Source organism: Motiliproteus sediminis, assembly GCF_017912535.1.
Classification (GTDB): domain Bacteria; phylum Pseudomonadota; class Gammaproteobacteria; order Pseudomonadales; family Balneatricaceae; genus Motiliproteus; species Motiliproteus sediminis.
The window spans coordinates 54,574-109,302 of record NZ_JAERQK010000005.1 but is presented as its reverse complement, the minus strand read 5'-3'; the positions used below and the strand labels follow the sequence as shown (position 1 = coordinate 109,302).

The 54,729-nt window shown below is 60.1% G+C and carries 58 protein-coding genes and 6 tRNA genes (2 of these 64 cut by a window edge); 28 read left to right on the top strand and 36 right to left on the bottom strand.

The genetic code is table 11. The features are described 5' to 3' along the window. The 5 genes from JJQ76_RS11005 to JJQ76_RS10985 all read right to left on the bottom strand — a co-directional run. Positions 1-262: the 5' end (the start) of a replication protein P gene (locus JJQ76_RS11005; protein WP_343232528.1), read on the bottom strand. It extends 431 nt beyond the left edge of the window; only the first 262 of its 693 coding nucleotides appear in the window; it begins with the start codon at positions 260-262; the stop codon falls past the left edge of the window. Positions 263-299: 37 nt separating this feature from the next. After that, positions 300-1,217, bottom strand: coding sequence for a DnaT-like ssDNA-binding domain-containing protein (locus JJQ76_RS11000; RefSeq protein WP_210396872.1), 918 nt, complete (start codon positions 1,215-1,217; stop codon positions 300-302). Between the two features lie 152 nt (positions 1,218-1,369). After that, positions 1,370-1,783 (bottom strand): CBS domain-containing protein, encoded by a 414-nt coding sequence (locus JJQ76_RS10995; protein WP_210396871.1) that lies wholly within the window; start codon positions 1,781-1,783, stop codon positions 1,370-1,372. Between the two features lie 47 nt (positions 1,784-1,830). Beyond that, positions 1,831-2,685 carry a formyltetrahydrofolate deformylase gene (purU, locus tag JJQ76_RS10990; protein WP_210396870.1) on the bottom strand — a complete coding sequence of 285 codons (855 nt, stop codon included), beginning with the start codon at positions 2,683-2,685 and terminating at the stop codon, positions 1,831-1,833. Between the two features lie 92 nt (positions 2,686-2,777). Continuing rightward, positions 2,778-3,122, bottom strand: coding sequence for a 4a-hydroxytetrahydrobiopterin dehydratase (locus tag JJQ76_RS10985; protein WP_210396869.1), 345 nt, complete (start codon positions 3,120-3,122; stop codon positions 2,778-2,780). A gap of 69 nt (positions 3,123-3,191) precedes the next feature. Between JJQ76_RS10985 and JJQ76_RS10980 the strand changes: the two genes are divergently transcribed. The 3 genes from JJQ76_RS10980 to JJQ76_RS10970 are packed head-to-tail and all read left to right on the top strand — an operon-like array spanning position 3,192 to position 6,192. Further along, complete coding sequence (locus tag JJQ76_RS10980) at positions 3,192-4,700, top strand: thymidine phosphorylase family protein (protein ID WP_210396868.1); 1,509 nt, start codon at positions 3,192-3,194, stop codon at positions 4,698-4,700. 14 nt (positions 4,701-4,714) lie between these two features. Further along, positions 4,715-5,608, top strand: a complete 894-nt coding sequence (locus JJQ76_RS10975) for a ribose-phosphate pyrophosphokinase (RefSeq protein WP_210396867.1) — start codon at positions 4,715-4,717, stop codon at positions 5,606-5,608. Further along, entirely contained in the window at positions 5,590-6,192 is a 603-nt protein-coding gene (locus JJQ76_RS10970; protein ID WP_210396866.1) for an alpha-ketoglutarate-dependent dioxygenase AlkB family protein, read from the top strand. The genes JJQ76_RS10975 and JJQ76_RS10970 overlap by 19 nt, the downstream gene beginning before the upstream one ends. A 24-nt stretch (positions 6,193-6,216) precedes the next feature. On the opposite strand, the gene JJQ76_RS10965 is transcribed toward JJQ76_RS10970, so the two are convergent. Beyond that, on the bottom strand, positions 6,217-6,666 hold the full coding sequence (locus tag JJQ76_RS10965; RefSeq protein WP_210396865.1) for a flavodoxin domain-containing protein: 450 nt from the start codon (positions 6,664-6,666) through the stop codon (positions 6,217-6,219). Between the two features lie 105 nt (positions 6,667-6,771). On the opposite strand from JJQ76_RS10965, the gene xseA reads away from it, so the two are divergent. Both xseA and JJQ76_RS10955 read left to right on the top strand, forming a co-directional pair. Further along, entirely contained in the window at positions 6,772-8,130 is a 1,359-nt protein-coding gene (gene xseA, locus JJQ76_RS10960; protein WP_210396864.1) for an exodeoxyribonuclease VII large subunit, read from the top strand. 39 nt (positions 8,131-8,169) lie between these two features. After that, the gene (locus JJQ76_RS10955) at positions 8,170-9,006 is read left to right on the top strand and encodes a peptidoglycan DD-metalloendopeptidase family protein (RefSeq protein ID WP_343232526.1); all 837 of its coding nucleotides are present in this window, start codon (positions 8,170-8,172) and stop codon (positions 9,004-9,006) included. A gap of 9 nt (positions 9,007-9,015) precedes the next feature. Here the strand turns inward: JJQ76_RS10955 and JJQ76_RS10950 are convergent, their stop codons facing one another. Then, positions 9,016-9,624, bottom strand: coding sequence for a YitT family protein (locus tag JJQ76_RS10950; protein ID WP_210396863.1), 609 nt, complete (start codon positions 9,622-9,624; stop codon positions 9,016-9,018). 134 nt (positions 9,625-9,758) lie between these two features. Continuing rightward, complete coding sequence (locus JJQ76_RS10945; protein WP_210396862.1) at positions 9,759-9,983, bottom strand: hypothetical protein; 225 nt, start codon at positions 9,981-9,983, stop codon at positions 9,759-9,761. 188 nt (positions 9,984-10,171) lie between these two features. On the opposite strand from JJQ76_RS10945, the gene bamJ reads away from it, so the two are divergent. Both bamJ and JJQ76_RS10935 read left to right on the top strand, forming a co-directional pair. Then, complete coding sequence (gene bamJ / locus JJQ76_RS10940; RefSeq protein WP_210396861.1) at positions 10,172-10,795, top strand: BamJ family beta-barrel-assembly machinery protein; 624 nt, start codon at positions 10,172-10,174, stop codon at positions 10,793-10,795. 26 nt (positions 10,796-10,821) lie between these two features. Beyond that, positions 10,822-11,589: an alpha/beta fold hydrolase gene (locus tag JJQ76_RS10935; RefSeq protein WP_343232525.1), complete on the top strand. Its 768-nt coding sequence runs from the start codon at positions 10,822-10,824 to the stop codon at positions 11,587-11,589. A 44-nt stretch (positions 11,590-11,633) separates the two neighbouring features. Here JJQ76_RS10935 and JJQ76_RS10930 read toward each other — a convergent pair whose 3' ends face one another. The 7 genes from JJQ76_RS10930 to bioB all read right to left on the bottom strand — a co-directional run bounded on the left by JJQ76_RS10930 (position 11,634) and on the right by bioB (position 17,578). Continuing rightward, the gene (locus JJQ76_RS10930; protein ID WP_210396860.1) at positions 11,634-12,272 is read right to left on the bottom strand and encodes a putative metalloprotease CJM1_0395 family protein; all 639 of its coding nucleotides are present in this window, start codon (positions 12,270-12,272) and stop codon (positions 11,634-11,636) included. Positions 12,273-12,627: 355 nt separating this feature from the next. After that, complete coding sequence (locus JJQ76_RS10925; protein WP_210396859.1) at positions 12,628-12,915, bottom strand: hypothetical protein; 288 nt, start codon at positions 12,913-12,915, stop codon at positions 12,628-12,630. A 62-nt stretch (positions 12,916-12,977) separates the two neighbouring features. Then, a complete protein-coding gene (gene bioD / locus JJQ76_RS10920; protein WP_210396858.1) occupies positions 12,978-13,670 on the bottom strand; it encodes a dethiobiotin synthase in 693 nt (230 codons plus the stop codon). Positions 13,671-13,704: 34 nt separating this feature from the next. Then, on the bottom strand, positions 13,705-14,535 hold the full coding sequence (gene bioC / locus JJQ76_RS10915; RefSeq protein ID WP_210396857.1) for a malonyl-ACP O-methyltransferase BioC: 831 nt from the start codon (positions 14,533-14,535) through the stop codon (positions 13,705-13,707). Next, a complete protein-coding gene (locus JJQ76_RS10910; protein ID WP_210396856.1) occupies positions 14,532-15,329 on the bottom strand; it encodes an alpha/beta fold hydrolase in 798 nt (265 codons plus the stop codon). The genes bioC and JJQ76_RS10910 overlap by 4 nt, the downstream gene beginning before the upstream one ends. Beyond that, positions 15,326-16,492, bottom strand: a complete 1,167-nt coding sequence (gene bioF, locus JJQ76_RS10905; protein WP_210396855.1) for an 8-amino-7-oxononanoate synthase — start codon at positions 16,490-16,492, stop codon at positions 15,326-15,328. Before bioF ends, JJQ76_RS10910 begins: the two co-directional genes overlap by 4 nt. A 30-nt stretch (positions 16,493-16,522) precedes the next feature. Continuing rightward, complete coding sequence (bioB, locus tag JJQ76_RS10900) at positions 16,523-17,578, bottom strand: biotin synthase BioB (RefSeq protein WP_246480599.1); 1,056 nt, start codon at positions 17,576-17,578, stop codon at positions 16,523-16,525. 176 nt (positions 17,579-17,754) lie between these two features. On the opposite strand from bioB, the gene JJQ76_RS10895 reads away from it, so the two are divergent. Further along, complete coding sequence (locus tag JJQ76_RS10895; protein WP_210396854.1) at positions 17,755-18,492, top strand: ComF family protein; 738 nt, start codon at positions 17,755-17,757, stop codon at positions 18,490-18,492. Positions 18,493-18,535: 43 nt separating this feature from the next. Here JJQ76_RS10895 and JJQ76_RS10890 read toward each other — a convergent pair whose 3' ends face one another. Then, entirely contained in the window at positions 18,536-19,936 is a 1,401-nt protein-coding gene (locus JJQ76_RS10890) for an HD-GYP domain-containing protein (protein WP_210396853.1), read from the bottom strand. A gap of 215 nt (positions 19,937-20,151) precedes the next feature. On the opposite strand from JJQ76_RS10890, the gene JJQ76_RS10885 reads away from it, so the two are divergent. The 8 genes from JJQ76_RS10885 (at position 20,152) to JJQ76_RS10850 (ending at position 27,951) form a co-directional block, all read left to right on the top strand. Further along, positions 20,152-21,150 carry a serine/threonine protein kinase gene (locus JJQ76_RS10885; protein WP_210396852.1) on the top strand — a complete coding sequence of 333 codons (999 nt, stop codon included), beginning with the start codon at positions 20,152-20,154 and terminating at the stop codon, positions 21,148-21,150. A 1-nt stretch (position 21,151) separates the two neighbouring features. Continuing rightward, the gene (locus tag JJQ76_RS10880; protein WP_210396851.1) at positions 21,152-21,796 is read left to right on the top strand and encodes an arylesterase; all 645 of its coding nucleotides are present in this window, start codon (positions 21,152-21,154) and stop codon (positions 21,794-21,796) included. Positions 21,797-21,853: 57 nt separating this feature from the next. After that, positions 21,854-22,603, top strand: coding sequence for a tRNA (N6-threonylcarbamoyladenosine(37)-N6)-methyltransferase TrmO (gene tsaA, locus JJQ76_RS10875; RefSeq protein WP_343232524.1), 750 nt, complete (start codon positions 21,854-21,856; stop codon positions 22,601-22,603). A 25-nt stretch (positions 22,604-22,628) separates the two neighbouring features. Further along, positions 22,629-23,054, top strand: coding sequence for a hypothetical protein (locus JJQ76_RS10870; protein WP_210396849.1), 426 nt, complete (start codon positions 22,629-22,631; stop codon positions 23,052-23,054). Next, on the top strand, positions 23,054-24,421 hold the full coding sequence (gene rlmD / locus JJQ76_RS10865) for a 23S rRNA (uracil(1939)-C(5))-methyltransferase RlmD (protein ID WP_210396848.1): 1,368 nt from the start codon (positions 23,054-23,056) through the stop codon (positions 24,419-24,421). The genes JJQ76_RS10870 and rlmD overlap by 1 nt, the downstream gene beginning before the upstream one ends. A gap of 283 nt (positions 24,422-24,704) precedes the next feature. After that, on the top strand, positions 24,705-26,270 hold the full coding sequence (locus tag JJQ76_RS10860) for a phospholipase effector Tle1 domain-containing protein (RefSeq protein ID WP_210396847.1): 1,566 nt from the start codon (positions 24,705-24,707) through the stop codon (positions 26,268-26,270). A 40-nt stretch (positions 26,271-26,310) separates the two neighbouring features. Further along, positions 26,311-27,159 carry a hypothetical protein gene (locus JJQ76_RS10855; protein WP_210396846.1) on the top strand — a complete coding sequence of 283 codons (849 nt, stop codon included), beginning with the start codon at positions 26,311-26,313 and terminating at the stop codon, positions 27,157-27,159. Positions 27,160-27,243: 84 nt separating this feature from the next. Then, a complete protein-coding gene (locus JJQ76_RS10850; protein WP_210396845.1) occupies positions 27,244-27,951 on the top strand; it encodes a DUF445 family protein in 708 nt (235 codons plus the stop codon). An 811-nt stretch (positions 27,952-28,762) separates the two neighbouring features. Here the strand turns inward: JJQ76_RS10850 and JJQ76_RS10845 are convergent. After that, a complete protein-coding gene (locus JJQ76_RS10845; RefSeq protein ID WP_210396844.1) occupies positions 28,763-29,224 on the bottom strand; it encodes an Lrp/AsnC family transcriptional regulator in 462 nt (153 codons plus the stop codon). Positions 29,225-29,387: 163 nt separating this feature from the next. Here JJQ76_RS10845 and JJQ76_RS10840 point away from each other — a divergent pair, with 163 nt between their 5' ends. Then, the gene (locus tag JJQ76_RS10840; RefSeq protein ID WP_210396843.1) at positions 29,388-30,398 is read left to right on the top strand and encodes a nucleoside recognition domain-containing protein; all 1,011 of its coding nucleotides are present in this window, start codon (positions 29,388-29,390) and stop codon (positions 30,396-30,398) included. Further along, on the top strand, positions 30,391-31,314 hold the full coding sequence (rarD, locus tag JJQ76_RS10835; RefSeq protein ID WP_210396842.1) for an EamA family transporter RarD: 924 nt from the start codon (positions 30,391-30,393) through the stop codon (positions 31,312-31,314). Before JJQ76_RS10840 ends, rarD begins: the two co-directional genes overlap by 8 nt. Here rarD and JJQ76_RS10830 read toward each other — a convergent pair. The 13 genes from JJQ76_RS10830 to JJQ76_RS10770 form a co-directional block, all read right to left on the bottom strand. Beyond that, positions 31,311-32,012: an AlbA family DNA-binding domain-containing protein gene (locus JJQ76_RS10830; protein WP_210396841.1), complete on the bottom strand. Its 702-nt coding sequence runs from the start codon at positions 32,010-32,012 to the stop codon at positions 31,311-31,313. The genes rarD and JJQ76_RS10830 overlap by 4 nt on opposite strands. A 12-nt stretch (positions 32,013-32,024) precedes the next feature. Next, the gene (locus JJQ76_RS10825; RefSeq protein ID WP_210396840.1) at positions 32,025-32,411 is read right to left on the bottom strand and encodes a hypothetical protein; all 387 of its coding nucleotides are present in this window, start codon (positions 32,409-32,411) and stop codon (positions 32,025-32,027) included. Positions 32,412-32,487: 76 nt separating this feature from the next. Further along, positions 32,488-35,124 (bottom strand): aminopeptidase N, encoded by a 2,637-nt coding sequence (pepN, locus tag JJQ76_RS10820; RefSeq protein WP_210396839.1) that lies wholly within the window; start codon positions 35,122-35,124, stop codon positions 32,488-32,490. Beyond that, entirely contained in the window at positions 35,121-35,987 is an 867-nt protein-coding gene (locus tag JJQ76_RS10815) for a DUF2797 domain-containing protein (protein ID WP_210396838.1), read from the bottom strand. Before JJQ76_RS10815 ends, pepN begins: the two co-directional genes overlap by 4 nt. Then, complete coding sequence (locus JJQ76_RS10810) at positions 35,987-36,253, bottom strand: YeaC family protein (RefSeq protein ID WP_246480597.1); 267 nt, start codon at positions 36,251-36,253, stop codon at positions 35,987-35,989. The genes JJQ76_RS10815 and JJQ76_RS10810 overlap by 1 nt, the downstream gene beginning before the upstream one ends. Positions 36,254-36,325: 72 nt before the next feature. Further along, on the bottom strand, positions 36,326-37,189 hold the full coding sequence (locus JJQ76_RS10805; RefSeq protein ID WP_210396837.1) for a rhomboid family intramembrane serine protease: 864 nt from the start codon (positions 37,187-37,189) through the stop codon (positions 36,326-36,328). Continuing rightward, on the bottom strand, positions 37,189-38,160 hold the full coding sequence (locus JJQ76_RS10800; protein WP_210396836.1) for a metallophosphoesterase: 972 nt from the start codon (positions 38,158-38,160) through the stop codon (positions 37,189-37,191). Before JJQ76_RS10800 ends, JJQ76_RS10805 begins: the two co-directional genes overlap by 1 nt. Before the next feature lie 222 nt (positions 38,161-38,382). Further along, a tRNA-Asp gene (locus tag JJQ76_RS10795) sits at positions 38,383-38,459 on the bottom strand. Between the two features lie 26 nt (positions 38,460-38,485). Beyond that, positions 38,486-38,561, bottom strand: a tRNA-Val gene (locus JJQ76_RS10790). 14 nt (positions 38,562-38,575) lie between these two features. After that, positions 38,576-38,652 (bottom strand) — tRNA-Asp (locus tag JJQ76_RS10785). Between the two features lie 31 nt (positions 38,653-38,683). Next, positions 38,684-38,759 (bottom strand) — tRNA-Val (locus JJQ76_RS10780). 34 nt (positions 38,760-38,793) lie between these two features. Further along, a tRNA-Asp gene (locus tag JJQ76_RS10775) sits at positions 38,794-38,870 on the bottom strand. A 13-nt stretch (positions 38,871-38,883) separates the two neighbouring features. Continuing rightward, a tRNA-Val gene (locus JJQ76_RS10770) sits at positions 38,884-38,959 on the bottom strand. A 227-nt stretch (positions 38,960-39,186) separates the two neighbouring features. Here JJQ76_RS10770 and syd point away from each other — a divergent pair. Next, positions 39,187-39,744, top strand: coding sequence for a SecY-interacting protein (gene syd, locus JJQ76_RS10765; RefSeq protein ID WP_210396835.1), 558 nt, complete (start codon positions 39,187-39,189; stop codon positions 39,742-39,744). 39 nt (positions 39,745-39,783) lie between these two features. After that, positions 39,784-40,353 (top strand): YajG family lipoprotein, encoded by a 570-nt coding sequence (locus JJQ76_RS10760; protein ID WP_210396834.1) that lies wholly within the window; start codon positions 39,784-39,786, stop codon positions 40,351-40,353. Positions 40,354-40,436: 83 nt separating this feature from the next. Here JJQ76_RS10760 and JJQ76_RS10755 read toward each other — a convergent pair whose 3' ends face one another. After that, on the bottom strand, positions 40,437-41,114 hold the full coding sequence (locus JJQ76_RS10755; RefSeq protein WP_210396833.1) for a DNA-3-methyladenine glycosylase I: 678 nt from the start codon (positions 41,112-41,114) through the stop codon (positions 40,437-40,439). 149 nt (positions 41,115-41,263) lie between these two features. Here JJQ76_RS10755 and JJQ76_RS10750 point away from each other — a divergent pair, with 149 nt between their 5' ends. Continuing rightward, positions 41,264-42,478 (top strand): pyridoxal phosphate-dependent aminotransferase, encoded by a 1,215-nt coding sequence (locus JJQ76_RS10750; protein ID WP_210396832.1) that lies wholly within the window; start codon positions 41,264-41,266, stop codon positions 42,476-42,478. 26 nt (positions 42,479-42,504) lie between these two features. Then, complete coding sequence (locus JJQ76_RS10745) at positions 42,505-42,810, top strand: hypothetical protein (protein WP_210396831.1); 306 nt, start codon at positions 42,505-42,507, stop codon at positions 42,808-42,810. Between the two features lie 13 nt (positions 42,811-42,823). On the opposite strand, the gene JJQ76_RS10740 is transcribed toward JJQ76_RS10745, so the two are convergent. After that, on the bottom strand, positions 42,824-43,723 hold the full coding sequence (locus JJQ76_RS10740; RefSeq protein ID WP_210396830.1) for a class I SAM-dependent methyltransferase: 900 nt from the start codon (positions 43,721-43,723) through the stop codon (positions 42,824-42,826). A gap of 107 nt (positions 43,724-43,830) precedes the next feature. On the opposite strand from JJQ76_RS10740, the gene htpX reads away from it, so the two are divergent. Further along, positions 43,831-44,712: a protease HtpX gene (gene htpX / locus JJQ76_RS10735; protein WP_210396829.1), complete on the top strand. Its 882-nt coding sequence runs from the start codon at positions 43,831-43,833 to the stop codon at positions 44,710-44,712. 845 nt (positions 44,713-45,557) lie between these two features. Here htpX and JJQ76_RS10730 read toward each other — a convergent pair. From JJQ76_RS10730 to pdxB, 3 genes are all read right to left on the bottom strand, one after another. Continuing rightward, positions 45,558-46,670 carry an ATP-NAD kinase family protein gene (locus tag JJQ76_RS10730; RefSeq protein WP_210396828.1) on the bottom strand — a complete coding sequence of 371 codons (1,113 nt, stop codon included), beginning with the start codon at positions 46,668-46,670 and terminating at the stop codon, positions 45,558-45,560. Between the two features lie 16 nt (positions 46,671-46,686). Beyond that, positions 46,687-47,388, bottom strand: coding sequence for a flagellar brake protein (locus JJQ76_RS10725; RefSeq protein WP_210396827.1), 702 nt, complete (start codon positions 47,386-47,388; stop codon positions 46,687-46,689). A 62-nt stretch (positions 47,389-47,450) separates the two neighbouring features. Beyond that, positions 47,451-48,578: a 4-phosphoerythronate dehydrogenase PdxB gene (gene pdxB, locus JJQ76_RS10720; RefSeq protein ID WP_210396826.1), complete on the bottom strand. Its 1,128-nt coding sequence runs from the start codon at positions 48,576-48,578 to the stop codon at positions 47,451-47,453. A gap of 79 nt (positions 48,579-48,657) precedes the next feature. Here pdxB and JJQ76_RS10715 point away from each other — a divergent pair, with 79 nt between their 5' ends. The 3 genes from JJQ76_RS10715 (at position 48,658) to JJQ76_RS10705 (ending at position 51,020) form a co-directional block, all read left to right on the top strand. Continuing rightward, positions 48,658-48,885 carry a WGR domain-containing protein gene (locus tag JJQ76_RS10715; RefSeq protein ID WP_210396825.1) on the top strand — a complete coding sequence of 76 codons (228 nt, stop codon included), beginning with the start codon at positions 48,658-48,660 and terminating at the stop codon, positions 48,883-48,885. Positions 48,886-49,006: 121 nt separating this feature from the next. Continuing rightward, on the top strand, positions 49,007-50,578 hold the full coding sequence (locus JJQ76_RS10710; protein WP_210396824.1) for a methyl-accepting chemotaxis protein: 1,572 nt from the start codon (positions 49,007-49,009) through the stop codon (positions 50,576-50,578). A gap of 109 nt (positions 50,579-50,687) precedes the next feature. After that, positions 50,688-51,020 (top strand): hypothetical protein, encoded by a 333-nt coding sequence (locus JJQ76_RS10705; protein WP_210396823.1) that lies wholly within the window; start codon positions 50,688-50,690, stop codon positions 51,018-51,020. Positions 51,021-51,023: 3 nt separating this feature from the next. On the opposite strand, the gene JJQ76_RS10700 is transcribed toward JJQ76_RS10705, so the two are convergent. Further along, complete coding sequence (locus JJQ76_RS10700; protein ID WP_246480595.1) at positions 51,024-52,139, bottom strand: tRNA-queuosine alpha-mannosyltransferase domain-containing protein; 1,116 nt, start codon at positions 52,137-52,139, stop codon at positions 51,024-51,026. Positions 52,140-52,335: 196 nt separating this feature from the next. Here JJQ76_RS10700 and JJQ76_RS10695 point away from each other — a divergent pair, with 196 nt between their 5' ends. Both JJQ76_RS10695 and JJQ76_RS10690 read left to right on the top strand, forming a co-directional pair. Continuing rightward, positions 52,336-52,692 (top strand): DUF3135 domain-containing protein, encoded by a 357-nt coding sequence (locus tag JJQ76_RS10695; protein ID WP_210396822.1) that lies wholly within the window; start codon positions 52,336-52,338, stop codon positions 52,690-52,692. 75 nt (positions 52,693-52,767) lie between these two features. Then, on the top strand, positions 52,768-54,729 hold the 5' portion of the coding sequence (locus JJQ76_RS10690; protein WP_210396821.1) for an efflux RND transporter permease subunit. Its footprint extends 351 nt past the window's final position; only the first 1,962 of its 2,313 coding nucleotides appear in the window; its start codon is at positions 52,768-52,770; the stop codon falls past the right edge of the window.

Below are 54,729 nucleotides of genomic sequence, written 5' to 3'. Positions count from 1 at the left end.
GGGTCGAAGGCAGACCAAAGGATTCGTAGTCGCGGCGCAGCAGACTGAGAAACTCGGCAACGGTGGGCATCCAGATGAAGGATTCCTTGCTGCGATTGACCGCCAACACCAGCTCCGCCTCGGAGTAGCCCTGCAGGCTGAGCGCCCATTCGCGCTTGGCGATCCGGATTTCATCCTCGCTCTGGAACGCACTCTTGAACTTGTGCCCGTAGATGGTCATGAAGCGCGCGAAGATCATATTGACCAGGCGCTTGGTTTCCACCCCGATCGGGTCGCCGGAAGAGCCGCTGACCGCCTCGTTACCAGTCGGTGTTGTGGATGTCCATGACCGCGTCGGTAATGCGCTCGCGTCGTTGTGCTCGAGAATCTGCTTGATATCTTTCACCGCTCGCCTCGGTCGAATCGTCACTTGATCGTGCTTCACGGGCTTTACGCCCCTGCGCCTTAACCCACTCTTTTTTCACCAGCCGGATAAATACATGATCCCAGGATGACTCTTTACGATCACGCTCCAGCCAGTAGGCCACAAACTCGTCCACACAGTCCTCGGCGAACGCCAACGGGATGTTCTGCTTCTGCAGCATCTGCCGGGTAGTGTCATTGGGCTGCCAGTCAGCCGGCATGGTGTGTAGTTGCCGGTTGCGCAGCTCCTGCTGCTCAAACAACCGCTCAAGGTCATCTTTGGGGCGCTGCCAGCCGGTACTGCCGCCAAATGATGGTGCCGGACCGCGATTGTGGAGATTACCGCTGGAATCGGATTCAACGCTGGAGCGCGTGAGCGCATGGGTTGCCTCGACCAGCGGACGGCTGGCGAAGGCAGGTTTGGCCGGCTCCTGTAATGCAACAGTTTGCCTCTGCGGCCGCTCAACCGCCGCCATGGGGTAGGTAGCTTGCGGATCAGGTGCAGGCGGGGTCGGCTGGGCCGGATCCAGCAACTGAATCCTGAATGCACCATTGGCCTGCATTTCAGCCTCAATAACCCCCTGCTCCACCAAGCTGTTGGTGACCGCAGCCAGACGCTCTTCGTTCCAAAAGTCAGCCAGCTCCAGCCACTCCCGACGACGAACAACGAACTGCAACAGACCACCATCATCGACGCCTCCGTGATGACGGGCATACTGCGCATAAACACCTAGCAGCAACGCCTCATCGGTGCCGAAACGGCGCGCTAACGACGGGTAAAACAGTAGAGGTTGCTCGGGGAACAGGCCACTCATTGGGTCGCAGATCACTCACAGCAAAGGGTTTCGGGATTGACCCGCAGCTTACCATAAAACCGTTGCTGCCGACTGCTATCGACGCTCTGTTTTGTAACCGGAGACGGGGAAAATAGCGTGCCGGGAACGCTACCGCGCCCCCGGCTATAGACTCAGTCTTTGCTGTTGATCACGAAGTCACGCACAGCGCGCAACACGTCCTTGCGACTGATCTGGCCGACCAGTTTGCCGCCCTTGAGCACCGGCAAACGGCGACGCTTACCAGCAATAAACTGTTCGGACAGTGCGATGATGTCGGAATCGTTGTTGATGGTATCCACATCACTGGTCATGATGTCAGCAACCACGCCCCCCTTTTCGTCTTCATGGTAGGTATGGCTGAGAATCTCTTTCAGGCAGTCAACTTCAGAGAGCATGCCGACCAGCTCGCCGCGCTCGTTTACCACCGGAGCACCGGAGATATTGTGGTCGGTGAACACCTCAATGGCCGCGAACAACTCGGTGTCCGGCTTGAAGGTGATCAGCTTGGTGGTCATGTAGTCCTGTACTTTTACCGATCTCAACATTTGCTGCTCCTCACTCGCAACAATAACGTAAACGCCACGACTTAAAGTTAGTTGAACACCACCGTTTTGTTGCCGTGGACCAAAATTCTGTCTTCCAGGTGCCAGCGCAAACCGCGCGCCAGTACCGTTTTCTCCACATCGCGCCCCAGCCGGACCATATCTTCAATCTCATCGGTGTGACTGATACGAATCACGTCCTGATCGATAATCGGTCCCGCATCCAGATCTTCGGTGACATAGTGGCAGGTCGCCCCGATCAGCTTGACTCCGCGCTCATGGGCCTGATGGTAAGGCTTGGCGCCGGCAAACGACGGTAGAAAACTGTGGTGGATGTTGATCGTCCGGCCGGCATAGCGTTCGCACAGTGACGGCGGCAGAATCTGCATGTAACGCGCCAGCACAATCGTATCGGCCTGGTAACGCTCCACCAGTTCGTTGACCTGCGAGAATGCCTTGTCTTTGTTATCCCGCGCAACGGGTACGTGATGATAGGGAATCCCATGCCACTCCACCATGCTACGTAAGTCGTCATGGTTGGCAATAACGCAGGGAATCTCACATTTCAGCTCGCCACTGTGGTAACGATAGAGCAGATCCGCAAGGCAGTGAGACTCGCGGCTGGCCATCAGCACCACCTTCTTGGGACGGGTAGAATCAACGATGCGCCAGTGCATATTGAAGGACTGGGCGATCGGGGCAAATTTCTCGCACAGCTCGTCAAGGGTAAAGGGCAACGAGTGAGCACTGATCTCATAGCGCATGAAAAACCAGCCGCTGCTGAGATCAGAATGCTGGTTCGCTTCGGTTATGGAGCCCCCGTGGCTGGAGATAAAATTACTGACCATCGCCACCACACCGATGCGATCGGGGCAGGATATAACCAATCGATAACTGGGTTCCATAAGCGTCTATTTTCCACAGGCGCCGGACAAGATGCCGGACGATACAGATAAAGTGCCGGCATTCTAACAACATATCCCGCCCAAAACAGCTATCACTCGGGGCGATACAATGCGTCCGAGCGTGCTGCGCAGATAAAATCGTTGCGGTGCAGGCCACCGATCTTGTGAGTCCACCAGCTCAACTCCACCTCTCCCCAGCGGGTGAGTATATCCGGATGGTGCTGCTGCTCCTCGGCCAACGCCGCCACTCGATTGGTAAATGCCAGGGCGGCGACAAAGTCTGCGAAACGGTAACGGCGAATCAGCTTCGCCACACCATCGCGCTCCACCAGCCGCCACTCCGGCAGCTCCGCCATCCAGGCGGCAGCCTGCTCCCTACTCACCTCGGGCGCATCTGCGCGACACGCCTCACACGACTGATTTTGCAGTAGATTCATTGTGTTGCCCTCGCCGTAACTTCAACCTAAAGCGCTATACTTCCCTCACCCTAGTTCAAGAACAGGCCTATGTCCGAATCCAACTCGCTGTTTTCGCTGCAGGCTCGCCGCCTGGGTATCGACACCCATCAGGAGCACACCGTCTATCTGCGGGCCGACAGTCACGTTTGCCACAGTGAAGGCTTTACCGCCCTCAGTCGGGTGCGGGTGCGCACCGGTCGGGCCGAAGTGGTTGCGACCTTGCACATCGTGCGTAACGGCTTACTCAGAGAAAATGAGATCGGGCTGTCGGATTCCGCCTGGCAGCAGCTCGCCCTCGAGCATCAGGAGCCGGTGTGGGTGACGCACCCCAAGCCACTGGAATCCCTCTCCCACCTGCGGGCCAAAGTGTTTGGCAAGACTCTCGACCGAGAGCAGATCCACGCCATCATTACCGATATCGCTGCCGGCCTCTACGCCGACGTCCACCTGGCGGCCTTCATCACCGCGTGCAGCGACGGGCGGCTTAACCTGGAGGAGATCACCTATCTGACCGAGGCCATGGTTAACGCAGGCAGTCGTTTGCATTGGCCCCAATCGGTGGTCGCCGACAAGCATTGCGTGGGCGGTCTGCCCGGCAATCGCACCACCCCGCTGGTGGTCTCCATCGTTACCTGTTTTGGCCTCACCATGCCCAAGACCTCATCACGCGCCATCACCTCACCCGCCGGGACCGCCGACACCATGGAAACCCTCACCGAGGTCGCGCTGACACTGGAGCAGATGCAGACCGTGGTGCGCGAAACCGGCGGCTGCCTCGCCTGGGGCGGCTCCGTCCGGCTCAGTCCGGCAGATGACCTGTTGATTCGGGTGGAACGGGCGCTGGATATCGACAGCGAAGGCCAACTGATCGCCTCGGTGCTGTCGAAAAAGATCGCCGCTGGCGCCACCCATGTGCTGATCGACATTCCCATCGGCAGCAGCGCCAAGGTGCGCGACCGAGAAGCGGCAGAGCGCTTATCAGGTCTGTTACAAGGTGTCGCCGATGCACTGGGTCTGACCCTGAAGATCGTTGTCAGCGACGGCAGCCAGCCCATCGGGCGCGGCATAGGACCGGCACTGGAGGCCCGCGACGTACTCGCGGTGCTCCGCAACGAAGCCGGTGCCCCCGGCGATCTGCGTCAACGCGCCGCGGAGCTGGCCGGCGCTCTACTGGAGATGTGCGACAAAGCACTGCCGGGCAATGGCAAGAGCGACGCGCTGGCGGCGCTGGAAGATGGCCGCGCCTGGACCCAGTTCCAACGGATCTGCGAAGCCCAGGGTGGGCTGCGTGAACCGCCAATGGCACCATATCTATACAAGGTACAGGCCCCCCATAGCGGGCGCATCACCCACATCGACAACCGGTTACTGGCACAGGTTGCCAAGCTGGCGGGGGCTCCGGCGGACCCCGCCGCCGGCATCACACTGTACAAGCGTCTGGGCGAGCGGGTATCACCCGGTGAAACCCTGCTCAGCATTCACGCCGAAAGTCCCGGCGAGCTCGATTATGCGGTAGAGTTCCTTAACAACCATCGACAGCTGTTCACCCTAGTCTGATCAGAGCCATCGTCATGCCATCGACTCCCCTGTTTTTTAACTTCAATAGCGACCCGGCCCTCGGCAAAGCCCTACTCTTATCCCTTGGTGCCGAGGCGGGCGAACTGAACCAACGAAAATTCCCCGACCGGGAAACCTATCTGCGTATCGACACCCCCTGTGATGGTCGCGACGTAGTAGTGTTCTGCAACCTGTTCGATCCGGACGAAAGAATCCTGCCGCTGATCTTTCTGTGCGAGACCCTGCGCGACCTCGGTGCCCGGCGCATCGCCCTGATCACGCCCTATCTGTGTTACATGCGCCAGGACAAACGCTTTCAGCCAGGCGAATGCGTCAACGCCATTCCCTTCGCCAAACTACTGTCCGCCTACGTTGATTTTCTGGTGACCATGGATCCTCACCTGCATCGAATCCACAGCCTCGACGAGGTCTACCGAATACCGACCCAGGTGGTGGAGGCGGCGCCGCTGATCGCCGAGTGGCTTAAACAACACCGGCCGGAGGCGCTGCTGATCGGCCCGGACAGCGAATCCGAACAGTGGGTATCGCGAGTAGCCGAACTGGCCGGCTGCCCCTACGTGGTACTGGAAAAAACCCGTTTCGGTGATCGCAACGTGGAGGTCACCGTACCCGAGATCGAACGCTGGCAAGGCATGACACCGGTGCTGCTGGACGACATTATCTCCAGCGGCCACACCATGCTGGCAGCCCTGAGCCATCTGCGCCACCAGGGGCTTAAGCGTCCGCTCTGTATCGGCGTGCACGGCATCTTTGCCGACAACGCCTACGCCGAACTGAGCGCAGCGGCGGATGTCATCACCACCGAAACCCTGCCTCATCCCTCCAACTCGATCGCCATCGCCGATGCCTTGGCCGCACCAGTCAACGCATGGATACACGCCAACTAACTCGGCTGCCGCTGGAAGATGGCGAACTGTGGTGGGATCCGCAGTTTATTCCAGCGGATGAGACAAGCGGGCTGCAAAAGGCGCTGGAACAGCAGATTCACTGGCGTCAGGACAACATCCAGATGTTCGGTCGTAGCGTTGCCATCCCTCGCCTGCAGGCCTGGATCGGCGATCCCGGTTGTCGCTATCGCTATTCCGGGGTGACGCTGGAACCCCAGCCTTGGGACTCTGCCAGCACCGCCTTGCGCCAACGAATCGAGCGAGCTATCGACGTGCATTTTAACGGCGTGCTAGCCAACCTCTACCGCGACGGCAGCGACAGCGTTGGCTGGCACGCCGACAACGAACCCGAACTGGGGCCAGAGCCGCTGATCGCCTCCCTGACGCTGGGAGCGGAGCGGCGCTTCTGCCTGCGCCACCGCACGGATAATAACCGCAGCATGGAATTACGTCTGCCGGACGGTGCGCTGCTCATCATGGCTGGCCCACTGCAGCATCACTGGCTTCACGCTGTGCCCAAAAGTCGCCACGCTCTAGCGCCCAGGATCAATCTCAGTTTTCGCCGGATCTGCCTTCGCCGGTAGGTGAGACCATTGTCGATCAGCCGCCTACAGCGCCTGAAGCAACTGCTCACTCCAGCGCCGGGTCTGTTCGAATGGATCTTCAGCCGATGCCGCGTCCAGGGTCAACGATGCCACCGCCGGCTGCGCCTGCAACTCCAGCAGCAACTCTTCAAACTGCTTCCCTCCCATCCCGAAGGTATCGTCGTAGGAGGCATCCCCAAGGCCGATCACCGCAAAACGCTGCTGCGGCATCAATGGGAACCGCTCTTTGAGCTGATAGAAAAAAGGCACAATATTATCCGGCAGATCTCCCTGTCCGGTGGTAGAGGTGCACACCAGCAACAGGTCCGGGGGGGCCGTCAGCAGCGGCTCCAGCTGAGGATCGGTATCCAGATTCACCTGATGCCCTGCGGCTTGCAAAAGCTCCTGCAGATACTCGGCGGTATCCTGGGCATTGCCGTAGACCGTACCTACCAACAGTTCAATGCGCGCCATCACATACCCTCAAAATCACCATGGAATTTAAACAGTTAGATCAAGTGTGCATTATAGACACGGGGCGTTGTACCATAACAACCTCAGTTTTATCATCAGCGCCAAATGGGCTCGTTACTCGTGTCGTCCCCTCCTGCCAAGATACTCAAGGTCAGCCAGCTCAATCTGCTGGCGCGTCAACTACTCGAAGACAGTTTTCCGCTGGTTACGGTCGAGGGCGAGATCTCCAACTTCGTCCGCCCCAGCTCCGGGCACTGGTACTTCACTCTCAAGGACGACAGCGCACAGGTGCGCTGTGCGCTGTTTCGTAATCGTAACCAGTTCCTCAAATACCGTCCTGCGAATGGCGATCTGGTACGACTACGGGCACGGGTCAGCCTGTATGAAGGCCGCGGTGAATTTCAACTGATCGGTGACTATCTCGAAGAGGCCGGCAGCGGGGCGCTGCAAGCCGCCTTCGAGGCGTTGAAAGCGAAGCTCAACGCCGAAGGCCTGTTCGACCCGACACACAAACGCGTACTCCCCTCCCTGCCTCGGGCCATTGGCGTCATCACCTCACCCACTGGCGCAGCCGTGCGCGATATTATTACGGTGCTGAAGCGTCGTTTCCCCGCCATCGAGGTCTACCTCTATCCAGCAGCGGTTCAGGGAGCCGAGGCGGCCACGCAGCTACGCGCTGCACTGGAGCTGGCGGTGCGCGATAATCGCTGTGATGCACTGATCATCGGCCGTGGCGGCGGCTCGGTCGAAGACCTCTGGCCATTCAACGATGAAGCGCTGGCGCGCGCCATACACGCCTGCCCGCTCCCCATCGTCAGCGCGGTGGGCCACGAAACCGATTTCAGCATCTGCGATTTCGTCGCTGATCAGCGCGCGGCCACACCGTCTGCGGCGGCGGAGCTGCTCAGCCCGGACCGCCAGCAGTGGTTACGCCGCTTGGACGATCTGCAGTATCGCCTGCAGCGTCAGCAACAGCGCCAAATACACGAGATACACCTGCGATTGCGTGCGCTAGCCAGCCGCCTGCGCCACCCCGGTCAGCGCTTGCAGCAGCAGGCCCAGCAACTGGACCGGCTGGAGCTACGCTTGCAGGCGGCTCTGCGCCAGAGCCTGAACCGATCGGCGCTGCGCCTGTCGCATACTCAGGAGCGCTTGGCGTTGCAGAATCCGGCCCAGCGTCTCCGGCAACTGTCCATAGGTCTGCAGCAGCTGCAGCAACGCCTGAATCACAGTTGTCAGCGTCGGTTGGAACGCCTGGGGGCCCGCCTGGGCGAGAACGCCCGTGCACTGCATGCGGTCAGCCCGCTGGCAACGCTGGAACGTGGTTATGCCATCGTCAGCAATGACCAACAACAGCTGATCACCCACGTTGATCAGGCCAACATCGGTCAGCGAGTTAACGCCCGGCTGGCCAGCGGCAGCTTGCAGTGTGAAGTTATTGCCATTGAGACTGCTGACCAATAAAGGACCGCAGCAACCCAACCACCGAGGAGCCCACCTATCGTGATCCGAACAGTTCGCCCCCTGCTTAGCGCCCTGGCGTTGGTTTTGACGCTGCCCGCCAGTGCCGACATTGCCCGCCTGCCGACAGCCTCGCCGGTTCCCGGCGGCGTGGCGCTGGTACCGGTGCCTACGAGCCAGGCCAGTCTCAAGGGCCGTCCGGTAATGGTGGTATCCGCCAAAGGCACCCGTTACGCCGAACATGCACCCTGGTTGGCGGTGGTCGGGATCGATCTCTCCACCGAGCCCGGTACGCTGGCACTGAACGCCGGCACGCAGACGATCAGTTTCGAGGTCAAGGATAAGCAGTATCGGGAACAGCGGCTGACGATCAAAAACAAGCGCCACGTCAATCCGGAAAAACGCGATATGGAACGCATCGGACGGGAACGCAAAGAGATGCTGACGGCGCTGGGCAACTGGCGCGATGACAACGCCCCGGTAACCCGCTTCGAACTGCCGGCCAGGGGGCCCTTCAGTAGTCCGTTCGGGCTCAAGCGTTTTTTCAATGACCAGCCACGTGCACCCCACAGCGGGCTTGATATTGCCGCCCCCAAGGGAGCGCCTATCACCGCACCTGCTCCCGGCGTGGTCACCGCCGCAGGGGACTATTTCTTCAACGGCCGCAACGTCGTACTGGACCACGGCCATGGCCTGGTTACCATGTATTCCCATCTGGACCGGATCGATGTCAGCGTCGGCGATCGGGTCAAGACCGGCGACTCCCTTGGCACCATCGGTAACAGCGGCCGCGTCACCGGTCCGCACCTGCACTGGACCGTCAGCCTCAACAACGTCCGCGTCGACCCAATGCTGTTTATAGATCCGCCGGCAAAATAGCTGTCGCGATCAGGCAACCTGCTCCGAGGCCGCAGAAGAGCGATGCTGCGGGCGATAGTGTCGCCCCAGGATCACACCCAGCAAGGTGACGCACACCGCCGACCACAGTACCGTCTGCCAACCGTAGAGTAGCAGCGCGGCGCTCATAATCAGCAGGTCGGTGGCCAGAATCACCCGAGCGGCAGGAACCCCCCAGCGCTGCTGCAGACACAGGCCAAGAATGTTGAGCCCGCCCAACGAACCGCCGGCACGCAGGATCAGCACCATGCCAAAGGCGATCAGGACACCGCTGATCACGGCACTTAACAGCGCATAAGGAACCTGCAGAGTCACCTGCGCCAGCAATAGCTCGACCATAACCGACACCAGACCGACACAGAAAGTGGTGCGCAACAGAAAGCCCAGCCCCAGCATGCGCCAGCCGAGCCAGTAAAACGGCAGGTTGATCAGAAAGAACAGCGGACCGAAGCTCCAACTGTCAAATAGGCCATCGGCAATCAACGCGATTCCGGTGGTACCGCCAGCGACCAGCTGCGAACTTTTCAGAAAAACGATTCCCAGCGCGGCCAGAAAACAGCCTTCCAACAGGGCAACGCCCCCCAATAGACGGGATTTCATCAGAGACTCTCTCTTGTATTCGCGCCCCAAAACCGGGACACCACAACACCATCAACGAACGGCGCAAATCACAAATCCGTCCGCCCAAACCATCGGCGCACCGCCTGAATCACCGGTCGATCCGGTGCCGCCTCTTAACGGTCAGGGCAAAGTGCACGCCAGATGGCGGGCCAATAGGCGCTGGGGCTACTGAACTCAAGGCGCTCGGGAAACGAGGGGTTGATCCGCGCGGCCAGCGACCGTGCCTTGAGGCTGGAGAGAAAGCGGGAACTGAGGCCGTGCAGCAACGACACGTAACGGCACCCGGCTGAGAAACACCAGCCGACCGATACATAGCGTTGGTATTGCAGCTGCGACACGCGTAGCTCCCGATCGATGAAATGAACAGCCCTTGATGCTATGTAAATAATATTAGCCGGTCAATGCATATTTTCAGCACACCGCCAATTCCGCCTAGCGCAGCGGCAAGGCGCAGGCGAAGCTGGTATAATCGGCGGCTTTCTGCGCTCCGGCGCTACCCATCTCACCAGCACTTAAAGAGAGCAACATGTCCGACACCCCGAGCATCACCTCCATCGAAGAACGCGTCAGCTACGGCATCGGCCGCCAAATGGGTGGTCAGTTGCGTTCTAATAACATTGAAGGCCTGAGCCTGGAACTGGTCAAACTGGGCTTGGCCCACGGCTTCAATAACGAAGCCTCGGCCGTTTCCGACCAGGACCTCCAGGAAGCCTTCGACGCGCTGCAGAAACAGCGTCAGGCGCAGGCCGAGGCAGAAGCGCGCAAGGCTGGAGAAGCGGGGATTAAATATCTGCAAGATAACGCCAATAAAGAGGGTGTTCAGGTCACCGAGTCCGGCCTGCAGTACGAAGTACTGGTCGAAGGCGATGGAGCCAAACCCGGCGCCACCTCAACCGTCCGCACCCACTACCATGGCACCTTTATCGACGGCAAAGTGTTCGACAGCTCCGTCAATCGCGGTCAACCGGCGGAGTTCCCGGTCAACGGCGTTATTGCCGGCTGGACCGAAGCGCTTCAGCTGATGAGCGTGGGCTCCAAGTGGCGCCTGCACGTGCCAGCCAACCTGGCCTACGGCGAGCGTGGCGCACCGGGCGCAATCCCGCCCCACAGCACACTGGTATTTGAAGTCGAGCTGCTCGACATTCTGTAATACCCCACCGGAGCACTGCGCAGACGATGCTGACACTGCATTATAAGGAGCTGGGGCAGGGGGATCCGTTGCTGATCCTCCACGGCCTGTTCGGCACGCTGGAAAACTGGGGCGGGCAGATCAAGGCTTTGTCCGGACAGTTCCGCGTGTTCGCCATCGACCTGCGCAACCACGGCCGTTCGCCCTGGAGCGAACAGATGGACTACCCCAGCCTCAGCGCCGACCTGATCGCCTTCATGGACCAGCACGGCATTGAACGTGCTGCGGTGCTGGGTCACTCCATGGGTGGAAAAGCCGCGATGCAGTTGGCGCTGGATCACCCTGAGCGGGTCAGCCGGCTACTGGTGGTGGATATTGCGCCGGTGCGTTACCCCCCCGGCCACAACGAAGTGTTCGACGGCCTGTTCGGTGTCGATCTGGCCCACCTCGCGAGCCGAGGCGACGCCGACCAGCAGTTGGCTGCGCACATCGATGATGCCGGCGTACGCCAGTTCCTGCTCAAGAATCTTTACCGAGACGGCGATCATTTTGCCTGGCGCATGAACCTCAAGGCGCTACACCGGGAATATGAACAGATCGCCGCTGCGCCTGAAAGCAAAGGGCACTATCCGGGGCCGACCCAGTTCATCAAAGGTGGACGCTCCAGCTACATCCAGGAAGCCCATCGTGGAGCCATCGGCAAGCTGTTCCCCAATGCCAGCGCGCGGGTAATGGAAGGTGTCGGCCACTGGCCCCACGCGGAAAAACCGGAGCTATTTACCCGGCTGGCACTGCGATTCTTGCAGGCGCCCTGAGCCATGGAGCCCTGACAACTCAACACGGTGCTGCCAAAGACAGCCTAAACCGAGATATCCAGCAACGCGCCGATAGCTCGCTCCGGGGAAATGGCGCCGGTACTGCTGATCTGCCGTTGCAGATCGGCCAGCCGGTCGTTGAGGTCCTCCAGCTGCTCGGCGAAATCCTGCAACGATTCTTGCGTCCGCTCCAGCCGCTCGGCCGCCGCATCGTTCAGCTCTTCGCGCCGCTCGGCGCGCTGTTGCGCTTCAATCTGCTGCCGTTCGAAATCGGATGGGCCATCACGCACCGCGGCGCTCTCTTCTGCCCCCTCCCCGGCAGTCGCTTCGCGTCGTTCCTCTGCGCGCATCTGTGCCAACTCAGCCTGGGCATCCGCCAGCAGCGCCCGCGCTTGCGCAGCTGCACGCAAGTCTTGAGGAGAGGGGTTGGCCGGTGCGGTCGCCGCCTGTATGACGGTGCGCGCCTTGTCGATCGTCGCTTGCGGATCGCCCGCAACCGCCGACGTATCGATGCTGACCTCACCCCCGGTGGCGTAAAGACGCCCGTCCGGACCACGGGTAAAGCTGTACGTAGGCGAGCCAGCCAGACCGCCGCCTGCTGCGGCATGAGCCGCCTCATGGTTGCGCACTTCGCGATCCCGCGCCGCCAGTTCCCGCACCTGTGCCAGTTCGCTCTCACTCAACTCGGCCGAATTGAAACGGGACCTTTCCGAACGCTCACTGTCACCGGCCGCGACTTGGGCTTGCGGTGCACGCTCCGAGGAGTCGCCGGAGTCAGCCTGAGCAGCCGATGAACTCGCAACCGTTCGACTAGTGGCACTGACAGGATTAACGCGGTTTACGGGAGGATTGAGCGCAGGGCCACTGTCGGACGTGCCCGAAGCGGCGCTAGATGAAGTGGCAGAAGCAACAGCAGGAGTGGAGGTGGACAGACCGCTGACAGTGGCCGACCCTCGGGGCGCGAGGGCCGGCAGTGCGGGCCGGGTCAGTGTCAGTGCGCTGGCATCCAACTCTGAGTCCTCCGCGTCGGATCAGGCCTCAGGCACGGGTATCGACAATCTGCCCCAGCCCGGTACCCAGCACTTCGTCGGCACTGGTCACCACCTGAGTGGTCGAGGCCGGCTGGGTGGAGGAAGCGTTTGCCGATTCCTGTTGACTCTGGTTTACCGCCTGAGCGGATTCGGAACCACCGTTATTACCGGTGGAGATCCGGCTTTGCTCCTGACTGTCGCCCACCGCACCCGCGGGTCGGCTGTTGCCATCAACACTCTGGGTGTTGGTCGGCTGAATCGGCAGAGCGCCGGAACTGATTGGTGAAATAGCCATGGAGGTCTCCCTCACGGATTGTGAATCTGGTGGCAGTATAACTCAGCCCGAACGACTGTTCATTAATTAGCCAACAATAATTCGAGATTTTCACTCAGGTATTGCCCTGCATCAACCGGATCCGGTGTCGACTGATGCGGAACAACCCCCAGCAGAGGAGCACGAATCAAGCTCTCCAAAGTGGCTAGATTCTCGTCAAAGCAGCTCATATTTGGGTCGATCCGGTTAGCCACCCATCCGGCCAGCGGCAAGCCGTCCGCACGAATGGCCTCGGCCGTCAGCAGCGCATGGTTGAGACAACCCAGTCGCATCCCCACCACCAGTATCACCGGCAGTTCCAGCCGACGCGGTAGCTCGGACAACATTTCGCGACTATTGATCGGTACCCGCCAGCCACCGGCACCTTCCACCAACATCAGGTCACAGGGGGTCATCATGGCACCACGGCAAAAACCCACCAGACGCTCTGCGGACAGCTGCCGCCCTTCGTGAGCGGCGGCCAGGTGCGGTGCTACCGGTTCTGTCAACAACACCGGATTGATCTGGGCGTACGGGAGTTTGACCGAGGCATGCTGCTGCAGCAGCAGCGCGTCTTCGTTGCATACCCCCTGCTCGGTCTCTTCGGCACCGGCCGCCAGCGGTTTCAGGCCGCAGCTGCGCAAACCCCGCTGGTTGGCGGCTTCCAGCAGTGATGCCGCGACCAAGCTCTTGCCGACCCCGGTATCGGTGCCAGCGATAAAGAAACGTTTTGCCATCAGGTCACTCTCAGTAGGTGGTCAAGCGTGGCGCTTACAGGGCGCGCGCCAGACCGTAATAAACTTCGTAGGTGGCGGGTAGCAGACCATCGTCGCCGCGAAACCCCTCATAAGCATCACGAAACGCTTTGATGCGCTGACGACCGGACAACCCCCGATTGCGCCCCGGGTTGACGTTGTGGGCACCGATTCCCTTGAGTTCGTCGGTCAGTCCGCGCAGGTCCTCATAGCGCAGACAGATCTCTTCGGTGTCAAAGCGCTCGAGCTCGAACCGCCCGGCCAGCGCCGCTTTCAAGCGGTGGCGCGACTCAAAACCGTTGACGTGAACAAAGTCATCCACCCGCGACCAGGCATCACGCAGCTCCCACAAGGTACGCGGCCCCAGCGTGGCGAACGCCAGCAGCGCACCTGGCTTCAGCGACTGTTGCAGACCATCAAGCAGAGGTTCGCTATCATCACACCACTGAATCGCCAGACTGGTGAAGACACCGTCGAGACTGTTGTCCGCCAACGGCAATGCTTCGGCGTCGGCACAGAGCCAATGGATCTTGTCATGGCCACGCTGGGTGCGAGCAAAATCCAGCATTCCCTCGGCCAGATCCAGCGCGATCAGCTCATTCACCTGCGGCTGCTCAGCCAGAATGCGGGTGAAATAGCCGGTACCGGAGCCCAGGTCCAGCACCCGCCCGTGCCAGCCGCCAGCGGCGTAGGCCAGCAGCTGGTGGCCGATCCGCCGCTGCAACGCGGCAACGCTGTCATAGCTGGCGGCGGCGCGGCTGAAGGAGTGCGCCACCTGCTCTTTATCTCGCTGGAGGCGCGACTCGGGAGCACGCAAAGAGCGTTGTTCGGCCAGGTGGACGATCATAAGTCGCCTCCCGCCGTTACCTTTATCGGTAAGCGATCTTGTAACTCGCGTTGCAAACCATCCAACGCATCAAGCACCTGGTCCCTCGCCGATACTGGCAGTGCATGACCGGCAGCGGCGATCAATTGCGCACGCTCCGCCAGCAAAGGCGACGCGGCAACCTCGGCCGGCACCAATGCATCGCCCTCGCCAAACAGGTACCGGCGCGGCATGGCGAGTTCAGCAAAATAGCCACGATGATCTTCTGCCAGCCGGTCCAGCCCCGCCAGCAGCGCCGCAGGGGTAGCATCAGTCGCCAGCACCGGTTTCAGCTCGCGCACAACCGCCTTGGCCGCATCATCACCCTGCCCTTGCAGCAGCAGAAAGCGGCCGAGGGTTTTGGCCGCATCGCTACCAACGCCGCTATAGAACGCATCAAAGATCGCGGGCGCCATCCCCGGCCAGTCGCCCTTGTGCACAAAGCAAGGGTTGGTCGACAGGGTCAACAAGCCTCGCACTTTCCCCGGATGGCGCGCCGCTACCGCCGCGGCTACCGTGCCACCCAATGACCAGCCCAGCCAGATCGCCGGCGACTCAACAGCATCGGCCAACCGGTCAGCGAGACTAGCCATGGTATCTATGCGAGTTTCGTCGTTGCTGCCGCCAAAGCCGGGCAGGGCCACGTGATAGAGGCAGTAATCGGCTTCCAGCTGCGGTGTCAGGCCATCCCAGACACCCGCGTTAAAGCCCCAACCGTGAAGCAATACCAGCGGCAGACGTGACCGATCACCCCGACACACCACTTTCAAGCTCATGCCAGCACCTCGCGGACGCGATCAAGGCCGTCCAGCAACCGGTCCACCTGTTCGTCGCTGTGCGCCGCACTCAAAGTCACCCGCAGGCGAGCACTCCCTTCCGGCACCGTGGGTGGGCGAATCGCGCTAACAAAGATCCCCTGCCGCTCCAGCGCCTCGCTGAGCGCCAACGCGCAGTCGGAAGGCCCCACCAGAATCGGCTGGATCGGGGTATCGGAGTCCATCAATTCAAAACCCAGCTCCCTCGCGCCCTGGCGAAAACGGGCAATCAGCCGCGCCAGCTGAGCGCGCCGTTCCTGCCCACTGGTAATCAATTGCAGACTGGCCAGGGTCGCCGCAGCCACCGCCGGCGGCATGGCAGTAGTGTAAATGTAAGGGCGGGCAAACTGGATCAGGGTTTCAATCAGGGTTTCACTGCCGGCGACAAAAGCCCCACCGGTGCCGAACGCCTTGCCCAGCGTGCCCACCAGTACCGGGACCTGTTCCATGGTCAGCCCCATCGCCTCGACGCAACCGCCACCGGTGTCACCCAGGCAACCAAAACCGTGGGCGTCGTCCACCATGACCCAGGCGCCATGCTTTTCGGCGGCTGTGCAAAGCGCTGGCAGGTCGGCGCAGTCGCCATCCATGCTGAATACGCCGTCGGTGACCACCAGCTTGCGAACGGCGTCGGTTTTACTCAGACGAGCAACCAGGCTATCGGCATCATTGTGCAGATAGCGCTGAAAGCGGGCGCCGGAAAGCAAGCCGGCATCCAGCAATGAGGCATGGTTGAGGCGATCTTCGAACACCGCGTCACCCTTGCCGATCAGCGCGTTGACCGCACCGATATTGGCCATGTAGCCGGTGGAGAACAGCAGCGCGCGCGGACGGCCGGTAAATTCGGCCAGCGCCTCTTCCAGCTGCTGATGCACACGACTATGACCATTGACCAGGTGAGATGCGCCGCCGCCAACGCCGTACTCGTTGGCAGCCTGCTGGAACGCGTTGACCACCTCGGGGTGGTTGGCCAGCCCGAGGTAATCGTTGCTGCAGAACGCCAGATAGTCGCGCCCGTCCACCCGCACTTGTGGGCCTTGGGCCGAATCCAGGGTACGTCGGCGGCGATAGAGGCGGGCCGCGCGGCGCTCGGCCAGCGCGCTGTCGAGCTGGTCAAAAGACATGGAGATTCCTTATTGATTGGCCGCGGCGCTTTAGCTGGCGGCCGCGTCGTAAAACAGCTCGCTGTCCTGCTTGGCCTGCAGCTCAGCCACCAGCTGCTGCTCCTGAGCTTCATCGGTGTTGCCTATCCGCTGCTCTACGTTGATCCCCAGTCGCTTGAACAGTTTGAGATCGCGGTGGGTTTCCGGGTTGGGCGTGGTCAGCAGGCACTCGCCGTAAAAGATGGAGTTGGCACCGGCGAAGAACGCCATCGCCTGCAGCTCATCCGACATCGACTCACGACCCGCCGAGAGGCGCACATGGGATTGCGGCATCATGATCCGCGCTACTGCGATGTTGCGGATGAATTCCAGCGGATCCAGGTCTTCCACCTGCTCCAGCGGGGTGCCCTCCACCTTCACCAGCATGTTGATCGGCACCGACTCCGGCTGCGGCGACAGGTTGGCCAGCTGGCAGAGCAGGCCGATGCGGTCGTTGGCGGTTTCACCCATTCCGAGAATGCCGCCGCTACAGATCTTCATGCCGGCATCGCGCACGTGCCCCAGAGTATCCAGCCGGTCCTGATAGGTACGGGTGGTGATGATCTTGTCGTAGAACTCGGGTGAGGTGTCGAGGTTGTGGTTGTAGTAATCAAGCCCCGCCTCGGCCAGCTCCTGGGCCTGATGCTCTTTCAGCATCCCCAGGGTCATGCAGGTTTCCAGTCCCATCGCCTTGACCCCTTTGACCATCTCCAGCACGTAGGGCAGATCACGGTCGGTGGGGTGTTTCCAGGCCGCGCCCATGCAGAAACGGGTGGAACCGGCCTCTTTGGCCTGTTTGGCCTTGGCCAGCACCGCTTCCACCTCCATCAGCCGCTGCTTCTCCAGCCCCGTGTCGTAGTGGGCGCTTTGGGGGCAGTATTTGCAGTCTTCGGGGCAAGCGCCGGTCTTGATCGACAGCAGCGTGCTCACCTGCACCTCGTTGGGGTTAAAGTGCTGACGGTGAACACTCTGGGCCTGAAACAGCAGATCGTTAAACGGCAGATCAAACAGCGCCTTTACCTCGGTGGCGCTCCAGTCATGACGTACGGTTCCCAAAGAGCTGTGCATGCAGATACCTGTAACTAACAATGTGATCGATTCGCGCTTCGCCGTGGCTCTCTTACCGCCGCACCTGATCAGGGTTGGCTACACTGCTTCGGTCAGCGGTGCTTAATCCGCTACAAAAAGGCACACGGGCGCAGGAAGGCCCAGTTTATCCGCCAAGGAGTCGCTGTCAACCTTCGATGAAAACACAGGTTTACTACCGATCACTATTTGATCGCCTTATTTTCAAGCCCCGTTGCCTGCTATGCCAACAACCGGGGGATCACGACCTACCTCTGTGCGAGGGCTGCCACGCCGACTTGCCCTGGCTGACCCATGCCTGCCCGCGCTGCGCCGAACAACTCCCGGCCGACACGGCACCATCAACACCCTGTGGACGCTGCCTGGCCAAACCGCCACCGGTCAGCCGAACGCTGTCGACCCTGCGCTACGACTTCCCATTCAACCATCTGACCCACCGCTACAAGGACCGCGCCGACCTGCCCCTGCTGAAACTGGCCGCGCGCCTGTTCAGTGAGCGCTTTGCCGAACTCATTCATGACCACCCACCCGATCTCATTCTGCCGGTGCCGCTGCACCGGGACCGCCTGCACGAGCGAGGTTATAACCAGGCCGCCGAACTGGCCTACTGGATCGCCCGCGACCTCAAGCTGCCGATGCGCGATGATCTATTGCAGCGCGTTCTAGCGACGCCACACCAACAGGGCCTGAGTGCCAAGGAGCGGCGCAGGAATCTACGCAAGGCATTTAGCGCCGAGTTGCCAGCAGGCGTTCAACGGGTAGCGATCGTGGATGACGTGATTACCACCGGCTCCACCACCAACGTGGTAGCGGAGACATTGATAAAAGCGGCAGGAAAACGCAGCGAGATAGAGGTTGAGGCCTGGAGTGTAGCGCGGGCGACCCGGCTAAAATAGCGCACACCGAACGGGTCTCCGACCTCCGCGGCGTCGATAACGATTACAGTACCGGGGAGTTGGGTAACGGCTGCTGACTCAGCTCCTGGGTATATCTCTCCGGCAACTTGGTTAGAGCTACTTTCAGCGCGGCAAAACAATCAGGATCAAGCGCGGTTCCAACATTCTCGGCCATGATAGCCAGTGCCTTGTGCACTTCTATCGCCGGACGATACGGGCGTTCGGCCGTGATGGCATCGAAGATATCAGCCGTGGTCACAATCCGCGTCATCAGGCTGATATCAGCAGCCTCAAGTCCGCGCGGATAGCCGGTGCCGTCCAATTTTTCATGGTGAGCACCCGCCATACGGGCAAGATCGATAAACGGCGACATCTTTTCCAGAATCTGTTCGGTAAAGGCCGCGTGAGCCTGCACCGCACGCCACTCGTCTGCATCCAGCTTGCCCGGCTTATCCAGAATGCTATTGCTGACCCCCAGTTTACCGATATCGTGCAACAGCGCCGCGCGCCGCAACCAGGTTCGCTCCTCATTAGCGATACCCAGCTCTCGCGCAATCAGGTCGGTGTATACCGCAACGCGCTCGCTGTGCCCGGCGGTGTAGGGGCTTTTAGCATCAACAATCTTGCCGAAGGCAGTGACGATACAGTCGAAGTAATCATCATCCAGCGGCAAACGCGCCTGGGCAGGCGCCAAACTCATCACCCGCTGACTAACGTCAGGTGACCGCAGTCCCTGGATAAACGCCTGACGTTTAACGATGACGTTAAGCTGATCCACCAACTGCGGGTCAAACCAGACACCGCTACGCTCGTTGACCTCGGCCAGCGCCCGGTCCAGATCGTGCTCCACCTGAAACACGTCAAACACCTGAGCCAATAGTGATATCCGTGAGTACAGCGGGATCTGTTGCCCCTTGAGTTGCTGCGGCCGACCTTTGCCATTCCAGTGTTCATCCAACGAGTGAATGCCCTGCGCTACCGACTCACCCAAGCGTAACTGACGTGCGACGTCTGCCCCACGGGAGCAGCGGGTTTGAATCAACTCCTGCGCATAGCCGTCGCCATTTTTGAGAATGTCTATGGTGGTCAGAATACGATCCGCCCACCCTTGCTGGCCGCCGGTATTCTTCACCACAAAGTTGATCACACTGGACAAGCTGGTACCGACCGTTTTGTAACGCCGTTTGAAAGCGAGGTCATCCGTGGCATACAACTCGCAGATACGGGCAGCATTGCTGCTGCATCCCGCATCTTTCAACAGCAGGGTAAAGAACAGGTCATTCAGTTCCTCTGCATCCAGCTGCAGCGCCTCTCCCAAATGCATGCCGATCCAGCAACAACGGATACAATGCTCTGGCGGCTGACCTTCGGTCATGTCCAGCGCGGTGGTCAACGAGATCATCAGCTCGGAGAGGGGAAAGTCGGTCAGTGAGGGCAAGAGCATTGTTGGCGTCAATGAGCAGTCGCTTAAATTGACGACAGTGTATGTGCCCTGCACCAGATTGGCCAGCCATCCGGCACGCTCCGGCGACTGCTGATCTATCGGCTTGCTGCCTCAGGATTTTGACCCAACCGGCAGTAACATCCTATTGAAGAACCACGGTCGCACTCTCCTCCGTCAGCCGTTATCATCAGCGCTCCGTTCAAGCGAGTGCGACCATGCCTCATAACGCCCAACACCCCTACAACAACCTCACCCCCGACCGCGTGCTTGATGCGGTGGAGTCGATCGGCTATCTCTCCGACGCACGGGTGTTCGGGTTGAACAGCTACGAGAACCGGGTCTATCAGGTGGGGATCGAGGAATCGGCACCGCTGATCGCCAAGTTCTACCGCCCCGAACGCTGGAGCGATGCGGCGATCATCGAGGAGCACCAGTTTACTCAGGCACTGGCGGAAGCGGAAAACCCGGTGGTGGCACCGCTGTCTGATCGGGAGGGTCGCACCCTGTTTGAGTTCGAGGGCTATCGCTTCGCCCTCTTTCCCCGCTACGGCGGTCATGCACCGGAACTGGATAATCTGGATAATCTTTTCACCCTCGGCAGCACCCTGGGGCGGATCCATGCCCTTGGAGCGGCCAAGCCGTTTGCACATCGTCCGGCGCTGGATGCGGCCAGCTTCGGCCACTGGAGCCGTAACTTTCTGCTCGATAACGACTGGCTTCCGCAGCAGTATCGCTACGAATACTCACAGCTCACCGCCGAGCTGCTGGAGATTATCGAAGCCCGTTTTGCCGCCGCCGACCGCCTGCAGTTGATCCGCCTTCACGGTGATTGCCATCCGGGTAACATTCTCTGGCGCGACGACGCGCCGAACTTCGTCGATTTCGACGACTGTCGCATGGGACCGGCAATCCAGGACCTGTGGATGCTGATCTCCGGCGATCGCAACCAGCAGCAGATCCAGATGGCAGAGATTCTGGAAGGCTACGAAACCTACCACGCCTTCAATCGCGCCGAGCTGCAACTGATCGAACCGCTGCGCGCGCTCAGAATCATGCACTACTGCGCCTGGCTGGCACGACGCTGGGAGGACCCGGCCTTTCCCATGCACTTCCCCTGGTTCGACACGGAAAGCTACTGGATGGAGCATTTGATGGAACTGCGTGAGCTGCGGGCGGCGGTGGATCGCCCGGTGCTGGAGCTGGGAAACTACTAGCATGCCCATACCGCTGCACCGCACCAAGACAAGTCGCCACCCGTTTGCGGTGTGGATTCTGCTGCTCGCGCTGCTGACGTTGACCGCTTGCAGCGACGATGCTCCACGCCTGGCTCCGCTGAGCCCCGGCGCCAGGGTGCTCGCCTTTGGCGACAGCCTCACCTTTGGAACCGGTGCCAGCGCCGAGCACAGCTACCCCGCGCAACTGGCGCAGCTGACCGGCCTGAACCTGATCCGCAGCGGCGTACCCGGGGAGGTAAGCGCCGACGGCCTAGCGCGACTACCGGGGGAACTCGACACCCACCAGCCCCAGCTGTTACTGCTCTGTCACGGCGGCAACGACCTGCTACGCAAACGCGACAAGGGCCAGCTCAAAGCCAACCTGCGCGCCATGGTCCAATTGGCGCGGGATCGTGGCATCCAGGTGGTACTGATCGGGGTGCCCAAGCTGGGGTTACTACTGAGCCCCGAGCCGCTCTACGCCGAACTGGCAGAGGAGATGGCGCTGCCCTTTGAAGCAGAGGCGCTGTCCGATATTCTGGCGGACAACAGCCTCAAGAGCGATGCGATCCACCCCAACGCCGCCGGTTACCGTGCGCTGGCTGAACGGCTTCAGCAACTGCTGAAAAACAGCGGCGCCCTCTGACAGGCAAGCATGGCCTCCGTTATACTGCGTCCTTCAGCTGCTCATCCGGTAGAACCTGTGCCTTGCGATCCACTCGACCCCGTCAGTTTTCAACCCATTGGCCGGGTGTACTCCTGCTTCAAGGAGAAGTTCGGCATTCCGCGCCAACCAGGACTGGCCAGTGCGGCCACCGCCGAGCTGGTCTTGCACGGCGCCTTCGCCCACCCCGATTGCGTCCGCGGGCTGGAGGAGTGCAGCCATATCTGGGTGCTGTTTATATTTAGCGAGCACCTTGAGCGCGGCTGGACTCCACTGGTACGCCCCCCCCGCTCCGGCGGCAAGAAGCGCGGCGTATTCGCCACCCGTTCCACCTTCCGCCCCAACCCCCTCGGTCAGTCGGTGGTGAAGCTGGAGCGGATTGAAATCCGCGACGGCGCGGCAGTCCTGCACCTTTCCGGCGTCGATCTGCTGGACGGGACCCCGGTGGTGGATATCAAGCCCTACCTGCCCTATGCCGACAGGGTCACGGCAGCCAGTTACCCCTACGCCAGTGACAGTCAACAGCTGGAACAGGCGGTGAACTTCGGAGCGGATGCAGAAGCACAGTTGTTGGCCCACCCTCAAGGCGAGCAGTTGCGTCAGCTGATCATTGAGGTGTTGCGCTGCGACCCGCGCCCGACCTTCCGCCGCAAGGCCGATGACGACCGTCTCTATGGGGTGGCACTGATGGATCGCAACGTGCGCTGGCGGATCCAGAATGACGCCATTGTGGTCGATCAGATCATCCCCCAGACTGAACCCCCGGCCGACGACGCGGTCTGCGGTTGAGGACTATCGCTTGAAGGAGCCCCCTATGGCCAAGTTGTTACACGTTGTCGCCGCCCCGCTGCTGGCCTCTAGCCTTCTGCTAACCCCGGTCACGCAGGCAGGAACCGCCTCACCAGCCACCGGGCCGCAGGTAGAGGCGCTGATCGGCGAACTGCTCAATAACGTCGACTGGCAGCTGCTGATGAAGCTACAGCAGAACATTCTCGCTAACCTGGATCTGCTGGTGCCCTACACCGAGGAGTACATCGCCTGCTTAGAGGCGGAGGGCACGCTGGACAACAGTCAGCCGCTGGATCTCAAGCGGTTGATCGGCGCGGCCAAAAACGCCTCCGCGACCTGCAACGTGATTCTGGAGTCGCTGGCCGGCAAACTGGATTTCAACCTCACCGAAGAGGAGCTGAACAACGGCCTCAGCCCCGAATACCGTGACCTGTTGAAGAAGAGCCTCTGATGCGACGCGGGCCGCGCTTTTACCGCGCCGAATCGACACCGCGCCGATCAATGCCGCGCGAACCGGTCACCCTGACTATCACCGATCTCAGCCACGACGGCCGTGGCGTGGCGCGCTACGAGGGCAAGACCCTGTTTGTCCACGGCGCCCTGCCCGGCGAACGGATAACCGCCAGGATCACCCAGCAGCGCAGCCGCTTCGATGAAGGCAAACTACTGCAGCTGCTGGAACCCTCCCCGGCCCGCAACGAACCCCGCTGCGCCCACTACGGCCGCTGCGGCGGCTGCCAGCTGCAACACCTGGCCGACGCCGAGCAGATCCATCACAAACAGCAGTCGGTTTTGCAGCAGCTACAGCGGATCGGTGGCGTCGAACCCGAGACAGTGCTGAAGCCGCTGGATGGCCCCCACTGGCATTATCGGCGCCGCTCGCGACTATCGATCAGTTGCCACAAGACCGGCGGCAAGCCGATGCTGGGGTTCCGCCAACAGGGTAGCAAGCAGCTGGTTTCGCTACGCGAGTGCCCGATTCTGGAACCGCGCGGACAAGCCCTACTGGAACAGCTGCAGAGGCTCTTACCCGGCTTGCGCCAGCCACAATCGCTATCCCACCTGGAGATAGCCCTGGGAGATAACGACAGCGCGCTGCTGATCCGCCACCCCAAGCCGTTGCATGCCACGGATCAGGCCGCGCTGATCGACCTTTGCCAGCAGCAGGGCTGCCAGCTCTACCTGCAGCCCACCGATTCCGACAGCATCCACCGCGTGCAAGGCAGCGGCCCGGAACGGCTGCATTACGGATACCAGTCCGGCGATGACGACGCGCCGCTGACGCTGGCGTTTCACCCTGGCGACTTCACTCAGGTCAACGCCACCATCAATCAAGCCATGATAACCCGTGCGCTAACTCTGCTGGAGCCAAACGCAGACGACCGCCTGCTCGATCTGTTCTGCGGCCTGGGTAACTTCACCCTGCCGCTGGCGCAACGCGCCGGGGCTGTCGTCGGCGTCGAAGGCAGCGCAGCGATGGTGACCCGTGGCGCCGAGAACGCTGCTGCCAACAACCTCGACAACTGCCGCTTCTACGCCGCCGATCTGACCCAGCCACTGGCCGCTGAACCTTGGTTCGGTGAAGGTTTCAGCAAGATCCTGCTCGACCCGCCGCGCGCCGGTGCGCTGGAGGTAATCCAGCAGCTACCGCTGAAGGGGGTCGACAAGCTACTCTATATCTCCTGCGATCCCGCCACCTTCGCCCGCGATGCCGGCGAACTCGCCCAGCGCGGCCTGCAGCTCAAGCAGTGGGGAGTAATGAACATGTTCCCCCACACCACCCACGTAGAATCGATTGGTCTGTTTGAACCCCGCTGACACGGGCCGCACGCGCGCTGTAGTCCGCCATCCCAGAAAACTCCGCCAGGATTAAAACAACCGTTTTAGATCTATCCATAGACTCTGCTAGGGTTGCTGATGTATCGCAGCGAAGGGGGCTGCATCACCGGTGTTGCAGTGGCAGACCGCTCACGCACGCTCCCTCAGCCGGATCGGTGTCATTCGGTGATCACGCGCCACCGAACCCACGTTGTCGTTCGGCATCCTGATACGCCCCGCGCGAACTGCTTGTTCACGCCCACGGCACAGGGAGAAACGGACGATGGCCAAGATACTCTTCTTTAATTTCGACGGTACCGACAACGAACCCGCCGATGCCATGCAGGACAAGAACCTGCTTGGCATCGCCGAAGACGACAGCATCACCAATGTGCTCAAGTTCCATCTGCTGCTGGGCGGCAATCTTCAGCAAAAGACCGGCCACACCAAGCTGGCTGACGGCTCGCGTACCTTTTACTACAACGGCGTCGGCACCTACGGCAATTTCTTCGAGCGCAAATTCAACGCCGGCCTGGCCGCGGAATGCGCCGACGTATCAACCATCCTGCGGCTGGCCCGCAAGGACTTCAAAGAGCACTTCGGCAAAACCGACGACTACGACTACGTAGTGGTCACCGGCTTCAGCCGCGGTGCCGCATTAGCACGCCGTTTTGCCTCCATCATCAACGGCATGGTAGATAACCGTCAGATCATCATCGAAGGGGTGTACGATACCGTCGCCTCCATCGGCCTGCCCAATCTCAGCAGCCGCGACCGCCCCTCCTCCGACGTGGTATTCGAGCACGGCCACACCCTGCCCTCCAACGTACTGCGCGCCCTGCACCTAGTGTCTCTGGACGACAAACGCAAGGCGTTCCAGCCAACGCTGATGAATCAGGACGGCCGCGTTACCGAAATCTGGTTCCCCGGAGCCCACTCCGACGTCGGCGGGGGTTACAACTTTGATGGCCTGTCCGACAACTCGCTACGTTTCTTCCTCGACTGGTTTGAGGATCAGAAGGAGCTGGGGATCCGCTTCGGTTCCTCCAAGTCGATCAACTACGACGAGATCTTTGATGAGGAGCGGCGTCGCCACCTGCGTATCGGCGCCGATGACGTGCAGATCGACCCCAGCGCCTTCGGCGTCAATCACCAACAGGATCGCAACCCGCTGGTGGAGTACTTCACCCTCACCGACCGCCGTTGTTGCGTAATCCGCGACGACAAGGTAGTGGACACCGCCACCCCGCTGGTGCACTGGTCGGTAGCGCAACGGATCGGCGGCGACCGCGACTACCAGCCGGCATCACTACGCAATACCGCCCACCGGGTGATCTATCCAGACCACAGCGAGCAGGCCTTCATCGGCTTTTCAGAACACAAACTCAAGTACAAGAGCAACCTGCGCCTGCCCGATGCCGGCGGCATCGAAACCCGCGTTTACGCCCACCGCAAGTTCAATCACACCGGCATCTATCTGGAAGCAGGCAAGCGCTACGACATCAAGGTAGTTAATCCAACCAAGCAGCGCTGGGTAGACGGCAGCATCCACCCCGTCGATGGCCGCGGCTGGGATCGTGACGACGTGCGCCTGGGGCTGCAGGAGTTTGCCATCGCTGCGATGGAACCTTTCCGTCGGGTAACCAAGGACGGGGCCGGACGCGCGGCCAAATGGTTCACCCTCTGCGGTTGTATCGGCACCGACGACGAGCACGCCTTTGTGATCGCCAATAGCCTGAAGGGATTCAAGCCCGAGCGATCGGGCGAACTGTGCGCCTTTGCCAATGATCTGGACGGCTACTACGGCAACAACAGCGGCTATCTGCTGATCAGGGTGACTGCCGTCTGACGTAGCCCGCCAGCCAGCCACCAATAGAAGGAGGCTCACCATGCCCACAAAACAGAAATGCGTAGGCTTCCAATACCAGTCAAACCACCGCCTCAAGCCCAAAGGTGGCAAACGGGCCAGCGAGGAGGAGCGTCTGATCGTCGATACCCTCAACGGCATGTACAAACGCGGCAAGATTCCCAAGGAAGCACTGCCATGGCTACGCGAGCAAGCCTGGATGGAACTCGAGGCGATCAAAGCATCGGTCAAAGAGGGCCTGCCCCACTGGCCGGAACCCCACGCGGCGTTCAAACGAATGCGAACCATGACCGACTTTACTCAGATGACCCTGCATTCCAGCGTCGCTGGTCGGCATACCCTTTACGATACCGCTAACGGTGAAATTCTCGCCCAGAGCAGCTTTGAGGTTGCGGATAACAGCAGCAGCTGGGAACGTTTTATCAGTTCACCCGGCGTAGTAATTGAGCTGCTGGCCGAACTCATCGGACTGGCGATGTCATTGATCACCCGCGTGCCTGGAAGCGCCAAAAAGAAGATTAAGGAAGAGGCCAAGGATATGGCGCGCGATCCCCGCATTCGTGATCTGCTCAAGCAGTTGATCGAACTGATGCGCAACTGGCGTTCCAATCGCCGGTCACGGGAAAAACTGCGCGAACTGCTGAAAGCCTTTTTCGAATCGATCTCCGACCATCTTGAGGACCTGCTGGAAAACATTGTCGGCGGCATGCGCTGGTGGGAAGTCGCCACCGCTATCATGTCATTCCTGTTGGCACTAACACCCTGGGGCTGGCTGAAACGGGGAGCAGATTTCCTGATCGGTATGACGGCGCTGACCGGTTCGCTCTACAGCAAGTGGGAGGCGGCAAAAGCCGAGGCAGGCACGGCCTGACATCGGCGCACCGGCCGCGACTTGTAATCGCGGTAAGCGCCCCCATTGTCGGCTTCTGTCATTTTCAGAAGCCGATACCCTCCCATGAACAAAAGCCTGATAACCAACCTGATTGCGCTGGCGCTCACCCTCGCCGGTCATTTTCTCCAGCAACCGCTGCTACTCACCGCCGGTCTGTTCGCCCTCTCTGGGGCGGTCACCAACTGGCTGGCGGTGCACATGCTGTTTGAAAAGGTCCCCGGACTCTATGGCTCAGGTGTGATTCCCAGCCGCTTCGACGAGTTCAAGCAGGGGATCAAGAACCTGATCATGGAGCAGTTCTTTACCGAGCAGAACATCGAGCGCTTTCTCAAGGCCGACAGTGGCGTACAACCTGACCTGCACCTGGCGCCGGTGATCGACAAGCTGGATCTGGGGCCGTTGTTCGACGCCCTGGTCAAAGCGATCGAAGAGTCATCGCTCGGCGGCATGCTCAATATGGTGGGCGGTGTTGCGGTGCTGCAGCCGCTGCGGGAACCCTTTACCGCGAAGGCCAAGAGCAAGCTGGAGGAGATGACCCGCGAAGCGGAGTTCGTGCGCCTGCTGCGTGAAGAGCTGGGGCAACCCGACGTCATGGCAGAGATGAGCAGCAAAGTGGAACAGGTAGTCCAGCAGCGGCTGGACGAACTGACGCCGCAACTGGTGAAGGAGATCGTGGCGCAGATGATTCGCCAGCACCTGGGCTGGCTGGTGGTCTGGGGTGGCGTTTTTGGCGGCCTGATCGGGGTAGCGGCCGCCCTTGCTGGCGTTTGAGCTTACAGGGGTGTAACGGGCATTATTGGCGCCGAGTGGACATCTGAGATTGCTTCTATAAACGGTGTTTCAATCTCCTTCCACTGCAATCAGATGGTCTTTGTTCCGCCCACACGGGCGGGTCACCTTTTGTCCGTCGTGACAAAAAGTAACCAAAAAACACTCGCCCACAAAAGCCGCCCTGCGGGACCTGCGCGCTGAACGCCCTCGAGGGGCACAACAAAATGTCCGTCCCTGGCCATACTGTTGCGGCGGCGGCCATCCAGGCCTTGCCCCTGCGGGCTGAAACCCTCAAGGGCATCCAGTGCTCGTCGGCTTTCGGAGGGCCGGGGGTGCCAGCCGCATTCAGGGTGCCCTTACCTGTTTTTCGCACTTGAGTATGAATGCGGTAACCCGGCTGCGACTTAACCCCTTTGGAGCCGACGAGCACGGCGACGGGGATTCGATCAGGCCCGCGCAAAGCGCGGGGCGAGGCATGGACGCCGAGCCGGATTGCGGCACAGGCAGGTGCCGCCCGATCCGCCAGAATCACCGTTGCCGCGCGCAGTGGACCCGTAGGGCGGCGGAACCAGGGGAGCATAAGGCACAAGTAGTTCTTTCTTCCCCTGTTCTTTGGAACGTTTGCCAAAGAATAGGGCCGCCCGAGTGGGCGGAACAAAGGCTTTCAAGCAACACAGCAAATGAGCTTCAAACGCCATTGATTGAGTCGCTTCTCAGCCGAGCAAAAATGTCCGCTTCGCGACGGTTGCAGCCATTCCAACGAACTCCCGCCTTCGCAACCGACGCAACAGGATCTCCCAGGCATATCGACTCAAAGCTCAATGGCGGTATCGAACTTCTCCCTGCGCAGCGAGATCAACGAGCGAAACTTATTCAGCTGCGGATCACTGGCGAGATCACGGCGGGCGAAAGCCTCATAGGCTTGCATGTCCGGCACCTGCACCACCAGCACAAAATCGACCTCGCCGGTAACCTGATAACACTGACTCACCTCCGGCGCCGCCTGCATCTTGCGTACGAAGCTATCGTAAATATCCAGCTGATCACGGGTCATCTCCACCTCGACGATGATATTGAGGCGTTGCCCCACCTTAAGCGGGTCCACCAGCGCCACGTCACTGACGATATAACCCGCCTCACGCAGGCGCCGCACCCGGCGCAGACAAGCCGGCGGTGATAGCCCCACGGCTTCAGCCAGCGCTTGGTTGCTGATGCGGTTATTCTGCTGCAACCGATTCAGAATCCGGCGGTCGATTCGATCAATTTCGGCCATGTTAATTTTATTTCTCTTAATAGCATTTTAGTTTGCGTTAAATTTCTTTTAACCCATCAATTAGCAATATTATCTAATATATAGAAGCCACAAAGAAATCGTGAAAAATAAAACAGTACTAAACTGCTGAGCCGTTACCGAATCTCGTTGTGGTACAACGCTCATGCACCCGCACCTTAGTCTTCGCTCTTTTATCACCGCCACCCTGCCCGACCTCGGCAGAGAGATCTACTGCGTCTGCGCCACCCTGTTCAAGCTGATGATTCCGATCATCATTCTGGTCAAGATTCTGGAAGAGCTGGGTGCCATTCCGCTGCTGAGCCGGCTACTGGAGCCGCTTATGACGCTGGTGGGACTGCCGGAATCGATGGGACTGGTGCTAACCGCCAACCTGCTCAGCAATATGTACGCGGGGATGCTGCTGTTCTATCAGCTGGCTCCGGAACAAACCCTGACCGTGGCTCAGGTGACAGTACTCTGCGGCATGATGCTGATCGCCCATAGCTTGCCGGTCGAGGTAAGGATCGTGCAGAAAGCCGGAGTACGGTTACCGGTGGCGCTGGGAATCCGCCTCGGAGGCGCGCTGCTGTTCGGCATTTTACTGCATCAACTCTACAGCTGGGGCGGCTGGCTGCAACAACCGGTGACCCTGGCCTGGACCCCGCCGCCGGTAGACAACAGCTGGCATGGCTGGCTGCTGGGGCAGCTGCAGAGCTTGGTGGTGATCGTGCTGATCATTAGTACCCTGATCAGTCTGCTGCGCCTGCTCCGTTGGCTCCATATCGAACGGCTGATGATCTGGCTGTTACGACCGGTCATGCGGCTGCTGCGGATCGGCGAACAGGCGACCTCGCTGACCATCATCGGCATTACCCTGGGGCTGGCGTTCGGCGGAGGACTGCTGATTCGCGAAGCCCAGAGCGGCCGGATCAGTCGCCGCGACGTGTTTGCCGCCCTCTGTTTACTAAGCCTCTGTCACAGCCTGATCGAGGATACCCTGCTGGTACTGCTGCTGGGAGCAGATCTAGCCGCAGTGCTCTGGGGCCGATTGCTGTTCAGCTTGGTTTTTGTGGCGCTGATGACCCGCTGGCTGGACCGAACCAGCCCCGCCTTCCAGCAACGCTACCTGTTCCGCCCCCTCCATGACGCCCCACGGGAGCCCGTCCATGCCTGAACAGCCCGAGCTTCGTCGCGGTGTTTACTTCGCCCTTGCCGCCTTCAGCCTGTGGGGACTGGCACCGATCTACTTCAAGACGGTGGCCAGCGTCGCGCCACTGGAAGTGCTGGCCCACCGCATAGTGTGGTCAGTACTGCTGCTCGGCGTGCTGCTTTGGCTGAGCCGACGCTGGCAAAGTCTGCTGGCGCTGCTGCGTCAACGGCGTCTACTTGGCGGGCTGATGTTGTCTGCGCTGCTCATCTCCGCCAACTGGGGCGTATTTATCTGGGCGGTGAGCGATAACCGAATTCTGGAGACCAGCCTCGGATACTTTATCAATCCGCTGGTCAGTCTGCTGCTGGGGATGCTGTTTCTGGGCGAGCGGTTACGACCGGCACAGTGGGGCGCGATCGCACTGATGGGCATCGCGGTGGGCTATCAGTTGATTCTGCTGGGAAGCCTGCCGGCGGTGGCGCTGGTGCTGGCGTTCTCGTTCGGCTTTTACGGTCTGGTACGCAAGAAGTTGTCGGTCGATCCCATCATCGGCTTGTTTGTGGAAACGCTGCTGGTCACCCCCTTGGCGCTGGCTTACCTTGCCTGGGGGCAGGCACATGGCGGTCTAGCGTTCACCGCTGGGGATACAACGCTGAGTCTGTTGCTATTCGCCGCCGGGATCGTCACCACTCTGCCGTTGCTCTGTTTTGCTGCGGCTACCGTAAGGCTCAGCCTCACCTGGATCGGCATGTTTCAGTATCTGGCGCCCAGTATCGCTTTTCTACTGGCGGTGTTTTACTACCAGGAACCCCTTGATGGTGCCCGAATGCTGACCTTTGTGTTGATCTGGATCGCGCTGGCGCTGTTCACCGCTGAGGGGTGGTGGAATAAACGCCGTCTGCCCCCGGCAATGCCGGTTAATCCCCCCGGCGTCAGCTAGGACTTGTGGGTGTTAATCACGTCACGCAGTTGCTGCATCTCAGCGCGCAATTCTTCCAGCGTCACCTCCGGCGAACGCCCGTCGGCCCCGCCAAGGATGCTGCAGATCTGCTGATCCAGATGCCCCAAACGGTCACTGACGCCGAGAATCCCCTCGTTGAGGGCCTCATTGACCAGGCCGACCTGATTCTCCAACTGGTACACCGCGTTGCGAAAGCGAGATAGAAACTGCTCGCCCTCGCGGTCCATAAAAATCGCCAGCAGCTCGTCAGGAAACAGCGCCCGAATGCGACCGTCGGTGCGGATGGCATACTCGCCGCGCTGGGTGCAGTAGGGTTTGTGGCGGCCACTGGCGATCTCGATCCGCAGGAAGGGCTGGCGGGAGACGTTTTCGACGAACACCTCAATGTCGAGATTGGGTATACAGTCGGTGGCCTTGTTGATGATGCTCATGCGGGCGGTGTCATCGACCGGGCAGCCCACGACACATCCACGCTGAACGCCATCGCCGGTAGTGTATTCGTCCACACCGACCAGCACCGCACCGCCAAGCGGACTGTTGGCAAAGGCCACCAGGGTACGGGTTTTGATGCCGGAAAGGTCGCGCTTGAAATCGACGTTAATCCCTTCCGGCATTTTCAGCAGTTGATGACAGCGCTGGCTGATGCCTCGAAATTCGCGCTGACCGCCACTGCTCATGGTGGACGGCCGTTACTGATACAGACCGTCGTCTTCCAGATTCAGCGGATTTTCCAGCTGATCATCATCACGGAAGAACGCGGTGGTGTCCTGAAACATCAGCCCTTTGCCGCTAAACCAGCGGCCGAGCTCCTCCATCGCATCTTCCGCCTGTGCTTTGTGCACCTGAGCGGTAATGATCTGATAGAAGTAAACCCCCAGCAACGCAAAGGCAGCGCCAAGGAAAAACTCGGACTGGAACGAAAACAGCCCCACCACGACCCCCACCAACCACAAACGGCTGGCCTTGGCCTGCTTCAGCGCGTCATTAGCTTCAGCGGCATCGCTGTGGTGACTGAGGTACTGGCGGTAGCGGGACTGGACATCGGACTTGATGTCGGAGGAGAGCGTATCGGGCATCGTTCAGGTTCCTGTAGAGCGATTGGTTCACCGCCGCGCCGGTTGTGCGGCGCGGCGAATGTTGAGTATAGCCGGCTCAGGCGAGGGTCTTGGTAACCACTTCATAGCTGTCCGGCGACAGTTTGTCAGCATCACGGATCCGTTCCAGCTCCGCCTGCATCAATGCACGGCGCTTGGCGTCGTAACGTTTCCAGCGCGTCAGCGGCCCCAGCAGACGCGAGGCGATCTGCGGATTACGCGCATCCAGCGTCAGTATCTGATCGGCCAGAAAACGGTAGCCGGCACCATCGGTGCGATGAAAGTGAACCGCATTCTGGCCACAGAATACGCCGATCAGGGCGCGCACCTTGTTAGGATTCCCCATGTCGAACGCCGGGTGCTTCATCAGTCCCCGTACCGTATCGAACACATCAGGGCGATCAGCACTGGCTTGTACACTGAGCCACTGGTTCACCACCAGCGCATCGTGCTGCCACTGGTTATAGAAACTTTCCAGCGCCGTTTCCCGGGCATCATCGTCGTCACAACTGGCCAGCAACGACAACGCCGCCAGCGTATCGGTCATGTTGTCCGCAGTTTCGAACTGCTCCTGCGCCAGCACCAGATCCTGCGGCCGCTCCAGTGCCATCAAATACCCCAGGGCACTGTTCTGCAGCGCACGGCGCGCGATCGCCTCCGCGCTGAGTTCAAACTTGCCGTTGCTGCGGTTGTGGCGATAGGCGTCCATAAACAATCCTTGCAGCTGTTCAGCCAAGGCGCGGCGGACGAACTGGCGCACATGGTGAATGGCATCAACATCGATCTCCTCAGCCAGTTGGCCCAGATAGGCCTCGGAGGGCAGCGCCAGCATTTTGGCTACCATAGCCGGGTCGAGGCTTCGATCAGCCAACACCTGCTGATAGGCGGTGATCAAGCGCTGGTCGACCTCCAGATCACGGTCAGCACGATAGTCAGCGACCAGCTGCTGGATCACCTGCACCGCCAGCTGCTGACCGGCATCCCAGCGGTTAAAGCCGTCGCTGTCGTGGGCCATCAGAAAAGTCAGTTGGTCACGGCTGTAGGGGTAGCTGAGAATCACCGGCGCGGAAAAGCCGCGCAGCAGCGACGGTACTGGCCTGCAGGGCAGGTTTTCAAACACAAAGCTCTGCTGCGCCTGGTCAAACGAGAGCACCTGGCTAGTGGCACCACTGTCATCGAGGGCCAGTTCATTGCCCTGCTCGTCCAGCAGGCCAAGCGCCACCGGGATCACAAAGGGCGCTTTTTCGCTGGCTTCGGGCGTTGCTGGACAGCTCTGTTTCAAAGTCAGGGTGTAACGCCCGGTGGAGGCATCATAATCATCAGAGGCATCCACTCGCGGCGTACCTGCTTGAGAGTACCAGCGCTTGAACTGGGTCAGGTCGAGCCCGGAGACCTCCGCCATGCAGGCAACAAAATCGTCAGTGGTGACCGCCTGGCCGTCGAAACGCGCGAAGTAGAGATCAGAACCCTCGCGGAACTTCTCCGGCCCCAAAAGGGTGTGCAGCATGCGCACCACCTCCGCACCCTTTTCATAGACCGTCAGGGTGTAGAAGTTGGAGATTTCGATAAAGGACGCTGGCCGCACTGGGTGCGCCATGGGTCCTGCGTCCTCGGCGAACTGCTGGGTCCGCAGCAGGGCGACGTCCTCGATCCGCTTGACCGTGCGCGACCCCATATCAGCGGAGAACTCCGAGTCGCGGAATACCGTGAAGCCCTCCTTCAGGCTGAGCTGGAACCAGTCGCGACAGGTGACCCGATTACCGGACCAGTTGTGGAAGTACTCGTGGGCGACGATCCCTTCGATGCGCTGGAAGGCGCTGTCAGTAGTGGTTTCCGGTTTGGCCAGTACACAGGAGGAGTTGAAAATATTGAGCCCCTTGTTCTCCATCGCTCCCATATTGAAGTGATCGACCGCCACAATCATAAAAATGTCGAGGTCGTATTCACGCCCGTACACCTCTTCGTCCCAGCGCATCGATTTTTTCAGTGACTCGATGGCGTGATCACACTTGTCCAGATTCTGCTTTTCAACAAACAGCCGCAGGGCGATCTCGCGCCCGCTCCGGGTCACGAAGCGGTCTTCGACCTTTTCCAGATCACCGGCCACCAGCGCGAACAGGTAAGCAGGCTTGGGAAAGGGGTCTTCCCAGGTCACCCAGTGGCGGCCGTTCTGTTCGCCCTCGGCCACCGGGTTTCCGTTGGAGAGCAGCACCGGATAGTCCACCCGGCTGGCGTGAATGGTGGTGGTAAACACCGACATCACATCGGGGCGATCAAGATAATAGGTGATCTTGCGAAAGCCTTCCGCCTCACACTGGGTGCAGAACATGCCGTTGGATCGGTATAACCCCTCCAGCGACGTGTTCTCCTGCGGTTTGATCAGGGTGACACACTCCAGCTCGAACGGCTCGGTGAAGCTGCCGGTGACTTCCAGCCCCTCATCGTCGATCCGGTATTCATCGGCGTTAAGGTCTCGTCCGTCGACCACCAGCCGGCGCAGCACCAGCGAGCTGTCGCCATGCAGACGCAGGGGGATATCGCGTTCGTCCGAGGCGGGATTGCGCCGCATCGACAGGCGCGACTTGACCAGTGTTGCCTTCTCGCCCAGCTCGAAATGGAGCGCGGTACGCTCGATCAGAAAAGGCGGAACGCGGTAATCCTTGAGGTGGATAGTACGAGGGTTGTTCTTGCTCATGATGCGGGTAAATCCTTGGCTGCCGGCGCCTCGGCGGACAGTTCCACCTGATAGGCACCGTACTTGCGTACATTGATAACTCCGGTATCCAGAATCAGATATTGGCCCTTGATTCCCTCCAGGGTTCCTTCGATCTCCGGTGTTTTGTCGAGATTAAGCGCCGTGACCTTGAGCGGATAGTTGCGCACCGGGTAGTCGATTTGCAGCGGTTCGACATCGTAAACCGGCTGGATCGCCTGCACCCCGTATTGCTGCTGCAACGCCTGTAACGGCTCACGGCACTGTTGCAGCAGCAGTTCGCGAAAGGCGGCCAGATCCTGAGACTCGGGGACCCCCTTCAGCATGCGCTGCCACTGGGTGCGATCGGTGACATGCTCACGCAGAATCGCTTCCACCAAGCCCGATTGCTGCCGGGTCGCCACCCGCAGTATCGGCAGCGCCTGGGTTGCCCCCTGATCAAGCCAGCGGGTTGGCACCTGGCTGACCCGGGTGATCCCCACCTTGATACCGCTACTGTTAGCCAGATAGACCAGATGATCGGTCATGCAGTTACGTTCGCCCCAGGCTTCATCACGGCAGGTGCCAGCGTGAAAATGGCAATGTTCCGGCGCCATGATGCAGCGGTCACACTCCGGCAGCCTGGTAAAGCAGGGGTAGCAGTAGCCCTGGCTGAAACTTTTTTTGGTCTTGCGACCACAGGCGAGACAATGAATACCGCCGGTATGGCGCAGCTGAATCCGCTGCCCCAGCAGGGGGTTCATCGCCACCTGCTGATCATCCAGACGAAAGTGATACTCCGCCGGCTCGCCCAGCGCCACCTGCATTTTGCGCAGCGTCCCCGCGCCCAGTGCGACGAAACTCATCAGCTGTTAAGAATCCGGATGATATCTTCGGTGCTCTGGCTGGGTCCGTGCTGGGTCCCGTCCGGTTTGGTGCGATCGATATAGCCCACCCGCTGCTCTTCCGGCAGGTGCTTGGCATCGTAGGCGATCACCGCTTGCAGACAGGCCTCACGCTCTTCGCTACTCAGGCGGCGGCCATCCGGCCACTTACCTAACTCGACCGCGGTTTTCATCGCCGCATGGACTTCCGGGGTCATTACTTCAAGAAGTTGTTCAAAGGTCATCATGGTTCAGATCTCACAACAGCAGACGGGGTGGTGACGAACCACCAAAACGGGCTCATGGTAGCACGGGATAACCTACCCGCGCCGCCACAAGCGATGGCGCAACAGGTACACCACCGGCGTGGCCAGCAATCCCGACAACAACCCGATCAGGTGTGCAGTATTGGCGATCGACCCCATCCCCATCGCTTCGATGGCACCGCTGACACCCAGCACCAACCAGATCATCATAAAGGTCATCAGCGCAGGAGGCAGGCCGAAACGGCGTTCCGGATTGAGGCGATCCCACAGCCAGGTATACCCCATCAGGCCAAAAATCACCCCGGACAATCCGCCAAACAGCGGCCCGGTCATCAGATATTGCGCCAGGTTGGAAACAATACCGGTAAACAGCACCAGCACCACCAGCACCCGGCGTTTTTGCAGGTGCTCGATCCGCCGCCCCAGCTCCCAGGTCCAAAGCAGGTTGAACACCAGATGCAGCACGCTGAAGTGAACAAATATCGGGGTAACCCAGCGCCACCACTGCCCGCTTTCGATCAGGGTACCCAGACTCTGGAACAGCAGCTGCTGCCCCTGAAAATTGAAATCGACGAAGGTAAACCAATGCAGCCAGTTCAGATTGTCACCCAGGCCGGTGATCACAGCCACCAGCAGACTGATGCCGATCAGTGCCATAGTCACCGGATAGAAATGGATACTCAGGCGCAACCCTGACGAGCGCCCGGGGGCAACGGCAACCGCCTCGTCGGCCAGCGATTCACCGTCGCGCCAACGCTCGAACTGACGGGTAACAAAATCAACGTCACTCTCGCGCCCCAGCCACAGCTGCTGTTGGCCATCAAAGTGGGTAATCCGGTGGGGAATCTGTTGTCGCCACAGAAACGCGGCGAAATCACGCAGGTCCACAGAAGCGGGCAGCTCCATCAATTTATGCATCAACGACTCAGCTCCTCGTCCGGAAGGTCTCCGCTTTCGACCGGCACGGCGACGAATTTATCCGCCCGCAAGGTAGATTCGCCATCCATCCGATAAGCCACCAGTTTACCCGCTTTGACCGCACTGTAGTCCAGACAGGCGATATTGGGGGTGATCGGAGCAGGGTCACCCTGGCGCCAGTAATGCCCGATAAACAGTGGCGGCTCGGTGGCCCCGTAATGCAGCAACTGATCCCGTTCGGCTCCGCTGAGCGGCTGCCCCGCGATATGAGCAGGCAACGGATCGGGCTGAAACAGCAGATCGGCATGAGTTACGGCGCTGGAGTGCCAAAACTTGGTGCGGTAGACATGACGACGGTAACCGTCAGCGCTGACCATCACCTCGCCGTTAGGCAGATAAAGGTAAGTACCACGCAATAGCCGGTCAGCCACCTGCCACTCAAAACAGCCGCGTTCCGCGGAGCGCGCCAGAAAACGGTCGTCGGAAAAATCGACAACCCCGCGCCGGCGCAACTGGTCAATCAACTGCTGGTCCCAGCAAGCGTGAATCACCCGAAAAGCACCCAGGTCGAGATAGAGAGGCAAGGTGCGAAACCAGGCCAGGTAATCCTGCCACTCATCGGGGTGCTGGCTGAACTGATCCAGGGTTTCACGAATCTGACGCTCATGACGGGGGCCGTGGTCGCGCAAAAAACCGCCCGCCTCATTCGGCGTGTGATAAGCAATGGCGTTGTATTCATGGTTGCCGATGACGATCTGCGCCGCACCACGCTCTACCATCGCGCGCACTAACGCCAGCGATTCGCGAACCCGGTTACCCCTATCAACAATATCCCCGATGAAGATAGCCCGACGCTCCTGGTGGCGATAGCACCCCTGCTGCAGCCGATAGCCCATCGACTCCAGTAGGTGGGTCAGTGTCTGTGCACAGCCGTGCACATCCCCGATCAGGTCGTACCCTTGAACCGCCAAAAGACCTCCTCGACATCGCACTACACTCCTAGCCTAGGGGAGTAGCAGTGATCATGGAAGCGCTAGTGTAACCGATGGATTCAACGGTGATTATGCGGCTTTTGGGTAGCCGGACCACAATGCCGGGCACCAGCGGCAACTGACGCATCGCCGCCAACGGGCAGACAAGCCGATACCAAAGGAGGCCGTAACGAAATAAAAACGAGGAAAGGTCAACAGAAGTGGCGGAACGGACGGGACTCGAACCCGCGACCCCCGGCGTGACAGGCCGGTATTCTAACCAACTGAACTACCGCTCCGCAGCGATAAAAAACGGTTCGAGCGATGGTGGGCGTGGAGAGGATCGAACTCCCGACATCCACCTTGTAAGGGTGGCGCTCTCCCAGCTGAGCTACACGCCCATCAGGATCGTAAGTGGCGGAACGGACGGGACTCGAACCCGCGACCCCCGGCGTGACAGGCCGGTATTCTAACCAACTGAACTACCGCTCCGCAGCGATAACGATCTGAACCGTCTTGACAGTGGTGGGCGTGGACGGGATCGAACCGCCGACATCCACCTTGTAAGGGTGGCGCTCTCCCAGCTGAGCTACACGCCCACTGTCAATTGCATCAAACAATGCAACTAAAAGTTGGCGGAACGGACGGGACTCGAACCCGCGACCCCCGGCGTGACAGGCCGGTATTCTAACCAACTGAACTACCGCTCCGCTTCAAGAAACGTGGTGGGCGTGGACGGGATCGAACCGCCGACATCCACCTTGTAAGGGTGGCGCTCTCCCAGCTGAGCTACACGCCCCGCGTTTCAAGAGCTGCGAATTTTACGCGTTTTCGGACCGCTGTCAAACCTTCGGTGAAAGTTTTTTTAAACCGACTGAGGTTGCCGAAAAAACATGCAATAACGCACTGAAATCGACTAAATATGCCGCAAAAACAACCTTCGCTTACACTCTGGCGCGAATCACTGGCGACCCAGATCCGGCGATGGCATCATCTGCCTAAACACCACCGCTTGATCAGGACCCCATGCCCGTAACCGTCACCCAGGCCCTCGACCGCTTTATTGAGCACTATCTGCAGGCGCAGCTCGCCCGCTACGGCGACCTGCCCCGGTTGGAACACGATCCCGACTGGCCCTCCCCCTGCCTGCAGGGCGAGCCCGATCCACAGGGACTACAACGCTGGCAGCCGGTTCTACAGAGCGAACCGACCGACCTGTTCGAGCGTTTGGCCGAAGCACTGGGAGAACCTGTTCACAACGACATCGCCGCTTACTACAGTCGTTACTGGTCCGATCCGCTGCGGGCTAGTTGCGCCACCGGCGATCTCAGCTTGCTGTTTGTCTGGAATGCAGAGGATTTAGAGCGTTTGCGCGGCAACCTGATCGGTCACCTGTTGGATTGCCGTCGGCGCAAACGCCCCGACGCACTATTCTTTGCCTGCACCGAGCCGGAGGATTACGTCCTCAGCATCGACAACCAGAGTGGCGAGGTACTGCTGGAACAGCCCGGCTCACCAAAATTCGATATCGTCGCGCCGTCGCTGGCAGGGTTTATCGATTCACTTCGCCCCAACATTGACTAATATGGCAACTTATCCGCTCCACCACAGGGATCTAACAACATGAACAAAGGTTTCGCCATTTTCGCTTTTTCGCTTGCCCTGACGGCCTGTGCCTCCAGCCCGCAACAGGTAAAACTGCAACCTCAAGTTGAGGTCAACAGCCGGCTGGCCAAACAACCGGCGGTTAACCTCACCATCAGCGACAACCGGCCCTCGCCATCGCTTGGCACCCGGGGCGGTGTTTACGGCGGATCCAACCATATTACGCCGGCCCGCAGCCTGTCCGACAGTATCTATCCTGTGGCCAGCAAGGCATTGACTGAACTGGGCGCTCGTATGAACGCCAGCAGCCCGTTCCCGGTCGATCTGCGGCTAGAGGTGGAGCAGCTCAGCTACACCGTCGACGAGAACAGCACCCTGCCCCTGCAAGTAGAACTGAAAGCGGCTATTCGTGCGGTCGCCAACAAAAACGGCCGTTCGTTCTCCGGGCGCTACGAATCCAGCAAGCTGCATAAGTTCGTCACTTCGCCGTCAGAAGAAAAAAACGAAGAGGTGATCAACGACGTTCTTTCCACCACGCTGAACCGTGTGTTCAACGACCCCAAGCTGCTCACCTTTATGGAGCAGTAGCTTCCCGGCCCTACCGGTATCAGTGAACAACGGCCGCCCTCGCGGCCGCTTTTCTTTAGCCGGCGACTCTCTTCCACCTAGCGCTAGGACTGCCCCGTACCAACCGTATGCGCCAGCAGATGACTGATATGACTCAACGGCAGCCCGCTCTGATCGTGCCAGCGGTTAAACGCCTGCTGGACCAATCCAAGATCCCGCTTGGAGGTTGGCATGCGGTCGACTACCTGCTGCGCCTTGAGCGCCGCCACCACATCCGGCGACAAACGAAAGGTATCCTTGCCAATCAGACGCAGAAACGCGGCACCCGATTGCCCACCCAAATGAGCCCCCTGCTGTTTCAGCACGCTCCACAAACCGACAATCTCAGCTCCGGGCCAGGCGGCGATAAAACGCGCAAAACTGCCGTGCTCCATCGCCAGCTCGCACACCATCTGGGCATTGTGACGCACCGATTTGAGCTTGCCCCAGTGACGGATCAACGCCCCGTTCTGCATCAGCGCTTCCAGCTGTTCATCACTCATCAACACAATACGCTGCGGGTCAAAACCATGAAACGCCTGCTCAAATGCCGGCCACTTGGCATCCACCAGACTGTGCTTGAGGCCGGCACGAAACACCCGCCGGCAAAGGTCTGACAACAACCGGTCATCGCCCTGCTGCGCCAGCAACTCCGGCGCTACTACCCGCGGCAAGCGGGCCAGGATCGCGTCCCGATCGGGGCGCTGATCGACATAGTCGATGACCCACTGACAATCGTGCATAAAAAATCCTCCAAAAGGCTGCCTTGAGGCGTGTTGCAAGCGCAACAAAGCCGCGTATGATACGGGATTCAGCCGCAGTTACCGGGTTGTTGCAGGCGAGCGATCAAGACTCGCCGCCCCCGCGGCACCAGTTTGAGTCAGGATACACAATGACGGTTTTCAGAAAGTCCAACAAATTGATCAACGTCTGCTATGACATCCGCGGCCCGGTCCTCGAAGAAGCCAAGCGATTGGAGGAGGAGGGGCAGCGCGTGATCAAGCTGAACATCGGCAATCCAGCCCCGTTTGGCTTCGATGCCCCGGAAGAGATTATTCAGGATGTGATTCACAACCTGCCTTCCGCCCAAGGCTACTGTGATTCCAAAGGACTGTTCGCAGCGCGCAAGGCCGTCATGCACGAGTGCCAGCGGCGCAAGATTGCCGGCGTTACCATCGACGACATCTATCTCGGTAACGGCGTCAGCGAGCTGATCGTAATGGCGATGCAGGCGCTGCTCAACGATACCGACGAGATGCTGATTCCGGCACCGGACTACCCGCTCTGGACCGCGGCTGTGAGCCTGGCTGGCGGCACCCCGGTACACTACCGCTGCGATGAAGGCGCGGGCTGGCTGCCAGATATCGATGACATCAAGAGTAAAATCACCGAGCGCACCCGCGGCATCGTGGTCATCAACCCCAACAACCCTACCGGTGCGGTCTATCCCAAAGCGCTGCTGGAGGAGCTGGTCGAACTGGCACGCCAGCACAACCTGATCCTGTTTGCCGACGAAATCTACGACAAGATCCTTTACGACGAGGCCGAGCATGTTTGCCTTGGTTCGCTGTCAGAGGACGTGCTGACCCTGACCTTCAACGGCCTCAGCAAGAACTACCGCTCTGCCGGCTTCCGTGCCGGTTGGGTGATCGTCAGCGGCCCCAAGCACCGGGCGAGGGATTACATCGAAGGGCTGGACATGCTCTCCAACATGCGCCTGTGCGCCAACGTGCCGGCCCAGAACGCTATCCAGACGGCCCTCGGTGGCTACCAGAGCGTCAACGACCTGATCGTACCGGGCGGACGCCTCTACGATCAGCGCGAACTGGCCTACAACCTGCTGAGTGAGATCCCCGGGGTGTCCTGCGTCAAACCGCAGGGTGCCATGTACCTGTTCCCGAGGCTGGACCCCAAGGTCTACCCGATTCACAACGACGAAAAGATGGCGCTGGACCTGCTGATCCAGCAGAAGGTGCTGATCGTTCAGGGCTCGGGCTTCAACCTGCCCGACACCCAGCATTTCCGCCTGGTCTTCCTGCCACGCGAGGACGATCTGGAAGACGCCATCGGCCGCATTGGCCACTTCCTGCGCGGCTACCAGCAGTAGCCGCCCACAACGAGAAGGACACTCCCATGCGTCGTACCTTGCTGCCCCTGTTGTTGATCGCCCTGCTAGCCCCGGCGGTGCAGGCCGCCCCGGTGGCCAACGACATCGCCGTACTGTGCCAGAAGACCCATCCGGGCCTGCGCGCGGTGCAAAGCTTTTGCATCAAGCAGCACCGCAATTATCACGACTGGCTGCAGTACGAACGCAAACGGATCTTCAACAACAAGAAATCGTTGGCCCATCTGGACAGTTGCGTTGCCAAGAACTACCCCGACTATCGTCAGGCATTCGACTGCGCCACCGCCAAACCGACCCTGTTCGGGCTGTTTTAGTAAACGCTAACCGCTAATCCGGAAGCCGGTAACGCAACACCTTGAGACTGCGTTCAGGGTCCGCTTCGGGAAACGCATCCGGATTGGCGATCCGCTCGACAAACTGCAGCGCCGGCGCGCGTTCGGCCATATGTTGTTGCAGGAAAGCACAGTTCCGACCGGGATCGTTCAGACACAACAGCACCTCGCCACCCGGCACTAACAACCGCTCCAGCCGGCCCATCAGGCGCGGGTAATCCTTTTCCACCGCAAAGCTGCCCGGCTGATAGGAAGGCGGGTCAACAATGATCAGTTCATAGGGACCGGCCTTGGTCAGCTTGCCGAAGGAGCGAAACAGTTCATGGCCCAGATAACGCACCTGCGGCCCATCCATATCATTGAGGCGATGATTCTCACGCCCCTGCGCCAGCGCGCCGCGGCTCATATCAAGATTGATTACCTCATCGGCACCGCCAGCCAATGCCGCTAGCGAAAATGAGCAGGTGTAAGCAAACAGATTGAGCACCCGCCGTCCGCGAGCATTTTCACGCACCCACTGACGGCCGGCAGCCATATCAAGAAAGAAGCCGCTATTCTGGTTGCGCCCCAACCGCACCTGATAGCGCAGCCCCCGCTCGGTAACTACCAGCGTATCCGGCAACTCGCCCCAGGCTGCCTCGGTGGGTGCACCGCGCAGGTAGCGTCGCTGCACCAGCACCCCACGAACCCCCTCAATAGCGGCTGCGGCAGCGATCCAGCCCGCCAGTCGCTCGACTTCCTCGTGATAAAGGGTGATCAGGACCAGCGGTGGTAACAGATCGACGTTGACGTGCAGATGCTCCGGGAAGCAATGACCGCGGCCGTGAAACAAGCGGCATGCATCGCCTTCGCTAGCTTTATCCAACGCCTGGAGCGCATTGATCAGGGGGTCCATAACAGGGCCTATCGACATTAAAAATGGGCGCCATTATAGCTTGAAACTTTTGTCACTCACCCCCATCTAAGCAGCAACTAATTTGTTGGACGCAAAGGAGTCCATTCATGCGCATCTTGCTGTTTCTGGCCACTAACCTGGCCATCATTCTGGTCGCCAGTGTAACCCTGAGCCTGTTAGGTGTCGGTTCCACCCTGCAGGCCAACGGCATCGACCTTGATCTTGGCAACCTGCTGATCATCTGTGCCGTGTTCGGCATGGCCGGCTCACTGGTATCGCTGTTCATCTCCAAGTGGATGGCCAAGCGCGCCACTGGCACCCAGATCATCGACCAGCCGCGCACGGCGGATGAGAAATGGTTGGTAGACACGGTAGCAGAGCTGGCGCAGGAAGCGGGCATCGGCATGCCGGAGGTGGGTATCTTCCCGGCCCAGCAGTCGAACGCCTTCGCCACCGGCTGGAACAAGAACGACGCGCTGGTCGCGGTCAGCCTCGGTCTGCTGCAGCGGTTCCGTAAAGAGGAAGTGCGGGCAGTACTGGCGCACGAGATCGGCCACGTTGCCAACGGCGACATGGTGACGCTGGCGCTGATTCAGGGCGTGGTCAACGCCTTCGTGATGTTCTTTGCCCGCATCATCGGCCATACCGTTGACCGGGTAGTGTTCAAGAACGAACAAGGCCACGGCATCGCTTACTTTCTCACCACCATCTTTGCCGAAATCGTGCTTGGCATTCTGGCCTCCACTATCGTCGCTTGGTTCTCCCGCCGGCGTGAATACCGCGCCGACGCCATGGGCGCGCAACTCGCAGGTTCCGCGGCAATGATCGGTGCTTTGCAGCGCCTTAAGGCCGAACAGGAACTGCCGTCGCAGTTGCCGGACCAGATGGTCGCCTTCGGTATCAACGGCGGTCTGCGTCAGGGCCTGCAGGCGCTGTTTGCCAGCCACCCGCCGCTGGATGATCGGATCGACGCGTTGCGTCACGGTTAAGACTGTGAGCAGTAACGAAAGGGAGCCTCCTGGCTCCCTTTTTTGTGCTTCGCCGCCGGAGACTGGAGTGACCTAAAACGGCGCGGAGCGGACATACTTAGCTGCGGCAAGTCGGTGCTTCAAAGCTCGTTTTCATAGTGGTTTGATATTCCCTGTTTCGCCTTCCGGCGACCTACTTCTTTATCAGTCGTGATAAAGAAGTAGGCAAGAAAGCACTCGCCCGCAAAAGCCGCCCTACGGGACCTGCGCGCTGAACGCCCTTGAGGGGCACAACAGAATGGCCGTCCTTGGCCATGCTGTTGCGGCGGCGGCCATCCGGGCCTTGCCCCTGACGGGCTGGAACCCTCAAGAGCGCCCAGTGCTCGTCGTCTTTCGGAGGGCCGGGGGTGCCAGCCGCACTCCGGGTGCCGTTAGCTGCTTTTCGGGCTCGAGTAAGAATGCGGTAATCCGGCTGCGACTTAGCCCCTTTGGAGCCGACGAGCACGGTGGCGGGGATTCGAAATAGGCCCCGAAGGGGGCGAGGCATGGATGCCGAGCCGGATTGCGGCACAGGCAGGTGCCGTCCGATCCGCCCGAATCACCGTTGCCGCGCGCAGTGGACCCGTAGGGCGGCGGAACCAGGGGAGCATAAGGCACAAGTAGTTCTTTCTTCCCCTGTTCTTTGGAACGTTTGCCAAAGAATAGGGCCGCCCGGGTGGGCGGAAGAGAGGCTTTCAATCAGCGCAGATAAATAGCTTAAAATCTATACTGCCCGGCCTTGAACTAAAGACCGCTTCGCGCCGATTCCGGTCGCCTCAATAAAAGGCGCGTTAAGCCATTCCACTGGCAGAAAAACACGGCGCGCCTCAGTAATCCGCCACTCGGTACAACACCGCGTCGCGGTAGCCGGTGGTTACCCGGATCACTCCGGCGAACTGGTGATTGAGCGTCGGATCGCCGCTATCCACCACCAACGGTCGGCCTTCCAGTTCCTTGAGTTTGCTCTTGGTGGCGATCACGATCAGGTTCTCGCGCCCGACCTGACGCAGCAGCTCGGGGGATAGTTGCTGATTACCGCGGCCGATAATATGGCCCTGGCCGCCAATCACGGTGATCACGATTTTGGCTGACGCATCACCGATCAGCTGCAGCAGCTGCTGCGCAGTGCAGTCGCTGGCAATCAATTCGCGATTGCGAATCAGGTCGACACCCAGCAGGGTATTGGGCAAGCCGAGCTGTTCCATCACCGCCTGCACCGTGGTGCCGGATCCCATGACGTAAAAACAGTCATCCTCCATGGTTTCGATGATGTCGGCAGCAATGTCGTCCAGCACCAACTCCTCCACCTCACGGCCACCGCTCTTGGTGTGCTGCAGGTAGCGCCCCTCTTCCGGCACCAGCAGTTCGCCGTAATAGCGCGCCCGAACCCGGCCCTGACGGAACGCCTCTTCGTCGATATCACGCACCTCCTGATCACTGAGAGTGACCAGCTCGCCACGGACCAGCATCGCCACTACTTTGCCCGCCGCAGCGGGCGTCACCGCGTAAACTCCGGAGTGGATCTTGACCCCGGCGGGCACACCCAGCACCGGCAGTTTCTCCCCGATCGCCTGATAAAGATCGCGGGCGGTGCCATCACCGCCGGCAAACAGAATCAGATCGACGCCCTGCTCCACCAGTTTGTCGGCAGCGTGCAGGGTGTCTGCCGCGGTACTCGGCTCGCTTGCGGTCTGGCCAACTAGCTGCGGCTCAAAACCGGCTTCGCGCACGGCGTCCTCACCCATGCTGCCGGCAAAACAACTGATTCGGATATCCAGCCCTTTGAGTTCGGCCAACGCTTGCACCGTGCGCTCGCCGGCATGGGGTACCGCTCCAAGCTGCAATGCTTGTTGCGCAGTATCGGCGCCATCACTGCCTTTTAACGCCACACTGCCACCGACGCCCGCCAGTGGATTGATAATCAAACCCAAATGAAACATAACACCCCGTATCACTCTATAGCGCGAACTGCTCTCGCAGCATCTGTTGATAGACAAACCCGGTCAGGACCAGGCGCGTCTCTTCGTCCAGCGACTGAAACTCGACCCCGTGACGGACGCAATACTCGGTGGCGCTATCCACCTCCTCCAGATTGCAGATCTTCGCCTCGAACAGCACCACCTGATCCAGCTCCCCCACCGGCAGCCGGGCGGTGACATAGAGCGTTCCCCCCACCTCACCCAACAGGTCGGCAGACTCGATCTGCGCCCCTTTGAGGCTGATATCACGACACAATGCCTGGCGCGGCCAACTGCCGGCGGTTTGCAGCTCATCCCCACCATCGACAGACACCAGCAGGCGGGTTTGCAACCGGGTCGCGGAGCGAATTTTGACCGCTTCCAGCTGGCGCGGATAGTCGAGGTAAAGGAGCGGCTGCGGCGCAAGCACGCTTTTCTGCACCCGGGTGGTACAGGCACAGGCGCGGTTACCGGCGATAAAGCGCAAGGTTACTGGCGTGTCTTCCGGCAGCAGTACCGGTTGATTGCCGCGGCTGGGCAGAGTCACTAACAGGGCTTGCTCCGGCAACAGGCCGACGTAACTGAGCGCCCAACGGCGCTGTGGCGCGCGGCATTCCAGCCTGACGGTCTCCCCGACGGGTAGACGCAGCCCCTCAAAACGCAGCGGTGCGTCATCCGCAGTGATCAGCGCTTTACTCATGCGTTGCGGAAGACTCCTGTTACGATGGCGCACAGATAACGATTCCAGTCAGCCCGGTGCAATCAGCGGGGCAGTTGAAAGCCAAGGGCACCGAGTACACCAAACTCGGGATGCTCAGGGCCACATCCTACCACCTGATGGCGGCTGAATTCGCGCCGACCCGGATAATCTCGGCGCAAACGATCAAAACCCGCCGGCAGCTCACCCGCGGCGACCATACGGCGAAAACGCCGGTCATCCTCGACGATGGCATAGCTGCTGCGCACCGCTTGCCACGCGAGCCGCTGTTCGCTGCCGGATAAGTTCAGAGCCGGCGCCGGCGGCTGCAACTGATCAAGGCGCACACCCGGTTCGACTCCCAGGTGCGCGCAGAGCGCCTGATAGATCATTTCAGTGCCACGGCTGCGCCCTTCGTCGCTATAACCGGCGATATGGGGGGTCGCGATTTCAACCCGTGGCACCAGCTGGGGGTTGACCGCCGGTTCCGGCTCCCACACGTCCAGCACCAACCGCAGATCATCGCGCTGATCCAGCACTTGCGCCAGCGCAGCGTTATCAATCACCGCTCCACGGCCGGCATTCAACAACCAGGAGCCATGGCGGAGCCCCGCCAACCGCGATTTCCCGATCAGGTGCCGTGTGGGATGCTTGCCGTTGCTAGTGAGCGGCGTATGCAGGCATACCAGATCGCAGGCATCCAATAGTGTATCGATATCAACGAAGCCGCCGTGCTCGCGCTCGGCGCGCGGTGGATCGCAACGCAGACACTCAACTCCGAGCGCTTCCAGGCGACTTGCCACCCGGGTGCCCACATTACCAACCCCCACCACCCCGGCCCGACGCTGCCGCAGCACCTCAAGATCGCCTTCAGCCAGCTGCAACAGCGCGGCCACCACGTAATCGGCTACCGATTCGGCATTACAACCGGGGGCGTTGGCAAAACCGATGCCCGCCTGCTGCAGCCAATCGCGAGCCACGTGGTCCGTACCGATGGTCGCACTGGCGACAAAACCCACCCGGCTACCCGCCAGCAGGCGTTCATTGACCGGGGTAACCGAGCGCACCAGCAGTACATCCGCGTCTTTAACCTCCCCGGCACTCAGGCAGCGACCGTCACAGGGAAACAGTTCGCCCAGCCCGCCAAAAAAAGCAGCGGCGTAAGGAATATTCTGGTCGTAAACGATCTTCATGGCGGTGGGTCCAGGCTTTACATCGGCAGGCAATTTTGGCTCAATGCCCCCCTTTTTTAAACGGGCAAGCAGGATTCTCATGCTCTACCGCTGGAGAAAGAATCAACAATACTTCGTCGCCCACCTATCCCAGGACCTCTTTGGTGACTGGATCCTCACCCGCAGCTGGGGAGACAGCGAGAAAGAACGCAGTCAGTGCCGCCACGAGGTCATGCCCTCCCACGCCGATGCGCTCAAGCGACTGGCCGAACTACGCCGGCGCCAGCAGCGCAAGGGATTCATCGAAGTAAACCCTTTGTGCGGGTGACATATGTCATTTGCGCAACCTGAATAACTACATATAGTTACCCATACAGCAGGCCCTGTTCCAGCATGCTGAAACAGGGCCTGTAATAAAACTTATAACAACAAGTTAAGGACTTCCTCTGATGACAGACAGCACCCGAACTCTGTTCAAATTCGGGCCGGTGCTGGCCCTGGGTCTGATTCTGCTGTGCGGCCTGCTAACCGGCTTCGACCTCAGTCAACTCTGGCTCCCCGCGTTCGCCGTGGTCCTGATGCTCGTCGGGGCGTTGGGGCTGGCCCGCAACCGCGCCACCGCCGTCGACCTGTCGGCACAGAACCGGCAGGAGGCTGCAACCGAACAAGCGCTGGAACACCTGTCAGGCTCGGCGGGCAGCAATGCCATCGCCGCAGCCGAAGTGTCGTTTTCCATCGATTCGCTGACTACCACGCTGGAAAAGCAGGTGCAGGCGGTCACCCAAATTCAACAAAGCGCCAGCGAAATCACCACCACCGTCCAGGTCGCCGCCGAGCACGCCCAAACCGCTCAGCACAGCTCCGGCGAAGCGCGCCAGATCAGCGAAACCGGACGCAACGCTCTGATGCAGGCCACCGCCAAGATGCGCTCAATCAACGAGCGCTCCGGCGCCACCCTCGCCAAGATCGAAAATCTCGACAACAAGATCCACAAGATTCAGGACGTCACCAAGGTGATCGAGGAGATCGCCAGCCAGACCAACTTGCTGGCGTTGAACGCCGCCATTGAAGCTGCCCGTGCAGGCGAGCATGGGCGCGGCTTTGCCGTTGTCGCCGATGAAGTGCGCCAACTGGCGGCGCGCACGGCAGATTCCACCAACGAAGTAGGAGAGATCGTCGAAGATATTCTGGGTGAAACCCGCCGTGTGGTCGACCATATCCAGACCCTGTCTGCCGACGTTGAGAGCGGCACCGGTGAAGTCGCCGCCGTGGGCGAGCAGCTCGAGGGGATTGCCGACCAGTCTCGCACCGTCGACGAACAGATTCAGGCGATTGCCGAAGGCACCGAAAATAACCGCGTCAACCTTGACCAGATACTGAACTCGATCACCGAGGTTCAACAGGAGCTCAGTGCCAGCGAGCAGGAGATGGAAAATCTCGCCGTGCAGGCCCAACAGCTGATGGACGCGGCCGAAAGCAGCAATGCCCTGCTGGCGGAGCACTCCGGCAGCAACTATCACCAACAGTTCTACCGCCTGGCAGACAGGGCCCGCAACGAGATTCAGGCAGCGTTTGAGGGCGCCATCGACAGTGGCCGGCTGAGCGAGCAGGATCTGTTCGACCGCGATTATCAGCCCATCGCCAACACCAGCCCGCAGAAGTTCCACACCCGCTATGACCAGCTCTGTGACGAGTTGCTGCCGCCGATTCAAGAGCCGGTCTTGCAGCAGAACAACGCCATCGTCTATGCCATCGCCAACGACAACAAGGGCTACGTTCCCACCCACAACCGGGTGTTTTCCAAGCCCTTGACCGGCAATTACGACACCGACTTTGCCGGCAACCGGACCAAACGTCTGTTCAATGACCGCACCGGTGCTCGCTGTGGTGCACATACTGAGAAGATGCTGGTGCAGACCTACAAGCGCGACACCGGCGAAATCATGCACGATCTGTCAGTGCCGATATTCGTCAAGGGCAAGCACTGGGGCAGTCTGCGGATGGGCTATCGGCCACAATAGGAGCCTGCCGCCTCGGGCGCTTGATCCACGACAAGGGAGCGCGCCCGGCTTTGGCCTAGAATCGACAGATCATCAACAAACCCGACAAGGCCCGTTCGAGGAGACCACCATGCCACGGCTGATCGGCACCACCCCGCTTCTGCTTATTACCGCCCTGCTTGCCAGCGCCAGCGCACAGGCCCACTTTTTCCCGGAAACCGCCAACTGCAAAGGGCCCGCGATGCCGCTGGAGTTTGTCACCGAACTGGATCGAAAACAGTTTGACGCCAAGGTGGCGGAGTACCGGGGCTGTTTAGAGACCTTTGTCTCCCGCCAGAATGAGGCGATGAGCAAACACAAACAAGCGGCCGATAACGCCGCCGAGGCCTGGAAGCGTTACGCCGAAACCGTGCTCAAGGTAAAACTGAAAAGCAGCGACGAGCCAACCCCGCCGGCGCAATAAGTACTATATCGGCCGCACCAGCGACTCGATCTCCGCCGCATAGGCGGGTTTCAGCGCAGACCAGAACAACTCCGCCACAGAGGGCGCCGCCGGCAAGCCGGCGGTGCTGAAACGCTCAAAGTCAGCAGCAATCACCGCCGCCAGGTTCTCCGCCTCCGCAATCTCATCCTGCTCATCACCGGGGTAACAGCAATCGGGAAACAGCTCAGGATAACTCAGCCGTGCCGGTACTCGGGGCAACGACCCGAGGGCGACCGCCTCCAATACCGCCAGCCCCTGAAACTCGTGGAGGCTGTTGGAAAGCACCAGATGAGACTCTGACAACAGCTGGTAATAGCGTTCACGTTGATCGACAAAGCCCACCTGTCCCAGCTGTTGCGCAAACTCCCGCTGCAACTCAAGCAGCGGCTGCGGTTGCTGGCGAAACTGCTCACCCAGCAGATGCAGCCGGAATGGTACCCTCTGCGCCTTGAGCTGACGCAGGGTCAGCAGCAAGCGTTGCGGACCCTTGTCGTATTCCCAGCGGTGATTCCAGCACAACGTGAACTGGTCTGCGGGTTGGCGTTTGTACCCCTTGAGCGAGTCGTCCAGCGGCACCGACAGCACCCCGCTCTTGGCACTCAGCAACGGCTCGATCGCGCGCGGACGGTGGTCAGGCAAGCGACTCAGCAACGCATTGGCACCGGCCAGAAAGGAGTCCCGGTTGTAGCCTGAATTAAACAGCACCCTATCGGCACTCAGCGCCGCGTAGAGGTTGACCATCTGTGCATCAACACCGGGGTGCTGACGGGCACTGCGCGGATAGGCAAACTGGTTTTCATGCATATACAGCAGCCAGGGTAGCCGCGCCAGCGAAGGCACCAGCCCTCTCAGGGTAGCGACATCCACTGCCGACGTGGCGATGACCAGATCATAGGGCGCGTTGAGCAGCGCCGCCTGCTCGCTCAGCCAACTCAGCGGGTTGCCCCGCAGGCGCCAACTGAAGTGACGAGCCGGCAGGCTGAGGAGGGTCCAGTGGTACTGCCCCAGCTCGCGCATAAGCCCGTCGCACCAATAGCGGTGGCTGGCCGCATGGTAGCCGCTGAGCAGCAAAATTCGCAGAGGATGGGGTGTCGTCATCCGCGCAATGGTAAACACTCAATGAATAGCGCGCATCATTATTTCCATTTGATATAAGTCATTTTGCACCAAAGAGGTGAATTAGCCGTCTAAACTACCAACGTGATGCGGCCGCGCGCCGCAGCGGTAAATCCGAGCGGCGCCTGTCGCAAAACCAGGGAAGGAGCGGCGCACGGCACACCAAGGAGGACTACCTATGGGACAGTTACCCTGCTTTGACGATCTGAAAAAGCTCGCCGAAACCGATCCGCAGGCCTTCGATGCCTACCGTAAAACCCTCTGCCACGAATTTATCGATAGCATTCCCAAAGGCCACCGCCAGCGTTTGAGGGCGGTTCAATTCCGCGTAGATAACGTCATCCACCGGGCCAAAACCCCCATGGCCGGGCTGATCAAGGTATCCGAGATGATGCATGACAGCCTCTACTCCCTATCGACCAAACTTTACGAACTGAGCGAAACGCCCGGTGCCCCCGAACTCAATCACACGCAGGCCCCGGTCATCGATATGAGGCGTTGGGCCGCCAATCGCCGCAGCCGTAAGAACCACTGAGTGACCGCAGTAGCCCTCGTTGACCCGCCTGGGCTACACTCTAGCCACCGTTCGCATCCCGGTTAAGGAGAACTCATGCAACGCCTGTTCAGCGCCCTGCTGCGGTGGCGCTTCACGACGGTGATACTGCTACTGGTGCTGGTCGCCATCGCCTCTTCCGGGGCTCGCCATCTGAATTTCAAGAACAACTACGAAATCTTCTTTGATGACGACAATCCGCAGCTGCAGGCACTGGAACGGATGCAGCAGTCATTTTCCAAGAGCGACAACCTGCTCATCATCCTGGCCCCTCCGGCAGACCGGACACTGACCCCGGAGACACTGAGCAATCTTCACTGGTTAACCGAGCAGGCCTGGCAGATCCCCTACTCCACCCGGGTCGATTCAATCACCAACTTCCAGCACACCTTTGCCGAGGAGGATGACCTGGTAGTGGAGGATCTGCTGCTCGATCCCGAAGGGCTGAGCGCTGACGACGTTAAACGCGTCACCGCCATCGCGCTGGATGAACCCCAACTCAAGCACCGATTGATCTCTGAAGACGGAGCCGTTGTGGCCGTCAATGTGACCCTGCAGCTGCCTGAAGAGGACCCCAACGCCGAACTGCAGCAGGTGGTTAGTGCCGCCAGAGCCCTGAGCGAAGAGATCACCAGCCGGCAACCGGAGCTGACGGTTTACCTCACCGGCATCGTGATGATGAACAATGCCTTCTCCGAATCGTCAATCGACGATGCCTCTACCCTGATACCGATCATGCTGGCCACCATCATCGTCTTGGTGGGACTGTTAAACCGCAGCATCAGTGGCACCTTTGCCACCCTGGTAGTGATCATCACCAGCATCACCGCGGCGCTGGGTCTGGCCGGCTGGCTCGGGATCTATCTGTCGGGGCCATCGGCATCGGCCCCCACGGTGATCCTGACCCTGGCCGTGGCCGACTGCGTCCATATCCTGGCCACCTTCAACCAGAAGCTCCGTCAAGGGGAAGCTCGCGACGCTGCCATGCAACACAGTCTGCAGATCAACCTGCGACCGGTACTGCTCACCAGCGCGACCACCGCCATCGGCTTTTTGAGTATGAACTTCAGCGATTCGCCACCGTTTCGAGACCTCGGCAATATCGTCGCCATGGGGGTCGGTGTCGCGTGTCTGCTGTCGCTGACGCTGTTCCCGGCGCTGCTGGCACTATTGCCTGTACGTTCCCCCGGCCCCGGCTCACGCGGCAGCAGCCTGATGCAGCAGCTTGCGGACTGGGTGATCCGTCGACAACGCCGCATCCTCGCCACCACCCTGCTGCTGGTGGCCGGGGCGCTGGCGCTGCTGCCACTGAATGAACTCAACGACAACTTTGTCGAGTACTTCGACCGCAGCGTGCCCTTCCGGGTCGCCAGCGACTACAGCAATGACCACCTTACCGGTCTGGCTTACATGGAGATCGAACTGGATTCCGGTAGTGCTCAGGGGATCAGCGATCCGGCTTTTATGGGTCAGGTGGAACAGTTTGCCCGCTGGCTGCGGCAGCAACCGGAAACCGTCCATGTGCAAACCCTGACCGACACCCTCAGTCGCCTCAACATGAACCTGCACGGTGACAATCGGGATTACTATCGCTTGCCCGACGACCGGGAAGAGTCGGCCCAGTATCTGCTGCTCTACGAGATGTCGCTGCCTTACGGCCTCGACCTCAACAACCAGATTAACGTGGATAAGTCGGCATTGAGGCTGATCGTGAACTTCGAGACGCTCACCAGCCTGCAGCTGATCGAAATGGAGCAACGCATCGGTAGTTGGCTGGCCACCAACGCCCCCGCCATCAACGCGGCGGTCAGTGGCCCGCCGCTGATGTTTGCCCATATCGGTCAACGCAACATCATCAGTATGCTGACCGGGACCTTGCTGGCACTGTTACTGATCTCGGCAACCCTGGCCCTGGCGCTGCGCTCAGTGCGTTACGGTTTGCTCAGCCTGCTCCCGAACATGGCGCCGATGGTGATCGGTTTCGGCCTCTGGGGTTTGCTGGTGGGTGAAGTCGGGCTG

What these genes read in the sequence shown, in the direction of transcription:
- JJQ76_RS11000 (WP_210396872.1), bottom strand. Translation starts at nt 1,217, where the DNA reads ATGAGTGGCCTGTTCCCCGAGCAACCTCTACTGTTTTACCCGTCGTTA.
- JJQ76_RS10995 (WP_210396871.1), bottom strand. Translation starts at nt 1,783, where the DNA reads ATGTTGAGATCGGTAAAAGTACAGGACTACATGACCACCAAGCTGATC.
- purU (WP_210396870.1), bottom strand. Translation starts at nt 2,685, where the DNA reads ATGGAACCCAGTTATCGATTGGTTATATCCTGCCCCGATCGCATCGGT.
- JJQ76_RS10985 (WP_210396869.1), bottom strand. Translation starts at nt 3,122, where the DNA reads ATGAATCTACTGCAAAATCAGTCGTGTGAGGCGTGTCGCGCAGATGCG.
- JJQ76_RS10980 (WP_210396868.1), top strand. Translation starts at nt 3,192, where the DNA reads ATGTCCGAATCCAACTCGCTGTTTTCGCTGCAGGCTCGCCGCCTGGGT.
- JJQ76_RS10975 (WP_210396867.1), top strand. Translation starts at nt 4,715, where the DNA reads ATGCCATCGACTCCCCTGTTTTTTAACTTCAATAGCGACCCGGCCCTC.
- JJQ76_RS10970 (WP_210396866.1), top strand. Translation starts at nt 5,590, where the DNA reads ATGGATACACGCCAACTAACTCGGCTGCCGCTGGAAGATGGCGAACTG.
- JJQ76_RS10965 (WP_210396865.1), bottom strand. Translation starts at nt 6,666, where the DNA reads ATGGCGCGCATTGAACTGTTGGTAGGTACGGTCTACGGCAATGCCCAG.
- xseA (WP_210396864.1), top strand. Translation starts at nt 6,772, where the DNA reads ATGGGCTCGTTACTCGTGTCGTCCCCTCCTGCCAAGATACTCAAGGTC.
- JJQ76_RS10950 (WP_210396863.1), bottom strand. Translation starts at nt 9,624, where the DNA reads ATGAAATCCCGTCTATTGGGGGGCGTTGCCCTGTTGGAAGGCTGTTTT.
- bamJ (WP_210396861.1), top strand. Translation starts at nt 10,172, where the DNA reads ATGTCCGACACCCCGAGCATCACCTCCATCGAAGAACGCGTCAGCTAC.
- JJQ76_RS10935 (WP_343232525.1), top strand. Translation starts at nt 10,822, where the DNA reads ATGCTGACACTGCATTATAAGGAGCTGGGGCAGGGGGATCCGTTGCTG.
- JJQ76_RS10925 (WP_210396859.1), bottom strand. Translation starts at nt 12,915, where the DNA reads ATGGCTATTTCACCAATCAGTTCCGGCGCTCTGCCGATTCAGCCGACC.
- bioD (WP_210396858.1), bottom strand. Translation starts at nt 13,670, where the DNA reads ATGGCAAAACGTTTCTTTATCGCTGGCACCGATACCGGGGTCGGCAAG.
- bioC (WP_210396857.1), bottom strand. Translation starts at nt 14,535, where the DNA reads ATGATCGTCCACCTGGCCGAACAACGCTCTTTGCGTGCTCCCGAGTCG.
- JJQ76_RS10910 (WP_210396856.1), bottom strand. Translation starts at nt 15,329, where the DNA reads ATGAGCTTGAAAGTGGTGTGTCGGGGTGATCGGTCACGTCTGCCGCTG.
- bioF (WP_210396855.1), bottom strand. Translation starts at nt 16,492, where the DNA reads ATGTCTTTTGACCAGCTCGACAGCGCGCTGGCCGAGCGCCGCGCGGCC.
- bioB (WP_246480599.1), bottom strand. Translation starts at nt 17,578, where the DNA reads ATGCACAGCTCTTTGGGAACCGTACGTCATGACTGGAGCGCCACCGAG.
- JJQ76_RS10895 (WP_210396854.1), top strand. Translation starts at nt 17,755, where the DNA reads ATGAAAACACAGGTTTACTACCGATCACTATTTGATCGCCTTATTTTC.
- JJQ76_RS10890 (WP_210396853.1), bottom strand. Translation starts at nt 19,936, where the DNA reads ATGCTCTTGCCCTCACTGACCGACTTTCCCCTCTCCGAGCTGATGATC.
- JJQ76_RS10885 (WP_210396852.1), top strand. Translation starts at nt 20,152, where the DNA reads ATGCCTCATAACGCCCAACACCCCTACAACAACCTCACCCCCGACCGC.
- JJQ76_RS10880 (WP_210396851.1), top strand. Translation starts at nt 21,152, where the DNA reads ATGCCCATACCGCTGCACCGCACCAAGACAAGTCGCCACCCGTTTGCG.
- JJQ76_RS10870 (WP_210396849.1), top strand. Translation starts at nt 22,629, where the DNA reads ATGGCCAAGTTGTTACACGTTGTCGCCGCCCCGCTGCTGGCCTCTAGC.
- rlmD (WP_210396848.1), top strand. Translation starts at nt 23,054, where the DNA reads ATGCGACGCGGGCCGCGCTTTTACCGCGCCGAATCGACACCGCGCCGA.
- JJQ76_RS10860 (WP_210396847.1), top strand. Translation starts at nt 24,705, where the DNA reads ATGGCCAAGATACTCTTCTTTAATTTCGACGGTACCGACAACGAACCC.
- JJQ76_RS10855 (WP_210396846.1), top strand. Translation starts at nt 26,311, where the DNA reads ATGCCCACAAAACAGAAATGCGTAGGCTTCCAATACCAGTCAAACCAC.
- JJQ76_RS10850 (WP_210396845.1), top strand. Translation starts at nt 27,244, where the DNA reads ATGAACAAAAGCCTGATAACCAACCTGATTGCGCTGGCGCTCACCCTC.
- JJQ76_RS10845 (WP_210396844.1), bottom strand. Translation starts at nt 29,224, where the DNA reads ATGGCCGAAATTGATCGAATCGACCGCCGGATTCTGAATCGGTTGCAG.
- JJQ76_RS10840 (WP_210396843.1), top strand. Translation starts at nt 29,388, where the DNA reads ATGCACCCGCACCTTAGTCTTCGCTCTTTTATCACCGCCACCCTGCCC.
- rarD (WP_210396842.1), top strand. Translation starts at nt 30,391, where the DNA reads ATGCCTGAACAGCCCGAGCTTCGTCGCGGTGTTTACTTCGCCCTTGCC.
- JJQ76_RS10830 (WP_210396841.1), bottom strand. Translation starts at nt 32,012, where the DNA reads ATGAGCAGTGGCGGTCAGCGCGAATTTCGAGGCATCAGCCAGCGCTGT.
- JJQ76_RS10825 (WP_210396840.1), bottom strand. Translation starts at nt 32,411, where the DNA reads ATGCCCGATACGCTCTCCTCCGACATCAAGTCCGATGTCCAGTCCCGC.
- pepN (WP_210396839.1), bottom strand. Translation starts at nt 35,124, where the DNA reads ATGAGCAAGAACAACCCTCGTACTATCCACCTCAAGGATTACCGCGTT.
- JJQ76_RS10815 (WP_210396838.1), bottom strand. Translation starts at nt 35,987, where the DNA reads ATGAGTTTCGTCGCACTGGGCGCGGGGACGCTGCGCAAAATGCAGGTG.
- JJQ76_RS10810 (WP_246480597.1), bottom strand. Translation starts at nt 36,253, where the DNA reads ATGATGACCTTTGAACAACTTCTTGAAGTAATGACCCCGGAAGTCCAT.
- JJQ76_RS10805 (WP_210396837.1), bottom strand. Translation starts at nt 37,189, where the DNA reads ATGCATAAATTGATGGAGCTGCCCGCTTCTGTGGACCTGCGTGATTTC.
- syd (WP_210396835.1), top strand. Translation starts at nt 39,187, where the DNA reads ATGCCCGTAACCGTCACCCAGGCCCTCGACCGCTTTATTGAGCACTAT.
- JJQ76_RS10760 (WP_210396834.1), top strand. Translation starts at nt 39,784, where the DNA reads ATGAACAAAGGTTTCGCCATTTTCGCTTTTTCGCTTGCCCTGACGGCC.
- JJQ76_RS10755 (WP_210396833.1), bottom strand. Translation starts at nt 41,114, where the DNA reads ATGCACGATTGTCAGTGGGTCATCGACTATGTCGATCAGCGCCCCGAT.
- JJQ76_RS10750 (WP_210396832.1), top strand. Translation starts at nt 41,264, where the DNA reads ATGACGGTTTTCAGAAAGTCCAACAAATTGATCAACGTCTGCTATGAC.
- JJQ76_RS10745 (WP_210396831.1), top strand. Translation starts at nt 42,505, where the DNA reads ATGCGTCGTACCTTGCTGCCCCTGTTGTTGATCGCCCTGCTAGCCCCG.
- JJQ76_RS10740 (WP_210396830.1), bottom strand. Translation starts at nt 43,723, where the DNA reads ATGGACCCCCTGATCAATGCGCTCCAGGCGTTGGATAAAGCTAGCGAA.
- htpX (WP_210396829.1), top strand. Translation starts at nt 43,831, where the DNA reads ATGCGCATCTTGCTGTTTCTGGCCACTAACCTGGCCATCATTCTGGTC.
- JJQ76_RS10730 (WP_210396828.1), bottom strand. Translation starts at nt 46,670, where the DNA reads ATGTTTCATTTGGGTTTGATTATCAATCCACTGGCGGGCGTCGGTGGC.
- JJQ76_RS10725 (WP_210396827.1), bottom strand. Translation starts at nt 47,388, where the DNA reads ATGAGTAAAGCGCTGATCACTGCGGATGACGCACCGCTGCGTTTTGAG.
- pdxB (WP_210396826.1), bottom strand. Translation starts at nt 48,578, where the DNA reads ATGAAGATCGTTTACGACCAGAATATTCCTTACGCCGCTGCTTTTTTT.
- JJQ76_RS10715 (WP_210396825.1), top strand. Translation starts at nt 48,658, where the DNA reads ATGCTCTACCGCTGGAGAAAGAATCAACAATACTTCGTCGCCCACCTA.
- JJQ76_RS10710 (WP_210396824.1), top strand. Translation starts at nt 49,007, where the DNA reads ATGACAGACAGCACCCGAACTCTGTTCAAATTCGGGCCGGTGCTGGCC.
- JJQ76_RS10705 (WP_210396823.1), top strand. Translation starts at nt 50,688, where the DNA reads ATGCCACGGCTGATCGGCACCACCCCGCTTCTGCTTATTACCGCCCTG.
- JJQ76_RS10700 (WP_246480595.1), bottom strand. Translation starts at nt 52,139, where the DNA reads ATGACGACACCCCATCCTCTGCGAATTTTGCTGCTCAGCGGCTACCAT.
- JJQ76_RS10695 (WP_210396822.1), top strand. Translation starts at nt 52,336, where the DNA reads ATGGGACAGTTACCCTGCTTTGACGATCTGAAAAAGCTCGCCGAAACC.